The organism is Streptomyces sp. NPDC058092 (genome assembly GCF_042884935.1).
Classification (GTDB): Bacteria; Actinomycetota; Actinomycetes; order Streptomycetales; family Streptomycetaceae; genus Streptomyces.
On sequence record NZ_JBHVSY010000011.1, the window covers coordinates 229,806 to 287,476 of the forward strand.

Below are 57,671 nucleotides of genomic sequence, written 5' to 3' on the forward strand. Positions count from 1 at the left end.
CGAGCTGATCCTGGTCAACGACGACGACCTCACGTACTGCAAGGTCCGCTTCGACGAGGTGTCCCTGGCCACGCTGCGGGCGCACCTCGGTGACATGGCCGACCCGCTCGCGCGGGCGCTGTGCTGGTCCGCGCTGTGGAACCTGACCCGGGACGGGCTGATGCCGGCCCGCGACTTCGTCTCCCTCGTGCTGGCCTTCTCCGGCCGGGAGTCCGACATCGGCGTGCTCCAGATGCTGCACACCTGGACGCGGACCGCGCTCACGCACTACGCGGTGCCCGGGTGGCGCGAGGAGGGCGGCCGGGCGCTGGCCGAGGCCGCGTTGCGGGAGCTGCGGATCGCCGAGCCGGGCAGCGAGCACCAGCTGGCGTGGGCGCGGTTCTTCGCGTCGGTCGCCGACTCGGACACGGACTTCCAGCTGTTGTCCGGGCTGCTCGACGGTTCGGCGCGGATCGACGGTCTGGACGTCGACCAGGAGCTGCGGTGGGCGTTGCTGTCCCCGCTGGCCGCGCACGGGGTGGCCGACGAGTCGGTGCTCGATGCCGAACTGGCCCGCGACGACACGGCGTCCGGGAAGCGGCACCAGGTGCGGTGCCTGGCCTCGCGGCCGTCGGCGGCGGTGAAGGCGCAGGCGTGGGCGGGGGTCGTGGAGTCGGACGCGCTGTCCAACGCGTTGGTGGAGGCGACGATCACGGGCTTCGAGCAGTCGTCGCAGCGGGAGTTGCTGGCGCCGTACGTGGACAAGTACTTCGCCGCGATCGAGCGGGTGTGGGCCGAGCGGTCGATCCAGATCGGCGTGATCGTGGTCAAGGGTCTATTCCCGGCGCTCCAGGACGATCCGTCGACGCTCGCGGCGACGGACGCGTGGCTGACCGCGCACGAGGACGCGGCGCCGGCGCTGCGGAGGCTGGTGCTGGAGGCGCGGGACGATCTGGCCCGGGCGTTGCGGGCACAGGGGTGTGACGCGGGGGCGGCTGCGGGGGCCGGGGTCTGACGGGTGCGCCTGGGGCCCGGCGCCCCGGGTTTTGTCCTCAATCGCCGGACGGGCTTGATTTTCGGGCCCGTCCGGGGTGGGGGCCTCGTGAGGTCACCCGGCAACCCGGCAGCGGTTCCGTCCTCAAACGCCGGACGGGCTGGAAGTGGCGGGGCGGGCCAGAAATGGGCCGGTAGGCTCTTTTCGGTTGTCGAACGTACGTACTTTAGGACGGTGTTGTCCTGAATTGTCGACGGGTGCGTAACAGGGGTTAACACCACGACCGCGTGCGGGGATACCCCGGAGCATGACCCAGAACACCCCGCTCTCCCCCTGTCACTCCCGCATCGCCGGCGATGTCCGTCAACGGGTGCTGTCCGCAGCACAGTTGAGGGCGCGTGGCGTGTCCGACGCGGAGGCCGCCGCGCAGTGCAGGACCGGTGGGCCGTGGCAGCAGCCACTGCCCGGCGTGTTTGTCCTGCACCCGGAGCCGCCCACCGGCGAGGAACTGCTGCGTGCCGCTCTGCTGTACGCCGGACGGCCACCGGCCTCCGGTGGTCGCCGACGGGAGGCGGGCGCGGAGTCCGGATACGGCGAGGCCATGGTCACCGGGCTTGCCGCGCTCGCCCTGCACGGGTTCGCCGCCGCGCCGCCGTCCGCGTCGGCGGCCAGGATCGATGTGCTGGTGCCGCGCACCCGGCGGCTGCGCTCGGTCCGGTACGTGCGTCTGGTGCGGGCCGCCGAACCGCCCCGCCCCGAGGAGGTGCGCGGCCTGCCCGTGGCCCCGGTGGAGCGGGCGCTCGCGGACGCGGTCGCCGGGCTCGAAGACACCTCGGCCGTACGCCGCCTGCTCACCGAGGCGGTCCGCGGCGGGCACTGCGAACCCGCCACCGTCGTACGCGAGTTGAACCGGGCCGAACTGCTGGACCGCCCCCATGTGGTGGACGCCGTCGACGCGTTGCTCGCCGAGGGCCGGGCGCTGGCGGAGAACCGGCTGTACGACATGGTGCGGTCGTACGGCCTGCCGGAGCCGCTGTGGAACGTGGACCTGCGGCTGCCCGGCGGCCCGCATCTGGGCGGGGTGGACGCCTACTGGCCCGAGGAGGCGGTCGCCGTGGTTCTCGACACCAGGGCTCCCCTGCACAGCAGGCTCGGTGACGACCGGCGCCAGGAGGAGCACGACGCGCAGTGGTCCGCCTACGCCGCCGAGCGGGAGCATCTGGAGCGGCTCGGCGTCACCGTCGTCCATCTCTCGCCGAAGAAGCTCCGCGACGCGAAGGAGCAGCAGGCGGTCGTGGTACGGACCGCGCTGATGGCGGCGGCCGATCGCGAACCGGCCGCGTACGTGATGATCCTGCCCCGCTGAAGCCGGGTCTCAGGGACCACTTATTTCCCGTTTCGTTCCTGATGGCACATCAGCCCCACTGGCGGAAGCCCGCCATGTCCACATCTCGCCCCCTACAACTCTCCACAACCCCTGTCATTTACGAAAGGGTGAGCGGTCATCCGGTACCGAATTCCGGACTCTCTCTTTCACTTTCAGGGATGCTGATGACCTCCGAGTCCCCCAGTTCCATACCCGGGGCGAGACGCGCGGCCCGAGTCGCGGCCGCCGCCGGTCTGGTGGCCGCGCTGGCCGCCACCGGCGCCGCCCCGGTCTTCGCCGCCGACGACCCTGCCCCCGCTCCCGTCAAGTCCGCCGCGAAGGGCACCACGAGCGACAAGCTCGGCGCGGCCGACGCCGACCTTCTGGCCAAGGCCAAGGCCGAGGGCGAGAAGAACGTCACCATGATGGTCGCCACCACTCCCGGTGCGACCGAGCAGGTCGCCCAGCAGCTGGACGCCGTCAAGGGGTCCGTGCTGGGACGTACGTACGACAAGCTCGGCTACGTGCGGGCCACCGTGCCCACCGCGTCGGCCGACGCGGCCATCAAGGCGGCCGCCAAGCTGTCGTCCGTCCACGGCATCGATCTCAAGCAGGAGATCAAGCTGGACGACCCGACGCCCGCCGCCGACCGGGCAGCCGGTTCCACGGCCGGGGTCAAGTCGACCGGCAGCTACCCGGCGCCGGGCGAGAAGACCCCGGCGAAGAACCCGTACAACCCGTCCTTCGAGACGGGCGCGGTCGACTTCGTCGGGCAGCACCCGAAGGCCGACGGCCGCGGGGTGACCATCGGCATCCTCGACTCGGGTGTCGACCTCGGTCACCCGGCGCTGCAGAAGACCACCACGGGCGCCCGCAAGATCGTCGACTGGGTGACCGCCACGGACCCGGTCAGCGACGGCGACGGCACCTGGCTGCGGATGACGGACGCCGTGTCCGGCCCGACGTTCACGTACGGGGGCCGTACGTACAAGGCGCCCGACGGCGACTACCGGATCAAGATGTTCGCCGAGGCCGCCACCAAGGGCGGCGACATGGCGGGCGACCTGAACCGCGACGGTGACACCACCGACACGTGGGCCGTGCTCTACGACCCGGTCACCGGCACTACGCGCGTCGACCTGAACAACAACGGCGACTTCACCGACGACACCGCCCTGAAGCCGTACAAGGAGAACCACCAGGTCTCCTACTTCGGCACGGACGACCCGCGGACCGACGTCGTCGAGCGCATCCCGTTCGTCGTGGAGACGCGCAAGAACGTCGTCTACAACGCGGCCGGCGACACGTCCGACTTCGTGAACATCGGCGTCATCGAGAGCGAGCACGGCACCCACGTCGCGGGCATCACCTCCGCGAACGGCCTGTTCGGCGGCAAGATGAACGGTGCCGCGCCCGGTGCGCAGATCGTCTCCTCGCGCGCCTGCACCTGGTCCGGCGGCTGCACCAACATCGCGCTCATGGAGGGCATGACCGACCTCGTCGTGAACCGCGGTGTCGATGTCGTCAACATGTCGATCGGTGGCCTGCCGCCGCTCAACGACGGCAACAACGCCCGCGCGTTGCTCTACAAGCGGCTCATCGACATGTACGGCGTCCAGCTGGTCATCTCGGCCGGGAACAACGGCCCGGGTGTCAACACCATCGGTGACCCCGGCCTCGCCGACCACGTGATCTCCGTCGGCGCGTCCATCTCCAAGGAGACGTGGGCCGCCAACTACGGCTCGAACGTCACCAAGAAGTACGACATGATGCCGTTCTCCTCGCGCGGCCCGCGTGAGGACGGCGGCTTCACGCCGACCCTGACGGCCCCGGGTGCCGCGATCAACAGCACCCAGACCTGGCTGCCCGGCGGCCCGGTCAAGGAGGCGGGCTACAGCCTGCCGGCCGGTTACTCCATGCTGCAGGGCACCTCGATGGCCTCGCCGCAGGCCGCCGGTGCGACCGCGCTGCTGCTGTCGGCCGCGAAGCAGCAGCACATCGAGCTGCCGCCGGCCGATCTGCGCACCGCGCTGACCAGCACCGCCACCCACATCAAGGGTGTGCCCGCGCACGCCCAGGGCTCCGGTCTCATCGACATCGTCGGCGCCTGGAAGCTCATCGAGAAGCAGGGTGCCCCGGCGCACGAGTACGCGGTGAAGGCCCCTGTCGACACCGCGATCGACTTCGCGCTGAAGACCCCCGGCTTCGGTACCGGTCTGTACGACCGCGAGGGCGGCCTGAAGGCCGGCCAGACGAAGTCGTACGACGTCACGATCACCCGCACCACGGGTCCGGACAAGGACGTCAAGCACCAGCTGTCGTGGAAGAACAACGACGGCACGTTCAAGCTGACCGGTCCCGGCACGGTCTCCCTGCCGCTCGGCAAGCCCGTCACCGTCAAGGTCCAGGCGAAGCCGGGCAGCGCGGGCGTGCACAGCGCGATCCTGCGGGTGGACGACAGCAGGACCGTCGGTGTGGACCAGCAGATCCTCACCACGGTGGTCGTCTCCGACAAGCTCGTGAAGCCCGCCTACGCGTTCAAGGCGTCCGGCTCGGTGCAGCGCAACAGCACCACGTCGTACTTCGTGACCGTGCCGGAGGGCGCCAAGACCCTTGAGGTCTCGCTGAGCGCGCTGCGCTCGGGCAGCCAGACCCGCTTCATCTCCCTCCACCCGTACGGGGTGCAGATGGAGGACAGCTCCACGATCTTCTGCTACCCGAACTACGAGAGCCCGACCAACACCTGCCGCCCCGACGTGCGCTCCTACAAGGACCCGCAGGCGGGCGTCTGGGAGATCGAGGTCGAGGCACGGCGTACGTCCCCGCTGCTGGACAACCCGTACAAGCTGGACGTCTCGCTGCTCGGTGCGACCTTCGACCCGGCGGTGCAGACCCTCCCCGAGGCGAAGATCGGCACGCCCGCCGCGGTGAACTGGAACGTCACCAACGACGCCGGTGACCTGGAGGGCACGCTCAAGGGCGGCTCACTGGGCTCGGCCAAGGTCGCCACGCCGTCGATCAGGACGGGTGACGAGCAGCGGTACACGGTCACCATCGGTGAGGGCGTCGAGAAGCTGGACGTCTCCATCGGCGGTACGTCGGACGCCAACGCGGACATCGACCTGTACGTCTTCCGGGGCGCCACCCAGGTCGGCAAGTCCACCACGGCCGGGTCCGAGGAATCGGTCAGCCTGGTGAAGCCCGCCGCCGGTACGTACACCGTCGTGATCGACGGCTATTCCGTCCCGGCCGGGACGACCACGTACAACTACCGCGATGTGTACTACGCGCCGTCGCTCGGCACGATCAAGGTCGACGAGTCGAAGGCCGTGAACCTGGCCAACGGCGCCTCGGCCCCGGTCGGCGCCGAGGTCTCGGTCGCCGGGGCGGCCCCCGAGGGCCGGCAGTTCTTCGGCGAGGTCCACCTGGTGAACAGCCACGGGACCGCGGCGGGCACCGGCAACGTCGTGATCGAGAAGGTCACGCCGTAGCGGGTGGTGTCGCAGCGGTGACCGCGGTCGCCATGTGATTCGTACGACAGTGGGGCGGGTGCTCGGTGGAGCTCCCGCCCCACTGCCGTGCCCGCCACCGGCCGGCCGGCCGGTGGCGGGCACTGTCCGTACCGCGGACAATCGATTGGACAAGGAAGCCGTGGACAAACGCATCATGGAGCGGCAACCGTGCCAGTTCGTACGTTTGAAGGAGTCCCTGTGAAGGTCGGAATCGTCGGCGCCACCGGTCAGGTCGGCACAGTCATGCGCAGGATCCTGGCCGAGCGGAAGTTCCCGGCCGACGAGCTGCGGCTGTTCGCCTCCGCGCGCTCCGCGGGTTCCACGATCGAGTGGCAGGGCCGTGAGATCACCGTCGAGGACGCCTCGACGGCCGACTACTCCGGGCTGGACATCGTGCTGTTCTCGGCCGGTGGCGCGACGTCGAAGGCGCTCGCCGAGAAGATCGCCGCGCAGGGCGCCGTCGTGATCGACAACTCCTCCGCCTGGCGCAAGGACCCCGAGGTCCCGCTGGTCGTCTCCGAGGTCAACGCGCACGCGATCGCGAACCGGCCCAAGGGCATCATCGCCAACCCGAACTGCACCACGATGGCCGCCATGCCCGTGCTGCGCCCGCTGCACGACGAGGCCGGTCTCCAGACCCTGACCATCGCCACCTACCAGGCGGTGTCCGGCTCCGGGCTGGCCGGTGTCGCCGAGCTGCACGGCCAGGCGTCCAAGGTCGTCGCCGAGGCCGACAGGCTCACCCACGACGGCGACGCCGTCGACTTCCCCGAGCCGGGTATCTACAAGCGTCCGATCGCCTTCAACGTGCTCCCGCTGGCCGGCTCGATCGTCGACGACGGCTCCTTCGAGACCGACGAGGAGCAGAAGCTCCGCAACGAGTCCCGCAAGATCCTGGAGATCCCGGAGCTGAAGGTGTCCGGCACCTGTGTCCGGGTGCCGGTCTTCTCCGGCCACTCGTTGCAGGTCAACGCGCGTTTCGCCCGTCCGATCAGCGTCGAGCGCGCCTACGAGCTGCTGAGGGACGCCCCGGGCGTCGAGATCTCCGAGATCCCCACCCCGCTCCAGGCCGCCGGCAAGGACGCCTCGTTCGTCGGCCGGATCCGGGTGGACGAGACCGTGGAGAACGGCCTCGCGCTCTTCGTCTCCAACGACAACCTGCGCAAGGGCGCGGCACTGAACGCGGTCCAGATCGCGGAGCTGGTGGCGGCGGAGCTGAACGGCTGACGCCGCACGCGTGAGAGGGCGGCCGCCGAGCACCGGTGGCCGCCCTTTCGTATCCGTCAAAGGGCGGCCCGAGGTCACTCCGCTCGGGCATAAGGCATAGGGCATACGGCATGCGACGTGGAAGGATGACCGGAAACGTCGCATACCAAGGAGATGACCGCGTGCCTGGCACCAATTTGACCCGCGAAGAGGCACAGGAGCGGGCGCGCCTGCTGACCGTGGACGCGTACGAGATCGATCTCGACCTCTCCGGAGCGCAGGAGGGCGGCACCTACCGGTCCGTTACCACCGTGCGCTTCGACTCCGCCGAGGCCGGTGCGGAGACCTTCATCGACCTGGTCGCCCCGGCCGTGCACGAGGTCGAGCTGAACGGCCGGGCGCTGGACGTCGCGGCCGTGTTCCGCGATTCACGCATCGCGCTCCCGCACCTGGTCGCGGGCTCCAACGAGCTGAAGGTCGTCGCCGACTGCTCGTACACCAACACGGGCGAGGGCCTGCACCGCTTCGTCGACCCGGTCGACGAGCAGGCCTACCTCTACACCCAGTTCGAGGTGCCGGACGCGCGCCGCGTCTTCGCCAGCTTCGAGCAGCCCGACCTGAAGGCCACGTTCCGGTTCACCGTGAAGGCCCCGTCCGGCTGGACCGTGATCTCCAACTCGCCGACGCCCGAGCCGCAGGACGACGTCTGGTCCTTCGAGCCGACGCCGCGCATCTCGACGTACATCACGGCGCTGATCGCCGGCCCGTACCACGCGGTGCACAGCAGCTACGAGAAGGACGGCCAGTCCGTTCCGCTCGGCATCTACTGCCGCCCGTCGCTGGCCGAGTACCTCGACGCGGACGCGGTCTTCGACGTCACGCGGCAGGGCTTCGACTGGTTCCAGGAGAAGTTCGACTACGCCTACCCGTTCGCCAAGTACGACCAGCTCTTCGTCCCGGAGTTCAACGCGGGCGCGATGGAGAACGCGGGCGCGGTCACCATCCGCGACCAGTACGTGTTCCGTTCGAAGGTGACGGACGCGGCGTACGAGCGGCGTGCGGAGACCATCCTGCACGAGCTGGCGCACATGTGGTTCGGCGACCTCGTCACCATGGAGTGGTGGAACGACCTGTGGCTGAACGAGTCGTTCGCCACGTACACCTCGGTCGCCTGCCAGGCGTACGCGGAGGGCTCGAAGTGGCCGCACTCCTGGACCACGTTCGCCAACTCCGAGAAGACCTGGGCCTACCGCCAGGACCAGCTGCCGTCCACGCACCCGATCATGGCGGACATCCATGACCTGGACGATGTGCTGGTCAACTTCGACGGGATCACGTACGCCAAGGGCGCCTCGGTCCTGAAGCAGCTGGTGGCGTACGTCGGCATGGACGCGTTCTTCAAGGGCGTCCAGGCGTACTTCAAGGCGCACGCGTTCGGCAACACCCGGCTGTCCGACCTGCTGGGCGCGCTGGAGGAAACCTCCGGCCGCGACCTGAAGACCTGGTCGAAGGCGTGGCTGGAGACGGCGGGCATCAACATCCTGCGCCCGGAGATCGTCACGGACGAGAACGGTCACGTCACGTCCTTCACGGTCCTCCAGGAGGCCCCGGCCCTGCCCGCCGGCGCGAAGGGCGAGCCGACGCTGCGCCCCCACCGCATCGCGATCGGCTGCTACGACCACGACGACGCCGGCAAGCTGGTCCGCACGAACCGGATCGAGCTGGACGTCGACGGCGCGCGCACGACCGTGCCGTTCCCGGCCGGCACCGCCCGCCCCGCCGTGATCCTGCTCAACGACGACGACCTGTCGTACGCGAAGGTCCGGCTCGACGAGGAGTCGCTGCGCGTCGTCACCGAACACCTCGGCGACTTCACCGAGTCCCTTCCCCGCGCGCTGTGCTGGGCCTCCGCGTGGGACATGACCCGTGACGGCGAGCTGGCGACCCGGGACTACTTCTCCCTGGTGCTCTCCGGCATCGGCAAGGAGTCGGACATCGGCGTCGTGCAGTCGCTGCACCGTCAGGTGAAGCTGGCGCTGGACCTGTACGCGGCGCCGCAGTGGCGCGAGGCCGGGCTGACGCAGTGGACCGAGGCCACGCTCGCGCACCTGCGCGCGGCGGAGCCGGGCGGCGACCACCAGCTGGCCTGGGCCCGCGCCTTCGCGGCGACGGCCCGCACCCCGCAGCAGCTGGACCTGCTGCAGTCGCTGCTCGACGGCAAGGAGACGGTCGAGGGCCTGGCCGTGGACACGGAGCTGCGCTGGGCGTTCGTCGAGCGGCTCGCCGCGACCGGTGTGTTCGAAGAGGACGAGATCGCCGGCGAGTACGAGCGCGACAGGACGGCGGCGGGCGAGCGCCACGCGGCGACCGCCCGCGCGGCCCGCCCCACCGAGGAGGCGAAGGCGGAGGCGTGGGCCTCGGTCGTCGAGTCCGACAAGCTGCCGAACGCCGTCCAGGAGGCGGTCATCGCCGGCTTCGTCCAGACCGACCAGCGCGAGCTGCTCGCCCCGTACACGGAGAAGTACTTCGCGGCGGTCAAGGGCGTCTGGGAGTCGCGCAGCCACGAGATGGCGCAGCAGATCGCCGTCGGCCTCTACCCGGCCGTTCAGGTCTCGCAGGCCACCCTGGACGCCACGGACGCCTGGCTGTCCTCGGCGGAGCCGTCCGCGGCCCTGCGCCGCCTGATGTCCGAGTCGCGCTCGGGCGTGGAACGCGCGCTCAAGGCGCAGGCCGCGGACGCGGCGGCTGCTGTCGCGTAGGGCGGGTTCCGGATTGCCGGGGTGGGTACGGTGCATGGCCCTGCGGGGCCGGGCACCGTACCCGCCTCTTCGTATGGAAACCGCCCGTCGGGCGGGCGCCGGAGCGCAGCCGTCCGACGGGCGGGGGCACAGGGGGGCGGGCAGGAAACGGGTTCCGGGGGCGAGGGGCTTTCGACGGAACGGGGTCGGAGCCTGTCCGGCCCCGCTCCGCCGGGCAGGTCCTACGCGCCCGACTCCTCGTAGCGCCGGGTCAGTTCGGCCGCGCCGCTCTCGGTCAGGCTGCCGTGCAGGCGCATGCGGGCGACTCCGCCGTCCGGGAAGGCGTCGAGGCGGACGTGGGTGACGATCGCCGGGGCGCGGAGGGGGAAGCGGTGGAGGGTGTCGGGCTGGAGCCTGGTGCGGGGGATGATCTCGAACCATTCGCCGGTCTCGCCGTTGCGGCCCTGGAGGGCGATCCAGCCTGCCGCGTTGCCCTTGAGGTAGGCCGTGTCGATCTCGACCGCGCGGACCGCGCCCTGGGCCGGGAGGCGGAAGCGGACCCAGTCGTTCGTGTCGCGGACCCGGCGGCGGCGGTTCTCCCAGCCGTCGTCCATCTTGCGGGAGGTGCCGGGCAGGATGATCTGGGTCGGCGAGGAGTAGAAGCGGTCGGAGGCGTCCTCGTGGCTTCCGCCGTTCAGGACCGAGATCAGGTCGAACGTGCCGAGCGTCGCGAGCCAGGACGGGTCGGGGAGGACCTCGCCGTGGACGCGGAGGCGGGCGATGCCGCCGTCGGGGTGCTGGCAGAGGCGGACGTGGGTGCAGCGGCGGCCGCCGGTGATCTCGAAACCGTTGGCGGCGTGGCCGCGTACGGGGGTCGGCGGGACGATCTCCTCCCACTTCACGTCGTCCGCGAGGAGTTCGGCGGGGCTCGGCGAGCCCTCGACCGCCGTCGCCTGGATCGAGACGCGCTGCGGGTAGTTGCCGCGGAAGTGGGCCGTGTCGACGACGATGCCGCGGATGATGCCGGGGGCGCCGAGACGGATCAGGGCCCAGTCGTGCTCCTCGGGGGCCGGGAACGGGTGGGCCGCGTCCGCGCCGCGTCGGCGGCGGGTCTCCCAGCCGTCCATGATCTTGCCCTTGTGGCCGAAGTGCTCGGGGTCGAAGACCGCGCGCTCCCGGACCAGGAGGTTCTCGCGCTGGGCGAAGAACTCGTCGTTGGCGGCGATCACGCCCGCGCCGAGCCGGCGGTCGGCGAGGTCGACGAGGTCGGTGAAGGGGAGGTCTGTGGTGCGGTAGTCGGCGTACGGGTCGCCACCGCCGTAGGGGGCCGCGTCGTTGGCGTGGGGGTCCTCGTGCCGGTTCTCATTCTGATCGAAGGTCATGCGTTCACTGTCGCGGCGGACAACCCGTTAGGTCCATCGAAAGTTTTTGCATTGTTTATTCAGGCGAATTGAACGATGCGGCTGTTTCGGTGAGCGCCGCCAGGACCCGGGCCACCGCCGGGCCCTGCTCCGCCCCCTGCCGCACCGCCGCCACCACATGGCGGCGCGGCCGGTCGGCTTCGAGTGCGCGCATCACCACGCCGCCCCGGCTGTGCCGTTCCGCCGACGCCATGCGCGGAATCAGCGCGACCCCCATGCCCGCCTCGACCATGGCCAGGATCGCCGTCCAGCCGGAGGCGCTGTGCGCCTGCTCGGGTACGAATCCGGCGGCCTCGCACGCGGCCGTCGTGATCTGTGACCAGGGGCCCGAGCCGCCGAAGATCCAGGGGTCGCCGGAGAGGTCCGCGAGGCGGAGGGCGGGCGCCGCCGCGAGGTGGTGGTCCGCGGGCAGGGCCACGTCCAGGGGGTCGGCGAGCAGGGGCAGCAGGACGAACCGGGGGTCGCGGGCCGTCGGGGCGTGCGCGGCGAGGGACAGGGCGAGGTCCACGTCACCGGCGACCAGGAGTTCATAGGCCTGCGCGGCCTCCGCCTCCCGCACCCGTACGTCCGGGCCCGGAAGGTCCTCGGCGCGCAGCCGCTGGATCGCGGGTACGACGAGGGCGGGCACCGCCGTGGAGAACGCCGCGATCCGCACCTGTCCGGCCTCGCCGCGCAGATAGCCGGTCAGTTCGGCGTCGGCGCGCTCCAGTTCGGCGAAGACGGCCTCGGCGTGGCGCAGCACGAGGTGCGCGGCGTCGGTGAGGCGGACCCGTCGGCCCTGGGCCTCCAGAAGGGGCACGCCGAGCTGCTTGGACAGGTTGGACAGCTGCTGCGAGATCGCGGACGGGGTCATCCGCAGGGCCTCGGCGGTCGCGGTGACCGTGCCCCGGTCGCGCAGGGTGCGCAGGATCCGGAGCTTCTTGACGTCCCACTCGATCATGGCCGCAACCTACCCGCTGGTTTCCGGGGCCGGACATGCGTGTGCGCCGCACGGTACGGGGTACCTGCGGCGCACTCGCCCGGAGCGTGGGTGCTAGGCCTGCTTCTTGGACCTGTCGAAGATCATGACCAGGCCGGCGATGACCACGAACAGGGCGATGGGGGCCACCACGTACAGACCGATGGTCTCCATCACGCTCAGGCCCGGACCGGGGTCGTCACCGTCGTCGCGGATGAGCGCGAGCGCGGGGGACGACATGAGCAGCATCATCAGCGTCGTTCCGGCCGCGACGGCGCCGGCGCGCATAGCGTTCTTCTTGTCCACGGCACAAACGTAGCGAACGCCCAGGACGGGCGCGCGCCCGGGGGTGCCGTACGGGGTCACGGGTGGTCTTCGCGGGATCCGAAGATCTCCATCAGCCGGTGCAGACGGGGGGCGGCGGCCAGCTCCTCCAGGGTGACCGGATGACCCTCCGCGTCGGCGACGGGCAGGCGCCAGTTGGGGTACTGGTCCCAGGTGCCGGGGAGGTTCTGCGGGCGGCGGTCGCCGAGCGTGTCGGGCAGCCAGACGCCGACCATGCGGGCCGGGGTGCGCAGCAGGAAGCGGTGCACGGCGCGGACGGCGCCCTCCTCGTCGCCCTCGCCCTCCGGGAGCAGGCCGAGCCTGGAGAGATAGCCCAGCCACTCGGTGGTGTCGGCCGCGTCCGCGGTCAGCTCCTCCGCCAGGCTCCGGGTGAGCAGGCCGAGGCGGTGGCGGAGCGTCACATGGTCGTCGGTCAGCCGCGCGGCGGTGGACGGCAGATCGTGCGTGGTGACGGTGGCCAGGCAGCCCTCGCGCCACTCCTCGGGGGCCAGTGGGCGGCCGGTGCCCGCCCAGTCCCGTTCGAACCAGAGCACGGAGGTGCCGAGCACGCCGCGCCGGGCCAGCGCCTCGCGGACCCCGGGTTCGACGGTGCCGAGGTCCTCCCCCATGACGACCGCGCCCGCCCGGTGCGCCTCCAGGACGAGGACGGCGAGCATCGCCTCGGCGTCGTGGTTGACGTAGGTGCCCTCGGTGGGCGGGCGCCCCTCGGGCACCCACCAGAGCCGGAACAGACCCATGACGTGGTCGATGCGCAGGGCGCCCGCGTGGGCGAGGAGTCCGCGCAGCAGCCCGCGGTACGGGGCGTAGCCGGACGCGGCGAGGGCGTCGGAGCGCCAGGGCGGCAGGCCCCAGTCCTGGCCGCGGGCGTTGAAGGCGTCCGGGGGTGCGCCGACGGACATGCCGTGCGCGAAGGCGTCCTGCTGGGCCCAGGTGTCGGCGCCGCCGGGGTGCACGCCGACGGCGAGGTCGTGGACGATGCCGACCGCCATCCCGGCGTCCAGTGCGGCGCGCTGGGCGGCGGCGAGCTGGTTGTCGGTCAGCCAGGCGAGCCGGCAGTGGAAGTCGACCCGGTCCAGCAGTGCGCGGCGGGCGCGGGCGGTCTCCGTGGAGCGGGCGTCGCGGAGCGCGGCCGGCCAGCTGTGCCAGTCGGAGCCGTGCACCTCGGCGAGGGCGCACCACAGGGCGTGGTCCTCCAGGGCCTGTCCCTGTTCGGCCAGGAAGTCGCAGTAGGCGGCGCGGCGGCCGGGGGTGAGGGGGACGCCCCGGACGAGTTCGAGGGCCTGGCGCTTGAGTTCCCAGACGGCGTCCCGGTCGATCAGGGCGCCCTTGTTCAGGACGGTGTCGCTGAGCGCCGCCGCGTCCTGCCGCAGATCGTCGAGGGTGGCCCGGTCCGGCACGTGCCCGTACTCGGGGACGGACTCGATGTGCAGATGGACGGGGTCGGGGAAGCGCCGTGACGACGGGCGGTACGGGGACGGGTCGGTGGGGTCACCGAGCACGGCGGCGTGCAGCGGGTTGACCTGGACGAATCCGGCGCCGAGGGTCCGCCCGGACCAGGCGGCGAGGTCGGCGAGGTCCCCGAGGTCGCCCATGCCCCAGGAGCGGGCGGAGAGCAGGGAGTAGAGCTGGACGAGGAAGCCGTGGCTGCGTGCGGGCGGCCGGGGCACGTGGGGCGGGGCGACGACGAGTGTGCAGCTCGCGCTCCGGCCGCCCGGCGCGCGTACGGTCAGCCGGTGCACCCCGAGCGGCGGTTCGGCCCACCAGGCGGGGGCCGGGGACGCGGCCGTCGCGGTGTCGCCTCCGGCGCCGGACACCGCTCCCGTGCCCGTGCCCGCTCCTGCGTCCGTGCCCGCTCCTGCGTCCGTGCCCGCGTCGGCCGCCGCCCGCCCCGAAACGGCCGGATCAGGTCGGCCGGCCGGAACGCACATCCGCGGGAGTGGGGACAACCCGGGGTCTTCGAGCCTGATGTCCAGCGTGGTGCCGGGTGGCAGGGCGGTCAGGGCCGGGGGCAGCGGCTCCCCGGTCCACACCACCAGCGTCGGCGGGAGCGGCCGGGAGCGGGTCGAGGACTCGGCGGCGGCGAGCGATTCCCGTACCGCTTCGGGCGTGGCGGCGTCCACACCGAGCGCGGCGAGCACGGCGACGACCGTGTCGTCGGCGACGGCCACCGAGACGTCGGCGGACGGGGAGTAGGAGGTGGCGACGCCGTGCAGTGCGGCGAGCCGGGACAAGCCCATTCAGACTCCTGGGGACTCCATGCCCCATGCGGTGCCGGAGATGGCCGGCTCGCTGGTCAGCGGGGCGTTGACAGCGAGCGGGGGTTCGCTGGTGAGCGGTGTGGCGTCGGCGAGCGGCGGCTCGCTGGTGAGGGGTATGGCATCGGCGAGCGGCGGCTCGCTCGTCAGCGGACCGGGGCCGGACGCGGGGGCCGGGAGCGGGGCGGGGCCGGGTTCCTGTTTGGAGAAGGCGGAGAGCAGGAGTTGCGCGGCAGCGGGCATGGTGGCCTCCTGGCCATGGCGGAACAGGACACAGCAGACCTACCCAGCGGGCTCGACCGCAGACGTAGGCGTTACCACAACGAGTTCAACGTGCTCTGGGTCACATTCCGTTCCCCGGAGGCCGGTTCGCCGCAAGTCGTCCGCCGTTTTCGGCCATTCGGCGTCATCTTTGGCGTCCGGCGTCGATTGCCGACCCCTCCCCACCTCACCTGTCACATCGGGCATTTACGGCACAACAACCACCCGCATTGACACCCTGCGCACGCGGGTGGTGGGCTCGTAGCCCACCGGCTGAAGCGAGGGAGAACAGCGATGCTGCTCAGGCGCAGAAAGCAGGCAACGGCCGTCGCGGTCGCCGTGCTCGGCGGGCTGCTCTCCGCGGGTGCCCCGGCCGCCGTCGCGGCCCCTTCGGTGCCCGGCTCCCTCGCCGTCAGCGCCCCCGACCGCACGGACGACGGCGCGGTGCCGGCCGTGTGGCCGCGGCCCCAGTCCATCAAGGCGTCCGGGCCGTCCGTACCGCTCACCGCCTCCGCCTCCGCCGAGGTCACCCTCGTCGCCGACGCGCACGCGGATCCGTACGCCGTCGACGCGCTCCGGCAGATCCTGCGGGAGGCGGGCGTACGGACCGTCCACGAGGCGTTGCCGGGCCGCGGCCCCGTCGTCCGGCTCGGCGGCGACGGCGCCGGGGACGCCCTGCGTACGCTGCGCGCTCCCGACCGCGGCGACCTGCCCTCCGGCGGCTACCGGATCGCGGTCGGCCGGGTCGCGGGCCGGGACACCGTCGCCGTGGACGGCCTCGGCGAGGACGGCCTCTTCCACGGCGTGCAGACGCTGCGTCAGCTGATCCGGAACGGCAGCGTCGCCGGGGTCACCGTCAGGGACTGGCCGGGAACCGCCGTACGCGGGATGACCGAGGGCTTCTACGGGCAGCCGTGGACCCGGGCGGAGCGGCTGGCTCAGATCGGCTTCATGGGGCGTACGAAGCAGAACAGGTATCTGTACGCGGCGGGCGACGACCCGTACCGGCAGGCCCGTTGGCGCGACCCGTACCCCGCCGACCGGCGCGACGACTTCCGGGCGCTGGCCGAGCGGGCCCGCGCCGAGCATGTGACGCTCGGCTGGGCCGTCGCCCCCGGCCAGGCCATGTGCATGTCGTCGGAGAACGATGTGAAGGCGCTGACGAAGAAGCTCGACGCCATGTGGGCGCTGGGCGTGCGGGTCTTCCAGCTCCAGTTCCAGGACGTCAGCTACAGCGAGTGGCACTGCGACAGCGACGTCGACACCTTCGGCAGCGGCCCCGAGGCGGCGGCCAGGGCCCAGGCGCGGGTGGCGAGCAAGGTGGCCCGGCATCTCGCGGAGCGTCATCCGGGGGCGGAGCCGCTGTCGGTGATGCCGACGGAGTTCTACCAGGACGGGGCGACGGACTACCGCACGGCGCTCGCCGAGGAGCTGGACGACCGGGTCCAGATCGCCTGGACCGGGGTCGGGGTCGTACCGCGGACCATCACCGGCGGGGAACTGGCCGGTGCGCGCGCCGCGTTCCGGCATCCGCTGGTCACGATGGACAACTACCCGGTCAACGACTACGCGCAGGACCGTATCTTCCTCGGCCCGTACACCGGCCGGGACCCGGCGGTGGCGATCGGTTCCGCGGCGCTGCTCGCCAACGCGATGGAGCAGCCGTCCGCGTCGCGCATACCGCTGTTCACCGCCGCCGACTTCGCGTGGAACCCCAAGGATTACCGGCCGCAGGAGTCCTGGCAGGCGGCGATCGACGATCTGGCGGGCGGCGACGCCCGCACCGGGGACGCGCTGCGCGCGCTGGCCGGGAACAGCGCGACGTCCGTGCTGGGCGGCGACGAGTCGGCGTATCTGCGGCCGCTGCTGGACGCGTTCTGGAAGTCCCGTACGACGACCGACGCCACGGCGCAGGCCGATGCGGCGCGCAGGCTGCGGGCGGCGTTCACTGTGATGCGGGAGACCCCGCAGCGGCTGAAGGGCCTGGCCGACGGACGCCTCGACGACGAAGTGCGGCCGTGGACCGAGCAGTTGTCCCGGTACGGCCGGGCGGGCGAGCTGGCCGTGGATCTGCTGCGGGCCCAGTCGCGCGGCGACGGCGCCGCCGCGTGGCAGGCGTCGCTGGCGCTGGAGCCGGTGCGCGAGGCCGCGAAGGCGAGCGGTGCGACGGTCGGCAAGGGCGTCCTCGGCCCGTTCCTGGACCGGGTGCGCCGGGAGGCGGACGCCTGGACGGGCGCGGACCGCAACGCCGGCACGGTGACAAAGGCTCCGGGCAGCTATACGGTCCGGCTGGACCGGTCCCGCCCGGTGGAGACCGTGACGGCGATGACCGTGCCCGGCGGCGGGCCGGTGGCCGGTGCGACGCTGGAGGCCCATGTGCCCGGCGAGGGCTGGCGCGGCCTCGGCCCGGTGTCGGCGACCGGCTGGACCCAGGCCCCGGCCAGGGGGCTGCAGGCCGACGCGATCCGGATCAGCTGGCCCACGGGCGGTCCGTCCACGCCCCCGGTGCTCACGGGCACGTTGCCGCCCATCGTCCCGCAGGGCCGGGCGGAGAACCTGCCGGGCGGTGGCACGGGAACCGGTTCCTCCGCCTCGGGGAGCGCGCGGGCTCCGCGGGTGCGGGCGCTCGTGCCGTGGTTCGGCGACGAGCCCGCCGCCCGGCTCGATCTGGCACGCGGCGTGACGGACGCCGAGATCGGCGGCGGGCCGCAGCGGGTCGAGGCGCGGCTGGCCGCCCGGCGCCCCGCCGAGGTGCGGGGCACGCTCACCGCACGGGCGCCCCGGGGCATCGAGGTGAGCGTCCCGAAGCAGACGAGGGTGCCGCGCGGTTCGCGTACCGACGTCCCCGTCGAGATCACGGTCCCGGCGGGCACCCCGGCCGGTGAGTACGAGGTGCCGATCGGCTTCGGCGACGAGAGCAGCACACTCACCGTCCGGGCCTACCCGCGCACCGCGGGCCCCGACCTGGTGCGTACCGCCACGGCCTCCTCGTCCGGCGACGAGACCCCGGACTTCCCGGCGGCGGCGGCCTCCGACGGCGACCCGGAGACCCGCTGGTCCTCGCCGGTCGAGGACGGCGCCTGGTGGCAGGCGGAACTTCCGCAGCCGGCCCGGATCGGCCAGGTGGTGCTGCACTGGCAGGACGCCCACGCCTCCCGCTACCGCATCCAGGTCTCCGCCGACGGCCGCAGCTGGCGCACGGCGGCGACCGTGCGGGACGGCAGGGGCGGGCGCGAATCGGTCCGGATGGACGCGAAGGACACCCGCTTCCTCAGGGTTCAGGGCGATGCCCGGGCCACCGAGTTCGGCTACTCCCTCTGGTCGGTCCAGGCGTACGCCGTCGCCGCGACGGACTAGGGCCTTCCGTTCGGATCAGGCCGGATCAGGCAGCGGCCCGCCGCGGAGCGGCTGATGTCACCGTGGTCCCGTGCATCGCAAGGCGCAGGAGGGAGTCGGATGAGGTCTCCCCTGCTCGAGCGGAGCCGAGAGCTTGGGGAAGGAGCCATGGCGGTCGACGACTACGCGGCGAGGTGCGGTGCCGGGGCACGCGAGCCCGGCGTGATCCGAACGAGAGGCCCTGGCGCCGGGCCTCCGGGGCGCCCCCGGAGGCCCCCGTCCGGCCCCGGGGACGACGAAGGCCCGGATCTCTCAGGCGGAGATGCCATCGATCCGGGCCATCGCGTCGTCCGCGCCGAACGGTTGCAAGTACGGCAGCCAGCGCGGGTCGCGGTGTCCCGTCCCGATGATGCGCCAGGCGAGGCCCGTCGGCGGGGCGGGCTGCTGGTGCAGCCGCCAGCCGAGCTCCGGCAGGTGCCGGTCCGCCTTGACATGGTTGCAGCGGCGGCAGGCCGCCACGACGTTGTCCCAGGCGTGCTGTCCGCCGCGGCTGCGCGGAATGACGTGGTCGACGCTGGTCGCGGCGGCGCCGCAGTACATGCAGCGGCCCCCGTCCCGGGCGAAGAGCGCCCTGCGGGTGAGCGGTACGGGCCCCCGGTAGGGGACCCGTACGAACCGTTTCAGGCGGACGACGCTGGGGGCCGGGACGGCCCGGCTGGCACTGTGCATGAAGGCGCCCGACTCCTCAAGACAGATGGCCTTGTTTTCGAGCACGAGGACGAGCGCGCGGCGGAGCGGTACGACGCCGAGCGGCTCGTACGACGCGTTGAGAACCAGGACATGCGGCACGGTGGATGCCTCCTTGTACGCCGGCGGCGCGTGGCTCGCGCCGGGACGATCCGATCTCAGTTTCTCCTTACGCCTGGTGGAAGCGCCACCACGTGCAGGTAACGGGCCGGGAGGATTTTTCTCCGCTGCCGGCCGCCCGTACCGCCGGCGCAGGCCGGAACAGGCGCTTCCGGGCCGCTGCCGCGGCAACCGCGGCCCGATGTGCGATCGGCCACACGCCGCCCGTGCGGGCTCCGTCCCGTAGCCTCCTCACTTTCCCCGAATCCCCTCGTGAGGCGCGTCTCTCCCCCTGGTCGCGGCAACGGAACACTCCCGATGCCCCGTTAGTGTGGTTGGTCTGCCGTCGCCCATCTGGAGGTTCCACCGTGTTCCTGTCCGCCCTGTTGGCCGCAGCTCCGTCGCCCGGGCCAGGCGGCTCGCTGGACGAGGCCGCCGAGCAGGCCGGCAACGCCGCGGGCTGGGTGGAGGAGAACTGGTCCACCTGGCTGAACACCGGTCTGCGCATCGTGCTCATCGCCGCGGTCGCGATCGTGTTGCGCATCGCGATCCGTCGTGCTCTCACCAAGCTCATCGACCGGATGAACCGCAGCGCCCAGGCGGTGGAAGGCACCGCGCTGGGCGGGCTGCTGGTCAATACGGAACGCCGTCGTCAGCGCTCCGAGGCGATCGGTTCCGTACTCCGCTCGGTCGCTTCGTTCCTGATCCTCGGCACGGCCGCGCTGATGATCCTGGGTGCCTTCCAGATCAACCTGGCCCCGCTGCTGGCCTCCGCAGGTGTGGCCGGTGTGGCGCTCGGTTTCGGTGCGCGCAACCTGGTCACCGACTTCCTCTCCGGCGTCTTCATGATCCTTGAGGATCAGTACGGCGTGGGCGACACCGTAGACGCGGGCGTCGCCTCCGGTGAGGTCATCGAGGTCGGTCTGCGGGTCACCAAGCTGCGCGGCGACAACGGTGAGATCTGGTACGTCCGCAACGGCGAGGTGAAGCGGATCGCAAACCTCAGCCAGGGCTGGTCCACGGCCGGTGTCGATGTGACCGTGCGCCCCACGGAGGACCTGGGCAAGGTCCGTACGTTGATCATCGACGCCGCCGCGGCGATGGCCAAGGAGGACCCGTGGAACGAGCGGCTGTGGGGGCCCGTGGAGATCCTGGGCCTGGACGCCGTGCTGCTGGACTCGATGACGGTCCGGGTGACCGCAAAGACGATGCCGGGCAAGGCGCTGGGGGTGGAGCGCGAGCTGCGCTGGCGGATCAAGCGGGCCTTCGACGAGTCGGGCATCCGGATGGTCGGCGGCGTCCCGGCCCAGGCGGACGAACCCTCCGCTGCCGACCCGACGGCCGGCGTGGCCGCCCCGTCCGCGTACGCGTCGACGACCTCGCCGCAGTCGCTGGCCGCGTCGCCGATCACCCCGCCGCCGAACATGTCGAAGTAGGACCGGCAGTACGAGTTCGGCCGTGCGAGTGAGGGGCGCCCCGCGAAGTCGGCGGGGCGCCCCTCACTCGTATGCCGGTGCAGCGAGTCGACGTGAACTCAACTCGGTTCGCCCGTAGCCTGATTGGGGATGCGCCGCCGAGGACCCCCACCTTCCGGAAGTGGCCCAGGTAACGCTTTGGTTGCCACCGGGACGCTGCCCATTGACGCCCCGGTGACGTGCGCATACCGTCCTTTCACCGAATAGGAAACTTTCCTAACAGAGGGCAGGTGCAACGGTCATGGCCGGAACCACACCGGGTACCCCCCGCGTTCTGCGGGCCATGAACGACCGGGCCGCCCTCGATCTGCTGCTGGAGCACGGCCCCCTCTCCAGGACCAGGATCGGGAAGCTGACCGGCCTCTCCAAGCCCACCGCGTCGCAGCTGCTCGCGCGGCTGGAGGCGGCCGGGCTGGTCGTCGCCACCGGAACCGTGGCCGGGCGGCCGGGGCCCAACGCCCAGCTGTACGCGGTGAACGCGCGGGCCGCGCATGTCGCGGGGCTGGATGTGAACGCCCACCGGATCGTCGCCGCCGTTGCCGATGTGACGGGTGAGACGGTCGGGGAGTTCGAGCTGCGCACCCCGGGGCGGCGCGCCGACTCCGTGGTGCGGCAGGTGGCGGAGGCACTGGACGGGGCCGTCAAGGACGCCGGGCTCACCCGCTCCGATGTGCACCGGGTCGTCATCGGCACCCCCGGCGCCTTCGACCCCGGGACCGGGCGGCTGCGGTACGCCTCGCATCTGCCCGGCTGGCACTCCCCCACCCTGCTGGACGAGCTGGCCGCGTTCCTGCCGATGCCGGTCGAGTACGAGAACGACGTGAACCTGGTCGCGGTGGCCGAGCAGCGGCTCGGTGCGGCGCGCGGGCACGACGACTTCGTCCTGCTGTGGAACGAGGAGGGGCTCGGTGCCGCTCTCGTCATCAACGGACGGCTGCACCGGGGCTTCACCGGTGGCGCCGGTGAGGTCGGCTTCCTGCCGGTGCCGGGCGCCCCGCTGGTCCGCCAGGTCACCAAGGCGAACTCGGGCGGCTTCCAGGAGCTGGCCGGCGCGCAGGTGCTGGCCCGGCTGGCCCGGGAGCTCGGCATCGACGACGCGCCGGTCCGCGGCTCGGGCACCCATCACGAGGTAGCGGCCGGCCTGATCACCCGGGCCGCGGAGGCCGCGGAGGCGGGCGAGGACGGCCCGTACCCCCGGCTCCTCGACCAGTTCGCCACGGGCCTCGCGACCGGCCTCGCCTCGATGGTCGCCGTACTGGACCCGGAAGTCGTCGTGCTGTCCGGCGAGCTGATCGCGGCCGGCGGGGAGCCGCTGCGCGGCCGGGTCGAGTCCGAGCTCGCCGAGCTGGCGGCCTCACGGCCCCGGCTGATCGCCGGGGCCGTGACGCATCGCCCCGTCCTGCGCGGCGCGCTGGAGAGCGCACTCGTCACCACGCGTGACGAAGTCTTCGACACGTCGCGCTGATCCCCTGTTCCGCCTTCATCCTTCATCCTCCAACGGGAGTCACCGCCATGTCCGGAAACCGCCGGAAGACGGCCGCCGCGCTCGCCGCGACCGCCGCGATATCGCTGTTCGCCTCCGCCTGTACGGGGCAGAGCAACTCGGGTGCCAGTGATGACGCGTCCAAGGACACGACCATCAACTTCTGGCACGGCTGGAGTGCCCCGAACGAGGTCGCGGGAATCAAGGCCACGGTCGACGCCTTCACGAAGGCACACCCCAACATCCATGTGAAGGTCGTCGGCAACATGACCGACGACAAGATCAACCAGGCGCTGCGGGCAGGCGGTTCGAACGCCCCGGACGTCGTCTCGTCGTTCACCACGAACAATGTCGGAAAGTTCTGCTCGTCGAAGGCCTTCGTCGATCTGAACCCCTTCCTGAAGAAGGACGGGATCGACGCGGACAAGACCTTCCCCAAGGCGATGAACGAGTACACGCAGTTCGACGGTGTGCGCTGCTCCGTGCCGCTGCTCGGTGACGCGTACGGCCTCTACTACAACAAGGACGCGTTCAAGGCCGCCGGCATCACCGCTCCGCCGAAGACCTGGTCGGAATTGGCCACGGACGCCAAGAAACTGACGAAGACCAAGGGCGATTCGTACGAGCAGCTCGGCTTCATGCCGAACTACCACGGCTACGAGTCGACAACCGAGCACTACCTCGGCGGCTGGAACCCGAAGTACTTCGACACGGACGGCAAGTCGAACATCGCCAAGGACCCGGCGTTCGCCGCCATGCTCACCACCCAGAAGAAGCTGGTCGACGACCTGGGCGGCTACGAGAAACTGGAGAAGTACCGTACGGCGTTCGGTGACGAGTGGGGCGCCAAGCACCCCTTCCACACGGGCCAGGTGGCCATGCAGCTGGACGGCGAGTGGCGGCTCGGGATGGCCGAGGAGACCAAGCCGAAGTTCGAGATCGGGGTGGCCCCGATGCCCGTCGCCGACGACGAGGCCGACACCTACGGCAAGGGCTATCTGACCGGCACCATCGCCGGTATCGCCGCCACCTCGCAGAAGCAGAACGCGGCCTGGGAACTCGTGAAGTTCATGACGACCGATACCGACGCGGTGGTCGACTTCGCCAATGCCATTCACAATGTGCCGTCCACGCTGGAGGCGCTGAAGTCGCCGAGGCTGAAGTACGACCCGCGGTTCAAGACGTTCCTGGACATCGCCGCGAACCCGGCGAGCACCACCACCCCGCCCTCGGTGAACGGCGGCGCGTACCTGGTGTCCCTGCAGAACCTCGGATTCGACATCGAGAAGGGCAAGCAGACGGACATCAAGGCGGGTCTGGAGAAGACCGCCAAGGAAATCGACGCGGCGATCGCACAGGCGAAGTAGCACCGCGATGAGCACGAGTACACGTACGAGCACGGGCACGTACACACTCCGTTCGAAGCGCCGCCGGTCGGCCCTTGTCGCGAAGCGCAGAAGAACGGCACTGCGGACGGCGGCCTTCATGTCGCCGTGGCTGATCGGGTTCTGCGTCTTCTTCGCCTATCCGCTGATCTCCACGCTCTATTTCTCCTTCACCAGCTACGACGGTTTCGCGGCCCCGGAATTCAGCGGGCTGAAGAACTGGTCGTTCGTCTTCACCGACTACCCGCTGTTCTGGCCCGCACTGCGCAACACGCTCTGGCTGGTCGTGGTCATGGTGACCTGCCGGGTGGTGTTCGGCCTCGGTGTCGGACTGCTGATCACCAAGATCAAGACGGGTGCCGGGGTCTTCCGCACCCTGTTCTACCTGCCGTATCTGGCCCCGCCGGTCGCGGCGACCCTCGGCTTCGTCTTCCTGCTCAACCCGGGTACGGGGCCGGTCAATTCGATCCTCGGCGAGCTGGGGCTGCCCACGCCGGGCTGGTTCACCGACGCCACCTGGTCCAAGCCGGCGCTGACCGCGCTCGCGGTGTGGGGGGTGGGCGACCTGATGGTGATCTTCATGGCCGCGCTGCTCGACGTACCGAAGGAGCAGTACGAGGCGGCGGAGCTGGACGGGGCGTCCGCGTTCCAGCGGTTCCGCTTCGTCACCCTGCCGAACATCTCGCCGATCGTGATGTTCGCCGTGGTCACCGGGATCATCCAGACGATGCAGTACTACACCCAGCCACTCGTGGCGGGGAAGGTGGCCTCGGGTGTGATGGGCGGCTCCGGGCAGCAGTTCGAACCGGGATATCCTGACAAGTCGACACTGACGCTTCCGCAGCTCGTCTACAACCTCGGTTTCCAGCGCTTCGACTACGGCTCCGCCTGCGTGGTCGCGCTCGTTCTCTTCGTACTCGCCATGGCGTTCACCGCACTGCTGATGCGGCGCCGCAGCGGGCTGATCCAGGCAGGTGAGTGACGTGGCGCAGGGTCTCGACACCCTCAAGGCAGCCGACCGGGCGACCGGACCGGCCACCCCGGCCGAGCACACGGCACGCCGCAAGGCGCTGCTGAACTGGATCGCCGTGCACGCGCTCGGCGTCGCGGCCGCGCTCTTCTTCGTGCTGCCGTTCGTCTTCCTGCTGCTCACCTCGCTGATGAGCGACCAGCAGGCGCTGACCCGCGATCTGTGGCCGCACCCCTTCGAGTGGAGCAACTACCGGAAGGTGTTCGACACCCCGGGCTTCCTGACCTGGTGGAAGAACACCCTGCTGTACGCGGGGCTCGGCACCGTCCTCACCGTCGTGTCGTCGCTGCCCGTGGCGTACGCGCTCGCCAAGTTCCGCTTCCGCGGGCGGCATCTGTCGCTGATGCTCGTCATCTCGATGATGATGCTGCCGCCGCAGGTCGTCGTCATCCCGATGTATCTGTTCTGGGCGAAGCAGCTGGACCTGTCCGGCACGCTCTGGCCGCTGATCATCCCGATGGCCTTCGGCGACGCGTTCTCCATCTTCCTGCTGCGGCAGTTCCTGCTGACCATCCCGAACGAGTACCTCGACGCGGCGAAGGTCGACGGCTGCGGTGAGTTCCGCACGCTGTTGCGGGTCGTCGTGCCGATGGCCAAGCCGGGCATCGCCGCCGTCGCACTCTTCCAGTTCTTCTACGCCTGGAACGACTACTTCGGCCCACAGATCTACGCCTCCGAGAACCCGGCCGCCTGGACGCTCAGTTACGGCCTGGAGTCCTTCAAGGGCGCACACCACACCGACTGGAACCTGACCATGGCCGCGACCGTACTGGTCATGGCCCCCGTGATCCTCGTCTTCTTCTTCGCTCAGAAGGCTTTCGTCGAGGGCGTCACACTGACCGGAGTAAAGGGCTGACCTATGAAGCTCGCAGTAGTTGGTGGCGGGTCCACCTACACACCTGAACTGATCGACGGCTTCGCCCGGCTGCGGGACACGCTGCCCATCGAGGAGCTCGTGCTCGTCGACCCGGCGGCCGACCGTCTCGAACTCGTCGGCGGCCTCGCCCGGCGGATCTTCGCCAAACAGGGCCACGCGGGAAGGATCGTCACCACCTCGGACCTCGACGCGGGCGTCGCCGACGCCGACGCGGTCCTGCTCCAGCTGCGCGTCGGCGGCCAGGCCGCCCGCAACCAGGACGAGACCTGGCCGCTGGAGTGCGGCTGCATCGGCCAGGAGACCACCGGGGCCGGCGGCCTCGCCAAGGCGCTGCGCACCGTCCCGGTCGTCCTGGACATCGCCGAGCGGGTCCGCCGCACCAACCCCAACGCCTGGATCATCGACTTCACCAACCCGGTCGGCATCGTCACCCGGGCGCTGCTCCAGGCCGGGCACAAGGCCGTCGGCCTGTGCAACGTGGCGATCGGCTTCCAGCGGAAGTTCGCCCGGCTCCTCGATGTCACCCCCGGTGAGGTGCACCTCGACCACGTCGGGCTCAACCACCTGACCTGGGAGCTCGGGGTCCGCCTCGGCGGCCCGGCCGGCGAGAACGTCCTGCCGGGGCTGCTCGCCGAGCACGGCGACGCCATCGCGGACGATCTGCGCATGCCCCGGGCGATCGTCGACCGGCTCGGCGTCGTCCCCTCGTACTACCTGCGTTACTTCTACGCGCACGACGAGGTCGTACGGGAGCTCGGCACCAAGCCGTCCCGGGCGGCCGAGGTCGCCGCGATGGAGAAGGAACTCCTCGCCATGTACGGCGACCCGGCGCTGGACGAGAAGCCCGCGCTGCTCGCCAAGCGCGGCGGCGCCTTCTACTCGGAGGCGGCGGTGGACCTGGCGTCCTCACTGCTCGGCTCGGGCGGCAGCCCGGTCCAGGTGGTCAACACGTACAACAAGGGGACGCTGCCGTTCCTGCCGGACGACGCGGTGATCGAGGTGCAGGCCGGGGTCGACGGCACGGGCGCGACACCGCTCGCCGTGCCGGAGCTGGACCCGCTGTACGCCGGTCTGATCGCCCATGTGACGGCGTACGAGGACCTGGCGCTCGAAGCCGCGCTCCGCGGGGGTCGCGACCGGGTGTTCAAGGCGCTGCTCTCGCATCCGTTGATCGGCCAGTTCGAGTACGCCGAGGCGCTCACCGACAAGCTGATCGCGCACAACCGGGAGCACCTGGCGTGGGCGTGAACGCTTCGGTCCTCGCGATCGATGCGGGGAACAGCAAGACCGATGTGGCGCTGATCGGTGAGGACGGAACAGTGCTGGCGACGGCCCGCGGCGGTGGCTTCCAGCCACCGGTCGTCGGCGTGGAGGCGGCGTTGGACGTCCTGGCCTCGCTGCTCGGGCAGGCCCTGGCCAGGTCCGAGCGGAGCGTCGCCGACGTGGAGCATGTGTCGGCGTGCCTGGCCAACGTCGATCTCCCGGTGGAGGAGGCCGAGTTGACCGAGGCCCTGGTCCGCAGGGAATGGGGCCGCACGGTCGAGGTGCGCAACGACACGTTCGCGATACTGCGCGCCGGGGTGGACGAGCCCCGGGGCGTGGCCGTGGTCTGCGGTGCGGGGATCAACTGTGTCGGCATGGTGCCGGACGGGCGTACCGCGCGCTTCCCCGCCATAGGCCGGATGTCCGGTGACTGGGGCGGCGGTTCGGGGCTGGCCGAGGAGGCCATGTGGTTCGCCTCGCGGGCCGAGGACGGCCGCGGTGAGCCGACCGAGCTGGCGCGCACGCTGCCCGCGCACTTCGGGCTCGACTCGATGTACGCGCTGATCGAGGCGCTGCATCGGGGCCGGGTCGAGTTCGAGCGCCGGCACGAGCTGACTCCGGTGCTCTTCGCGACCGCGGCGGCCGGGGACCCGGTGGCGGGCGCGCTGGTGGACCGGCTGGCGGAGGAGGTCGTCGCGATGGCGTCGGTCGCGCTGGGCAGGCTGGACCTGCTGGACGAGGAGGCGCCGGTGGTGCTGGGCGGCAGCGTGCTGGCGGCCCGCCATCCGCGGTTGGACGGCAGGATCGCCGAACTCCTCGCGGTACGGGCCCCGAAGGCGGCCGTCCGGGTGGTGACGGAGCCGCCGGTGCTGGGGGCCGCGCTGCTCGGCCTGGACCACACGGGGGCGGCGGCCGGGGTGCACGAGAGGCTGCGTGCGCAGTACGGCTGATCCGGCCGGACTCTTCCCGGGGGCGTCCCGCGGCGATTCGCGTCGCGGGACGCCCCTTGCGTACGGGAACCGATCAGTTGTCCCGAACGTGTTCATGGGTAGGGAGATCGGTCCGCTTCGGGGATTGGTCCGCCGATCGGCTTGATCGGCGGCTCAGGCCTTGATCGAATGCGGGTGATCGCGTGCGTGCACGTGTGCTCGCATCCGTGGATCGATGCAGGATCCGGACGTTCGTGGTGTGGATGTCGGTCCCTGCGGCCATACTTCTGGCCGGGCACCATCCTCCGACCGGCCGGGGGCCGGGCCACCGTCAGTGACCGAGGGGGAGGTCGAGTGACATACCCGCCGAATGTACGCACCGCGCCGGAACACACGCGGGCGCGGCCGCCCGCGCCCGCGACCGAACCCGTTCCGCCGCAACGCGGTGCCTGGTCCGCGACGGTGGAACAGCTGCGGGCCGCGGCGACGACCGAACCGGGCAGGCTCCGGATCGTCGGAGCCGTACTGGCCCTGCTCGTCGTCGCGTTCGGGGCCGTGACGGCCTTCGAGATCGCCGACCGGGCGTCCGCCGCCGACGACGTGGTGGGCCGCAGCCAGCCGCTGAGTGCCGACGCGGCGGCCATCTACCGCTCGCTGGCCGATGCCGACACCACCGCGGCGAGCGGCTTCCTGGCCGGGGCGCAGGAGCCGCGCGATGTCCACGACCGGTACGCCAGGGACATCAAGGAAGCGTCCCGCCTCCTGGTGAAGGCCGCGGCCAACACGGACACGTCGACGAAGTCCGGGCACGAGATCACCACGCTCAACGAGGAACTCCCCCGGTACACGGGCCTGATCGAGCGGGCCCGCGCCAACAACCGGCAGGGCCTGCCACTGGGCGGCGCCTATCTCCGGTACGCGAACCAGCAGATGACCAACGTCCTGCTGCCGGCCGCCGAGCGGCTGTACGCGGCGGAGACCGGCAAGCTCGGCCGGGACAACGACGCGGCCAGGGCCTGGCCGTTCTTCTCGCTCGGGCTCGGAGTCGTGGCACTGGCCGCGCTGTTCTGGGCGCAGCGGCGCAACTACCGCAGGACGAACCGGGTCTTCAACCACGGTCTGCTCGTCGCGACCGCCGCGTCCACCGTGGTGCTGCTGTGGCTCGCCGTGGGGCACACGGTGGCGCGGTCCGAGCTGCATGCCGCCGATGTGAACGGGCAGCAGTCCCTCGATGTCCTCAACCACGCGCGGATCGACTCGCTGAAGGCGCGCGCCAATGAGAACCTCACTCTGGTCGCCCGAGGCGCGGTGCTCACCCCGGACGGCAGGAACGACAAGTACGAGACCGACTACACCACGGACATGAAGGCCCTCGGTGAAGAGCTGAGGAGAGCCGGGAAGCTTGCTGCCGACGACGAGCAGGGGAGCGGGCCGGTGACGAAGGCCGTCGACGCCGTCTCCGAGTGGCAGGGCCGCCACCGGACCGCCCGCACGGCCGACGACGGCGGCGACTACGAGGGCGCGCGGACGCAGATCATCGGGCCGAAGGACTCGACGGGTGAGTCCTTCGAGCGGGTGGACGACGCGCTGGAGCGGGCGCTCGCCCATGAGCAGGACGAGTTCACCCGGGCCGCGAAGGACGGGCGCGGGGCGCTGGGCGGGCTGCCGATCGGGGCCGCCGCGCTGGCCGCGCTGGCCGCAGTGGCCGCGATCGTCGGCGTCAACCGCAGGCTCTCGGAGTACCGGTGAGAGGGGGAGCGATGACCAGGAAGCGCACGGGCCGGTGGTCCACCCGCGGCGGGCTGCGCGGGTGGGGCGGGGTGACGGGCATGGCCGTGGCCTGCGCGGTGACGGCCTCGCTCACCCTGCTGCCGCTCTCCCACGGCGGCGCCGACGCCTTCGGCGGTGACGCCTCGGGGCCGGGTACGGCGCAGGCGGTGCAGGCCCGGGCCGACGACTGCACGGACCCGGAGGCGAGCCTGCCGCCGTCCTCCGGCGGCGGTCCGGGTATCGAGAAGATCAAGAAGCGCGGAAAGCTGATCGCGGGCGTCGACCAGAACAGTTTCAGCTGGGGATACCGCAATCCGGCGGCCGAAAAGGACAAGGACCAGCTCGAAGGGTTCGACATCGATCTGGTGCGGGCCATCGCCGAGAACATCCTGGGCGACCGCGACGCGGTGATCTTCCGGGCCATCCCCACCAACCAGCGGATCGCCGCCCTGGAGAACGACAAGGTCGATGTCGTCGTCCGGACGATGACCATCAACTGCAGCCGGCTGAAGCAGGTCTCGTTCTCCACGGCCTACTTCCAGGCCGGGCAGCAGGTCCTCGCGCCGAAGGACTCGACGATCACCGGGTTCGACAAGTCCCTGACCGGCAAGCGGGTCTGCACCGCCGAGGGCTCCACCGCCTACGAGGCGCTGGAGAAGCAGTCGTTCGGCGCGGTCTTCAAGGACCCGCACGACGGAACGGCGGCGGACGAGGACCAGCTCACCGTCCCCAACCAGCTGGACTGCCTGGTGCGGCTGCAACTGGGCGAGGTCGACGCGATCGTCACGGACAACGCGCTGGCGGCCGGTCAGGCCGCCCAGGACCCGGCGGTCGAGCTCAAGGGCGGCAAGCCGTTCACCACCGAGTACTACGGCGTGGCGACGAAGCGCGGTGCGAACGATCTGGTGGCCCGGGTCAATCAGGTCCTGGTCGACTACCGCAGCGGTGGTGCGAACAGCCGCTGGATGGTGTCGTACCGGAACTGGCTGGAGGACGGTCTGCCGGGGATATCGGCGCCGCCGGCCCCCAAGTACCGGAGCAACTAGTGCCGGGCCGGCCGGGTGTGCGCGACGGCGCGGACCCGGCCGGCGAGGCAGTGGACCTGATCCTGCCGGGCCCGTCCCGGCAGGAGGAGCGGAGAGGTGATCGATGGGCGTCGCGGGCCCCTTCCCCGGCTACGCGGGGAGGCCCCCCGGCCCGGTCATGGACCGGGACGAGGTGGACCGTGCGCTGGCCCGGCTGGGCGCGGAGCACGAGGCGATCGAGACCTCGCTCCTCGCCCTGCAGGACCACGCGGGCCGCCGGCTCCTGGAGGGCGCCGATCTGACCGGTGTCACCAAGGAGCGCTGGGCCACCACCGAGCAGTCGATCACGCTGCTGTGGGGGTATTTCGACGCCTACGCGGGGGCGCTGGCCGAGGCCCGTACGGTGCGGGCGCGCCGGCGGTACCCCAACCGGGACGATCTGCTGGCCCTCACCGAACTGCTGCGCGGCCAGGGCATCACCGTGGCGCACGCGGCGGGCCACCCCGATCCGTCGATCACGGGCCCGGCCAAGCTCTCCGAGCGGTTCACGCTGGAGGAGCTGGTCGCCCGGATGAACGAGCTGTACGCCCGTTCGCTGGACATGGTCGTGGCGTCCGACGCCGTGTGGTCCGCGCTGCCCGCCCGGATAGACCTGCTCGCCGCCGAGCTGCACCGCACCCGCTCGCTGGCGCACTCCGTCGGCGTACGCCCGGGTGAGCACCCGGCGGGTGACGACCTGGCGGCGATCACCCATGAGCTGACCACGCTGCGGGTGCAGGTGATCTCCGATCCGCTCGCCTTCTGGCTGTCGGGTCCCGGGAGTTCGGCGCCCGGCGGCGGACGCCCGGACACGACGCGCTACGACCGGGCGGCCCGCGCCCTGGACGACGTGCGCCGCGAGATCGAGGCCGTGCTCGCGGTCCGGCAGGACGCCGAGCAGCGGCTGGTCCAGCTGCGTGACGTCCTCTCCCGTGCGGACCGCACCCTGACCGAGGCCCGGTCGGCGCGCGGCGAGGTGCTGGCGAAGATCGCCGCGTCCGAGGTGCCCGCGGTGAGCGGTCCGGCGACCGCGCTCCAGGAGCGGCTGGCCGCCGCTTCGGAGTACCGCAGGCACGCCCAGTGGCACCGGCTCTCCCCGCTCCTGGAGACGCTGGAGCGGGAGGCCGAGGAGGAATTGCTGCGGGCCCGTGAGTCGTTGACCGCGGTCACGGCCCCGCTGGCCGTGCGGGCGGAGCTGCGCGGCAGGCTCGACGCGTACAAGGCGAAGGTCGCCCGGCACGGTCTGGCCGAGGACCCGCTGCTGATCGAGCGGTACGACGCGGCGCGCCGGATGCTGTGGAGCGCGCCGTGCGATCTGCGGGTCGCCACGCAGGCGGTGCTGCGCTACCAGGAGACGGCGGCCGAACTGCTGTCCCAGCGCCGGGCCGCGGGACCGGAGGACCGGCGATGAGCACGTATACGTACACGGCGGAAGGGCCGCCGCGGCGGGGCGAACAGGGGGACGGACCATGAGTACGCAATGCCAGCGCCCCGCGTGCGAGGGCAGTTACGAGGACGTGGGCGGCGGTGAGCTGTACTGCGACACCTGCGGTCTGGCTCCGGTGGTCTCACCGACCGGCCTGGTGAGCTCGCCGCCCACCGGGATCGCGGGCGGCGGTGGGGCGAGCAGCCGGGGCAGTCGGGGCAGCGACAGCAGTTCGCGGGCCTCGTCCCGGGCCTCTTCGCGTTCCTCGTCCCGCTCGTCGACCTCGCGGCGTTCCGTTTCGGGGCGGCTCTCGCGCTCGCTGTCCGGTGGCACCACGTCCCGTTCGGTGTCGGTGCGTTCCTCCGGTTCGTCCACGGGAGCGTCCGGCCGGGGCAGGCTGGGCGCGGGCCTGGTGCAGGTACCGGATGTGCCGCGTCCGGACCCGCGCTCGGCGGTGATGGAGAACCCAGAGGTGCCGGAGCGCAAGCGCTTCTGTTCGCGCTCCGACTGCGGGGCGTCGGTGGGCCGGGCCCGGGGCGAACGGGCAGGGCGCACGGAGGGGTTCTGCACCAAGTGCGGTCACCCGTACTCCTTCGTGCCCAAGCTCGGCGAGGGCGACATCGTGCACGGCCAGTACGAGGTCGCGGGCTGTCTGGCGCACGGCGGACTCGGCTGGGTCTATCTCGCGGTCGACCGTGCGGTGTCGGACCGCTGGGTGGTCCTCAAGGGCCTGCTCGACACCGGTGACCAGGACGCCATGGCGGCCGCCATCTCGGAGCGCCGCTTCCTGGCCGAGATCGAGCACTCCAACATCGTCCGGATCTACAACTTCGTCGAGCATCTCGACCAGCGCACGGGCTCGCTCGACGGCTACATAGTGATGGAGTACGTCGGCGGCAAGGCGCTCAAGGAGATCGCGAACGAGCGCCGCACCCCGGCTGGGAAGCGTGATCCGCTGCCGGTCGAGCAGGCGTGCGCGTACGGCATCGAGGCGCTGGAGGCGCTCGGTCATCTGCACAGCCGCAATCTGCTGTACTGCGACTTCAAGGTCGACAACGCGATCCAGACCGAGGACCAGCTGAAGCTGATCGACATGGGCGCGGTCCGCAGGATGGACGACGACGAGTCGGCCATCTACGGCACGGTGGGGTATCAGGCGCCGGAGGTCGCGGAGGCCGGCCCGTCGGTCGCGTCCGATCTGTACACGGTCGCGCGGACGCTCGCGGTGCTCACCTTCGACTTCCAGGGCTACACCAACGTCTTCGTGGACTCGCTCCCGGACCCGGACAACATCGAGGTGTTCCGCACCTATGAGTCGTTCTACCGGCTGCTGGTACGGGCCACCGACCCGGATCCGGCACGGCGGTTCGCCTCGGCGGCGGAGATGGCGGAGCAGTTGACCGGTGTGCTGCGCGAGGTGGTGTCGCTGCAGACGGGGCGGCCGCGGCCGGCGCTGTCGACGCTGTTCGGCACGGAAGTGCGGGTCACGGACACGCAGTTGTTCGCCGAGCTGACGGACGATGTGTCCCGGCTGGGGGCACGGGCTGCCGCCCCGGCACCGCCCGGGCGCTTCGGGCGGCGGCGGAACGGGATGGGGGCCGCTGCCGGGGGCGCGGCGCCGGTCCTGCCAGCGGTGCCGCCCGCCGGACCGGGGCCGGGCGCGCTGCCCGCGGGTGCGCCGCCCGTGGCCGGTTACGCCGCGCCGGGTGCCGGTCCGCTGACCGCATCGCCCACGCACGTCCGGGCAAGCGGCGCTACGGAGCCGACCGCCGCGGCCCCCCGGAGCGGCGCGGTCCTCCAGAGCGGCGCGGCCTTCTCGTACGCGCCGGCCCAGGCCACGATTCCGGCCCCCCGGGTCCCGGTCGGCGATCCCGGTGCGCCGCCGGGTCCGTACGCCGCCGAAGGCCCCCGGCTGGCCAGGCTCGACGTGCCGTCCACCTCGCTCGCGCTGCCCGTGCCCCGGGTCGATGCGAGCGACCCCAACGCGGGTTTCCTCGCCGGGCTGATGACCACCGCACCCGCCGAACTGATCAGCGCGCTGCAGGCCGCACCCGCGCCGTCGCTGGAGACCCGGCTGCGGGAGCTGCGCGCCCGCCTGGAGATGCGCGAACTCGGCGCCGCGGGGCAGGCCCTGACGGAGCTGGAGGGCACGTACCCGAACGACTGGCGGGTCGTCTGGTACCGCGGCGTCACCTCGCTGGTGACCGGCGACAACGAGAACGCGGCGCTCTCCTTCGACGCGGTGTACGACGCGTTCCCCGGTGAGCCGGCGCCCAAGCTGGCGCTGGGGATCTGTGCGGAGGTCCTGGGCCAGCTGGACAACGCCGCCGAGTACTACCGGCTGGTGTGGGCGACCGACCCGAGCTTCGTCAGCGCCGCGTTCGGCCTGGCCCGGGTGCGGATCGCCGCCGGGGACCGGTCCGGGGCCGTCAGGGCGCTGGAGTCCGTGCCGGAGGCGTCGATCCACTACACGGCGGCCCGGGTCGCCGCGGTGCGGGCCCGGCTGCGTGAACGGGCGCCGGACGAGCCGCTGATCGCCGATCTGACGGCCGCCTCGACCCAGGTGTCGGGGCTGGTCGGCTTCGGTCTGGACGCGGTGCGCCGGGAGCAGTTGTCCACAGAGGTGCTGGGGACGGCGCTCGACTGGGTACTCTCCGGTAGTCCTACGGCTTCGTCCTCGGTCCCGCAGTCGCACGCGTCTGCCGGGGCGGACCGGCCGAAGACACTGCTCGGCAGTGAGTTGGACGAGCGTGGCCTGCGTTTCGGGCTGGAGCGTTCGTACCGGATGCTCGCCCGGCTTGCTGAGCCCGGCGACGAGAGGATCGAACTGGTGGAGCGGGCCAACCGTTTCCGCCCCCGGACGTGGGTGTGAAAATGTCGCAGAAGCCCCAGGAGACAGCCTTGTCGAAGTGCCCCGGCTGCGAGGAGCCGCTGGAGCCGGGGGACCTGTTCTGCGGTGCGTGCGGGTACGACCTGTCGGCCGTGCCCGAACCGCCGCGGGACCATCCGACGATCGCCATGGCCGTGCCTGCGGAGAACGGCGCGGCGTCCGCCGCCCGCACTCCGGCAGGACACCCGGCAGCGGTCCGGTTCGACGGACCGGGCGGGTCGGGCGAGTCGGGCGGACCGGGTGGATCGGGCGAGTCGGGCGGATCGGGTGGATCGGGCGAGTCGGGCGGATCGGGCGACTTCGAGCTGGCCGCGCCGGGGGCCGTACCCGGAACCGGCCCCGGGGCCGCGCCCGCATCCGCGCCGTCGGCCGGGGCATCGGTGCCCGCACCCGATCCCCGTACCCCCGCCGCCGAGCTGTCCGCCACGCCGCCGGCCGGCACCAAGCTGTGTGTGGCCTGCCGGGCCGGCCGGGTCGACACCGACGGCTACTGCGAGAACTGCGGTCACGCCCAGCCGCGCGAGCGCGACCACATGGAGCAGGAACTCGAATCGGTGGCCGCCGTCAGCGACCGGGGCCTGCGCCACCACCGCAACGAGGACTCGTTCGCAGTGTCGACCACCGCCCTGCCCGACGGTTCGCCGGCCGTCGTCGCGATCGTCTGCGACGGTGTCTCCTCGGCGAGCCGCCCCGACGAGGCTTCGGCGGCCGCCGCGAGCGCCGCCAACGAAACGCTTCTGGAGTCGCTGCCGCGCGGCACCCATCCGCAGCAGGCGATGCACGAGGCGATCGTCGCCGCGGCCGAGTCGGTCAACTCCCTGGCCCAGGAGCCCGGCAGGGCCATGGAGCACGATCCGCACCGTCACCAGAACGCCCCGGCGTGCACCCTGGTCGGCGCGGTCATGGCGGGCGGCCTGCTGGTCGTCGGCTGGGTCGGCGACAGCCGCGTCTACTGGGTGCCCGACGACCGCGCCGACCCGCCCGCCCGGCTGACCGAGGACGACTCCTGGGCCGCGCAGATGGTGGCGGCGGGCCTGATGAACGAGGCCGAGGCGTACGCGGACGAGCGCGCCCACGCCATCACGGGGTGGCTGGGCGCCGACGCGTACGAACTGGAGCCGCACACCGCGTCCTTCAAACCGGACCGGTCCGGTCTCGTGGTGGTGTGCACGGACGGCCTGTGGAATTACGCGGAGTCGGCGGCCGAGATGGCCGCGGCGGTGCCGGCCGACGCGCACCTGCGGCCGCTGCACGGCGCCCAGGTGCTGGTGGGTCACGCGCTCGACGGTGGGGGCCACGACAACGTAACAGTGGCTCTCCTGCCGTTCGCGGTACCGCCGCAGGGGGCAGGATCGGCGTGCGGCGACACATGAGTCCCGTTCCGTAACGCTTGATTCCGATTCCGCCCGCCCATTCCACGCACTCCGCACACTCCACCCGTTCCGCCAACTCCGTACGTTCCGCCCACTCCACCCACTCCGTCCCGGCGCCGTCGCCCGCGCTCTCCCGCCTTCGCCGCACTCAGCAGCGCCTTCGCCCGCTTTTCTTCCCTCACAGCTGTCTTCATCCGACACCTGGAGTCTCAAGGAGCCGATCAGATGGCCAACTTCTCCAAGTCGAACGTGCCGCGGTTCTCCGTCGAGGTGTACCAGAACGAATATCTGCCGGAGGGCGGTCGCGAGGTCAACGCCATCGTCACGGTCACCTCGACCGGAGGAGGCACCACCGGCGGCGTCCCGCTGTCCGGTGCGGCTGCGACGCCTTCGCGCGTGCCGGGGCAGGCGCCGGGCGCCGCCGTGGTGATCATGGTCGACTGCTCCGGTTCGATGGACTATCCGCCGACGAAGATGCGCCATGCCCGCGATGCGACGGCCGCCGCGATCGACACCCTGCGCGACGGCACCTCGTTCGCCGTGGTCGGCGGCACGCACGACGCCAAGGAGGTCTACCCGGGCAACGGGCGGCTGGCCGTCGCCGACGCGCGGACGAAGGCCCGGGCGAAGGAGGCGCTGCGCGCGCTCAGCGCCGGCGGCGGTACGGCGATCGGCACCTGGCTGCGGCTGGCCGACCGGCTGCTCGGCGCCGCCGATGTGGAGATCCGGCACGGCATCCTCCTCACCGACGGCCGCAACGAGCACGAGGCGCCGGAGGATCTGCGGGCCGCGCTGGAATCCTGCGCGGGCCGCTTCACCTGTGACGCCCGCGGTGTCGGCACCGACTGGGAGGTGAAAGAGGTCACAGCCGTCGCCGCCGCGCTGCTCGGCACGGCCGACATCGTCGCCGACCCGGCGGGACTGGCCGCGGACTTCACGCAGATGATGGAGAACGCGATGGGCAAGGAGGTCGCGGATGTCGCGCTGCGGCTCTGGACGCCCGTCGGGGTCGAGATCAAGTTCGTGAAACAGGTCGCACCGACCGTCGTCGATCTGACCGGCCGCCGCACCGGGGCGGGCCCCCGCGCCGGTGACTATCCCACGGGTTCCTGGGGCGACGAGTCCCGCGACTACCACGTGTGCGTACAGGTGCCGGAGGCCGGGATCGGGCAGGAGATGCTGGCGTCCCGGGTCTCGCTGATCCTTCCCGACCCGTCGGGCGGCGCGCCTCAGACACTTTCCCAGGGCCTGGTACGGGCGGTGTGGACGGAGGACATGGTGGCGTCCACCTCGATAAACCCGCAGGTCGCGCACTACACGGGTCAGGCGGAACTGGCACAAGTCATCCAGCAGGGGCTCGATGCCCGCAAGTCGGGAGACTTCGACGGCGCGACCGCGAAACTGGGCCGTGCGGTGCAGCTGGCATCGGCGTCCGGGAACGAGGAAACTGCGAAACTGCTTTCGAAGGTGGTGGACGTCGTCGACGCGGCGACCGGTACTGTGCGACTGAAGGCGAAGGTCGCGGAAGCGGACTCGATGACACTCGAAACCCGCTCGACCAAGACCGTGCGCGTCAAGAAGTAGCCACACAGAGTCGGGCCGTCCGGCCGGAGCGATCCGGTGCCGGGTGGCGAAGAGCAGCAGAGAATCACGGCCCCCGGGGCCGGACGAGGAGAGGGGGAAGCGCCGACATGCCGACCTGCCCGAACGGACACCAGTCGGGTTCCGACGACTGGTGCGAGGTCTGCGGACATCGCATGACCGGGGCGGGCACGCCTGCGGGTGCAGTCCCCCCGCCGCCTCCCCCGCCGCCCGCTCCCGGTTACGGCCACCCGCCGCAGGGCCCCGGCCCGGACGCGACCCAGCAGGCCGAGCTCTGCCCGCAGTGCCGCACGCCGCGTGAGGCGATGGCGCCGTTCTGCGAGGAGTGCCGCTGGAACTTCCTCACGAACACCGCGACGTCGTACACGCCGCTGGCGCCGCACGGCGTTCCCGGCCCTCCGCCCGGTCTCAACCTGCCGCCGGGCTTCCTGGCGCAGCAGCCGCCGGGCCCTCAGCAGCAGCGCGACCCGTTCGAGTACCAGAGCTCGCGGCCCTCGCAGGTGAACCGCCCGGCCGAGCCGCTCTCCCCCGACCAGGGCAGCCGCCCCGGGCCGCCCCCGGCTCCGGGGCCCCAGTCGCCGCAGCCGCCGCAGCCGTTCCAGCAGCAGGGGCCGCCGCCGTCCTTCCAGCAGCAGTCGGCGCCGCCCCCGCCGTTCCAGCAGCAGTCCGCACCGCCGCCGTTCCAGCAGCAGTCCGCACCGCCGCCGTTCCAGCAGCAGTCCGCACCGCCGCCGTTCCAGCAGCAGTCGGCGCCGCCCGCGTTCGGACGGCCCGGTCCGCCCGGTCCGCCGGCCCCGCCTGCGCCGCAGCAGTCGCAGCCGCCGCAGTCCGGCGATGACGACGACTGGATGCTGTCGCCGCCGTCCCGGACCCAGGCTCCGCAGCCGCCGGCCCCACAGCAGCAACAGCCGCAGTTTCCGGGCCAGAACCAGCCGCCCGCGAGCTGGACCGCGGTCATCGCCCCGGACCGTGAGTACTTCCTGGCGATGATGCAGCGCAGCGGCCCCGAGGCGACCGGGCTCAACCTGCCCGCGTACTCCCCGGAGCAGCGGCTTCCGCTGACGGGCAACCAGATCACCATCGGCCGCCGCAGGCACAGCACCGGCGAGTCCCCCGACATCGATCTGTCCGTGCCGCCGGAGGACCCGGGTGTCTCGCACCAGCACGCGGTGCTGGTGCAGCAGCCCGACGGCAGCTGGGCCGTGGTCGACCAGAACTCCACCAACGGCACCACGCTCAACGGCGCCGAGGACCCGGTCCAGCCGTACGTCCCCGTGCCGCTCCAGGACGGCGACCAGGTGCATGTCGGGGCGTGGACGACGATCACGATCCGCCGGGACTGACCGCGGACCGGCCTCGGACCGGTCCGCGCTACCCGCCGGGCAGTGGCCAGACGTACGGCCCCTCGGGGTCGTCCAGCCAGGCCCACTGCCGCCCGTCCCGGACCGTGATGCCGAACCTCTCCCGTTCGGGGCGGCGCTCGCGCTGCCAGAGGGAGAGGGCCTCGCGCGGGTCGAGGGTGGCCCCGGTCAGCGTCAGCAGGAACCGGAAGAGCTGATTCTCGCTGACGCGCCTGGGCAGGGTGCCGAGGTGTGGGCGCCGCACGGGCCGAGGCAGTGTGCCGCGCAGCGGTACGAAGTACGCGGGCGTGTGCAGGAACCGGCCCTCGGCGTACCTTCCGTGTTCTCCTTCGCTCACCCGTAGCGCGATCAGCCCGGTGGCGAACGGCGCCAGTATCCGCGCGTCCGTCACGCACTGGTCCAGCCAGGTCTGCGGTACGCACGGCAGGGTGCAGGTCGCGATGATCCGGTGGTACGGGCCGCGCGGGGGCCAGCCCCGCGTCCCGTCCCCGGTGATCACCGCCGGGCGGTATCCGGCCGCCGCCAGATGCCGGCGGGCCGATTCGGTGATCTCCGGGTCGAGGTCGACGGTGGTCACGGCGTCGGCGCCGAGCCGGTGCGAGAGCAGCGCCGCGTTGTAGCCGCTGCCCGCGCCGATCTCCAGGACCCGCTGCCCGTCCCGTACGTCCAGCTCTTCGAGCATCCGGGCCATCAGCGACGGCTGGCTGCACGAGGAGATCAGCTCGCCGTCCCGGATCCGGGTGGCCACGGCCCCGTCCGCGTACGCCCCGCGCAGCCACTGGGCGCGCCTGACCGGGTCGGGGTCCTCGCACCACAGGCGATCCGCTCCGCCGCCGACGTAGTAGTACGGCACGAACAGATGCCGCGGCACCTCCTCGAACGCGGCCCGCCATGCCGGGTCCGTCAGGGCCCCGCCGGCCACGATCCCGCGCACCATCGCCCACCGCTCCTCGGCGGCGGCCGTGGCGAAGGGATCCGGGCGTGCGTCATCCATACCTCCACCTTCCTGCGCCCGGGGCCCCGGGGCCAGGAACCGGGCCGGGTTCCGATGGCGGAGGTCCGATTACGGAGGTCCCATGGCCGGAGTCCGAGGTCCGGAGTCCTAGGCCCCGGGTCCTCGGCCGGTGCGTCTGCGACGATGGACGGGTGACTGAGATTCCGCGCGACACGCTGCAGGAGCAGACCTTCTACGAGCAGGTCGGCGGCGAGGAGACTTTCCGGCGCCTGGTGCACCGCTTCTACCAGGAGGTTGCCGAGGACCCGCTGCTCCGGCCGATGTACCCCGAGGAGGATCTGGGCCCGGCCGAGGAGCGGTTCAGGCTGTTCCTCACGCAGTACTGGGGTGGGCCCCGTACCTACAACGAGCAGCGCGGACATCCGCGGCTGCGGATGCGGCACGTCCCGTTCCGGGTGGACCGGGCGGCGCACGACGCGTGGCTGCGCCACATGCGGGTCGCCCTCGACGAGCTCGGACTGGCGCCGGAGCACGAGCGGCAGTTGTGGGACTACCTCACGTATGCCGCCGCTTCGATGGTGAACACCGAGGGCTGAGCACACGTCCCTGTGCCCCGGCCCGTTCCGCGGCTCTTGTGCTGCCGCCGGATGCCGCGCCCGCGCTGCTCGCCGCCACGGGTGAGCCGGAGGCGCTCTGGCGGTTCACGCCGGGCGCTTCCCGCCTCACCGCCTCGGACGTGCCGGGACTGCCCTCGTCGATCGCCTCGTCGGAGGGCGGTCCCGGGCTGGTGAAGATGCGTGCGGTGGCCGGCGGAAATGCCACGTTCACGACTGATCCGGACGAGATCCTCACCCGGTGCGACGCCCTGCGTACGGCGATCGGCCCGATCGTCACGATCGCCGCCGTGGGCGTCGGAGCCGTCGCCGTCGTCGTCCTGCTGATGACCGGCAGGCTGACCGGCGGGCGGCGGCGCAGCGAACTGGCGCTGCTGCGCTCGCGCGGCGGATCGCTGCGCGGCATCGGCGACCGGCTGCTCGCCGAGCCGGTGGTGACTGCGGTGCCCGCGGCGGCGCCGGGGCGGCGAAGTTCGCGGGTCGATCTTCTGTCGATGGGGCCGAAGGAACGGCTCCGCTACCGCCGGGATGTCGTCGGCGAGGGCCGTACGTCCTCCGAGGTGCTGCGCCACACCGAGGTCGACGCGGCTACGGGCCTGGAGTCACAGGTGGCCCGCGAGTACGCGATGCTCGACCGCGCGGACCGGCTGCAACTGCCCGCCGACTAAACGGAGGCGCTCGAAGTGGAGCACCGTGTGATGCAGGAACTGGAACAGGACCGCATCGGGGTCCGGCCGGACGACCAGCCGCACCCGTAACGGGTGTTGGTGGTGCTGGCCCCAGGTCGCTCCGGCCGGGTGGCCCGATGTTCCCAACGGCACGTACACCCCTAGCGTCGTGCGGGAGTCATCCACCTGATCCGAGGAGCATGATGCGCGTCGCCTCACTGGTCACCGCCGGCCTTGGCCTGACCTGCTTACTCGCGGGCAGTGTGCCCGCGTCGGCCGCCCCCGCCGCCCCCTCCGCCCCCGCCGGCCACCGGCTCGTCTGGGGCCCCTGCTCGCCGCAGCAGCAGGAGCTGAACGAGGCGGGCGCGCAGTGCGCGAAGGTGACCGTTCCCCTCGACTACTCCGATCCCGGCGGCCCGACGATCCGGATCGCGGTCTCCCGTATCAAGGCCGACGCGAAGCACGGCAAGCGGCGGGGCATCCTGCTGTCCAATCCGGGCGGTCCGGGTGGCACCGGACTCGCCAATACCCTCTTTCTACGACCCGCGTTGAAGGATGCGGCGGACCGCTACGACCTGATCGGCTTCGATCCGCGTTTCCTGGGCGAGTCCACCCCCATCGCCTGCGACCCCGCCGCCCCGACGCCCACGCCCGGCCCGACCACGACCCGCCGCGAGGACTTCGAACAGTCGGTACGGTCCGCCCGCGACACTGCACACCGCTGCCGGGAGCACGGGGACAATGCGCGGCTCCTCCCGCACGCCACGTCCAGGAACGTCGCCCGCGACATGGATGCGATCCGCGCGGCGCTGGGCGAGCGCAGGCTGTCGTACTACGGGGTCTCGTACGGTGCCGATCTGGGCGCCGTCTACACCCAGATGTTCCCCCGCCGCGCCGACCGCATCGTCATCGACTCCTCGACCGACCCCACGGCCACCCAGTACGAACTCTTCCAGCAGGCGGGCAACCCGCTCGAAGAGGCGCTGGACGCCTGGGCCGGATGGACCGCACGGCAGGACGGCACCTACCGGCTCGGCAAGACGCCCGCCCAAGTACGGTCGGGTGTTCAACAGTTGCTCGACGGAGCCGAGCAGCGCCCGGTCACCGTCTCCGGCATCCGGCTCGACGCGCCGTTGCTGCGGCTGGTGCTGAGGCAGCTCATCCAGCACGAGGAGTACGACCCGGCGCTCGCCGGTACGGTGCGCGACCTGACCGATGCCGCCGCGGGCAGGCCGGTCGAGCCCGGCCCGGAGCTCGCCGCCATGCTCGAACTGCTCGCGTCGCCCGAGCTGGCGGACAGCATGCTGGGCGGGGCCCTCTTCATGTGCGGCGACAACGGCTGGCCGGCCGGTGGCTGGCCGAAGAACCCGGAGACGTACTGGAAGAACATGGAGCGCAGCCGCGTCACCCAGCCCGTCTTCGGCCCGATCGTCAACGGCATGATGGCCCCGTGTGCGTTCTGGACGAGCACATCCCGTGAGCCCGCCACGGTGATCGGCAACGACGTACCCGTGCTGATGCTCCAGGCCCGTCGCGACAACAACGTCCCCTACGAAGGGGCATTGGCTCTGCATCACCGGCTGACCGGTTCACGGCTGGTGACGGCGGACATCCGCTCGCACGGGGTGTACGGGCGCGGACTCGCCGGGCTCACCCCCGTCCCCTGCGCCGACAGCGCCGTCAACGACTATCTGCGCGACGGCACGCTGCCCGGCGCCGACCTGACCTGCCCCCGCACCGGGGAGGTCCGGTGATCAGCAGACGTACGGGCCTGGCGGCCACGGCAGCGGCCCTGCTCACCGGAGCGTCCGGACCTGCGGCGACGGCCGCCGCACCCCACCGCGCCCCCGGGCCCCGCAGCCGGCTCCAGAGCGATGTGGACGCGATCCGGGCCACCGGCGCCACCGGCGTACTGGCCGAGGTGCAGAGCGCCCACGGCCGGACGACGGCCCGCGCCGGATCCGCCGGCCTGCGGGCCCCGCACCAGCCGGTCCCCTGGGACGCCTACTACCGGATCGGCAGCGACACCAAGACCTTCACGGCCACGCTCGCCCTCCAACTGGCGGGCGAGGGGCGGCTCGCGCTCACGGACACGGTCGAGCGGTGGCTGCCCGGCGCCGTACGGGGCAACGGCAACGACGGCCGCAGGATCACGGTCGCCAATCTGCTGCGCCAGACCAGCGGGCTGAACGACTATCTCGCCGTCTCACCGGAGTCGGCCGATGCGTTCACCCCGGACGGCTACCGCGCATCGCGGTTCCGCACCACGGCCCCCGAGGACCAGCTGAAGGCGGCCCTGAGCCGGCCGCCCCTGTGGGTGCCGAACGCCGGACACCCCGCCCGGGAACGGCGCTGGGGCTACTCCAACACCAACTACGTGGTGGCAGGCCTGATCATCAAGCAGGTGACCGGCAACTCCTGGGCACAGGAGATCCACGACCGGATCATCGAACCCCTGGGCCTGCGCCACACGTTCACGCCGGGAACCTCGCCGTACGTCCCCCACCCCACGGCCACCGCGTACACCTGGTTCCCCGGCTGCGCCCGGCCGACCGACACGACGCTGGCGTCCGGCGGCGGGGCGGACGGCTCCGTCATCAGTACCACCCATGACCACGGTGTCTTCCTGCGCGCCCTGATGAGCGGCCGGCTGCTGCGCCCGGCCCAGCTGGCCGCGATGAAGGAGACGGTCGTGGCCGAGGACTGGAGTGCGGCGCCGGGGGTCCGTTACGGACTGGGCATCGCCTGGCGCCCGGTGGCGGGGAGCAGCGGCGGGATCTGGTTCCATGGCGGAACCCATCTGGGGATCGTCTCCGAGAGCGGGGTGACGCCGGACGGTGCGCGGGCCGCGACCAGCGCCACGTTCACCCTGCGGATGGGCGACCCGGCACAGGGCGCCCAGGACCTGGCCGCGCTCCGGCTGGTGGACAGGGCCCTGACCGGTTAGGGCCTGTCAGTCTGTCCGGACGGGTCCCCGTCGGCCCTGTCCGGACGGGTCCGTCGGCCTGTCCGGACGGGTCCTGTCGTCGGGCCGTCGCTCAGCCCGCGCCCACCGACACGGTGAGCGTGCCGAGCCCGGTGCCGGGGCCGCGCAGGGCGATCGAGCCGAACGGGGTGCGCAGCCGCAGCCACGATCCGGCCGCCAGCAGGGCGACCGGGAAGTCGGGCGACGGGAGGAGGAAGCCGAGGGACTGGGCGGCGTGGACGGCCCGCAACGGGAGTCCGGTGCGTCCGACCGCGCGTGACCAGATCTCGCGGCCGATCAGGTCCCTCTCCGCCCGGGTACGGCGCTCCTCGGGCAGCGCCTCGTCGCGGGAGCGGAACTCCGCCACCGCGGCGGTGACCGCCGTGCGCAGGGAGACGGGGCCGGGCAGGCCGGGCAGTTCGCGCCAGCCGCCACGGGGCGGGAGGACACCTGTCCACGGCGGCCCGGTGACGGGTGCGGGCAGGGCGCCCGAACCGGCTGCCGCCGCGCCCTCGACGTCGAGGGATTCGAGGAGTTCACCGGCGGACACCGTGACGTCGAAGTCGTGCGATCCGGCCAGGTGCGCCGCCCGGATCGCCAGGACCTCGAACGACGGCGGCCTGCCGAACACGGCCAGCGCGCTGCCGCCCGCCTGCATCCGCACCGCTGCGGCCCGGTCGTAGTGGAGCAGCCGGCCGAGGAAGGCCGCGAGATCCGCGGCCTCCCTCGCGTCGGCGAACTCCAGCGACCGTACGGGCACCGTCATGCTGCGGCGGGCTCCTCGGCCAGGTACTGCTGGAGGAAGAGCTTCTCCTCGGCGGAGATCCGCCGGGGCCGCTCCTCGGCCAGGTCGTACGGCACGACGACGGTCGAGGCCCGGACGTACACCTGTTCCGGGTCCTTGATCTCGTACGCGATCGTCAGCGACGCGGCGCCGATCTTCGTGACCCACGACTCGACGGTCACCGGCTCGTGCCGGTGGACCAGCGGACGCACGTAGTCGATCTCGTGCCGGGCCACGACGGACCCGCCCGAGAAGGACGGCGAACCGTCCCCCGGCGCCAGCCGGAACATGAAGTCGATGCGCGCCTCCTCCAGATAGCGGAGGAAGACCACGTTGTTGACGTGGCCGAAGGCATCCATGTCCGACCAGCGCAGCGGGCAGCTGTAGATGTGGCGTGCCAAGACGATCAGCCTCGCGTGAGCTTCTTGTACGTGGCACGGTGCGGGCGGGCCGCGTCCGCACCGAGGCGTTCGACCTTGTTCTTCTCGTACGACTCGAAGTTGCCCTCGAACCAGTACCACTTGGAGTCGCCCTCGTACGCCAGGATGTGCGTGGCGACGCGGTCCAGGAACCAACGGTCGTGGGAGATGACCACAGCGGCACCCGGGAACTCGAGGAGGGCGTTCTCCAGCGAGGACAGGGTCTCGACGTCGAGGTCGTTGGTGGGCTCGTCGAGGAGCAGCAGGTTGCCGCCCTCCTTGAGCGTCAGCGCCAGGTTCAGGCGGTTGCGCTCACCACCGGAGAGAACACCGGCCGGCTTCTGCTGGTCCGGGCCCTTGAAGCCGAACGCCGAGACGTACGCCCGCGAGGGCATCTCGACCTGGCCGACGTTGATGTAGTCCAGCTCGTCCGAGACGACGGCCCAGAGGGTCTTCTTCGGGTCGATGTTGGCACGGGACTGGTCGACGTAGGAGATCTTGACCGTGTCACCGACCTTGACGGAGCCGGTGTCCGGGGTCTCCAGGCCCTGGATCATCTTGAACAGCGTGGTCTTGCCCGCGCCGTTCGGACCGATGACGCCGACGATGCCGTTGCGCGGCAGCGTGAACGACAGGTCGTCGATGAGGACCTTGTCACCGAAGGCCTTCGAGAGGTTCTCGACCTCGACGACGATGGAACCGAGCCGCGGGCCCGGCGGAATCTGGATCTCGTCGAAGTCCAGCTTCCGCATCTTGTCCGCCTCGGCCGCCATCTCCTCGTAACGGGCGAGACGCGCCTTGGACTTGGTCTGCCGGCCCTTGGCGTTGGAGCGGACCCACTCCAGCTCTTCCTTGAGCCGCTTGGCGCGCTTCTCGTCCTTGCGGCCCTCGACCTTGAGGCGGGTGGCCTTCTTGTCGAGGTACGTGGAGTAGTTGCCCTCGTACGGCAGGGCGCGGCCGCGGTCGAGCTCCAGGATCCACTCGGCGACGTTGTTCAGGAAGTAACGGTCGTGGGTGACTGCGACCACAGCGCCCGCGTACTTCGAGAGGTGCTGCTCCAGCCAGTTCACCGACTCGGCGTCGAGGTGGTTGGTGGGCTCGTCGAGGAGGAGCAGGTCGGGGGCCTCGATCAGCAGCTTGCAGAGCGCGACGCGGCGCTTCTCGCCACCGGAGAGGTTGACGACCGGCCAGTCGCCGGGCGGGCAGCCCAGGGCGTCCATGGCCTGCTCCAGCTGGGCGTCCAGGTCCCAGGCGTTGGCGTGGTCCAGGTCTTCCTGGAGCTTGCCCATCTCGTCCATGAGCGCGTCGGAGTAGTCGGTCGCCATGAGCTCGGCGACCTCGTTGAAGCGCTTGAGCTTGCCCATGATCTCGGCGGCGCCGTCCTGGACGTTCTCCAGGACCGTCTTCGTCTCGTCGAGGTGCGGCTCCTGCATGAGGATGCCGACGCTGAAACCGGGCGACAGGAACGCGTCACCGTTGGACGGCTGCTCCAGGCCCGCCATGATCTTCAGCACCGTGGACTTACCGGCGCCGTTGGGGCCCACGACACCGATCTTCGCGCCGGGCAGGAAGTTCAGGGTGACGTCATCGAGGATCACCTTGTCGCCGTGCGCTTTGCGCGTCTTGCGCATGGTGTAGATGTACTCAGCCAAGAGAAACCGTCCGGCTATCGATGTGTGGGCAGATACACCCCATCTTGCCTGACGTCCATCCCGGGACGGAAACCAGTCCGGTCCGCGGTACGCCCCGTCCCGGCTCCCGGCCACCGCAGCCCGTGTCTTCCGGCATGCGACGGCCCCGGTACGCGGATGCGTACCGGGGCCGTCATCAGGCAGGCGTGACCGTCTGCCTGTCGTTCGTCACTCCACGACCACCGGCGTGATCCTGCCGCTCTCGCGACTACTGGGCGGAGGTCTGCGTCTTGCGCTTGCGGAGGAGGAAGACCGCGCCGCCGCCGACGACGACGAGAGCGATCGCGACGCCCGCGATGACCGGGGTGGCGCTGGAGCCACCGGTCTCGGCGAGGTCACCCGAGCCACCGGTCGAGCTGCCGCCGGAGGTGACCGGGGCGGGCTGGTCCTTGGTCTGGGTGTCGAGGCCGCCGGTGCCGCTGCTGGTCTTGCAGTCCAGGACGCCCTTGAACGTCTTCGTGAAACCATTGGGGCCGGTGATGGTGAAGTCGTACGCCTGGTCCTCGGCGACCGGGACGGTCACCGTCTCGGACTTGCCCGCCTCGATGGTGTGCTTCACACCGGCCAGCTCGAAGGTGAACGCCTCGTCGCCCTGGTTGCTCGCGGTGACGTCGACGCCGCCCTTGGCGCAGTTCTTCTTCGCCGAGACGGCCGGGATCGCGCCCTGCTTGGCCCAGGTGCCGGTGGCGGTCGCGGAGACCGTGGACTCGCTGGAGCCGGCCAGGATCATGGTCTGGCTCTTGGTCACCCCGGCGAAGGCCCGGCCGACCGGCACCGACGTGGTGGCCTGGACGGTCAGCGAGGCGGAACCATCGGCGGCGCCCGCTGGGACGTCGAAGTAGAGCTCGGCACCGTTGGCCGCGACGGTCACGGGCTTGCCGCTCTTGTCGGTGACCTTGACGCCGCTGGCGGCGTCGGCGGGCGGGGTCACGGAGACCTGGCCCGCGTTGGTGCGGACGGTGACCGGGCCGAGCCGCTCACCGGACTTGCCGGAGACCGCGGCCCCGTCCAGAGCGAGGGACGCCTTGGGCTCGGCCCGGTCGACGGCGTTGTGCTCCAGCCAGTCGGCGAGCTTCTCCGCCTGGCCGTCGGTCGCGTCGACGTCGGCGTTGTCCGAGTAGCGCCAGATGGCGACCTGGGTACCGGCCGCGGCGGTCTTCTCGGTGAGCGGCCCCGTGCCGGCCTGCTTGGCGAGCGCCGCGAGGTCGTCGACCTGCGGGTAGGAGTGCTCCAGGATCCAACGGATCCTGCCCGCGTTGTTGTTGCTGCCGAGCGAGGTCTGGTTCCAGGGGGTCTCCAGGTACTTCGCCTGGTTCTGGGTGGGGTTGTGAATGTCGATGCAGTACGTCTTGAGCTTGCCGCCGCCGTCGACGGTCATCTCGAAGAGTCCGGCGGGCAGCTCCTGATTCCGGCCGTCCGCGTGAAGCACGGCGCGGTCGTAGGTCTTCAGCCCGTCCAGGACCGCGGCCGCGCCACCCTGATGCTGCGGCGCCTCGTCGGCGACCGCACTGCCCGCGCCGACAAGGGCGCCTGCTATGACAAGACCGGATGCCACCACCGAAGCGGCCAGCCGGGCCGCGCCCCGCCGCCGTGGAGAATCGGTCGCCCTCGTGGACGACGAAACGGTCGCTGAAGAAGCAGAAAACACAGAATTCCCCTCTGGGCGGGACCATCCGCGCCTGATGCGCGTGTGGGGATCGTCCCGCCAGTCGACTCAAGTGCCCCGTGAGTACTGGGGAATCCTAAGGATGAAGCGATGAAGAGTCCCCCCTCATACCGTCGTACAAACCATTCCGACTCGGAATCGTTATCGCCGACACCGCATGCATATGCCTCAGGACGTCTCAGGACGCCTCCGCGTACCTTCCTGACCCCTGTTCCGCTCCGGTCCGCCCGGTCCGAGCCGACCCCGTCATGGCACCGACACGAGCTCCTGGCCACCCTTCTGACGCCCCGTCGGCCGTTTGCTCCGCTGCCGCCCGACCCGCTCACCCTGTTCGTCGTGATCGCCACGTTCGCCGCGTTCGCCGTGTCCGACGCGTCCACCCTGTTCACTCCGATCGCGCCGCTCACCCTCTTCCTCCCGTTCACCCCGCTCGGCCGGTTCGGCCCCGTCAGTCCGTTCGTCTCGCCCTTCCGACCGCCCCGGCCCACTCGGCCGCGCCGGCCCGCCCGACCAGTCCGGCTCACCCGAGCCCGGCGACGTGGCGCCCGCGTCAACCCCCTTGTCCACGCTTCCTGCGCGTGCCACCGACCTCGGATCGCCCTTCATCACGCGCCGGAACGCGGCCGTCCCCCGGGTCAGATCGTGTCCCACCGCGACCGCCTCGATGTCCACGAACGTCCTGCGCAGGCCTTCCCGTTCCTCCTCGCGCACCTTCAACCTGCCGTGCACGACCAGCGGTTCTCCGATGGAGACGGAACCGGACAGATTCGACGCCAGAGCCCGCCAGGCCCACACGGTGTAGAAACTGGTGTGTCCGTCCGTCCAGAACTGTTTCTCGCGGTCCCATCGGCGCGGCGTCACCGCGAACCGGAATCGCGCCATTCCGCCGGTCGCGGTTTCCCTGAACTCCACGCCTGTCGCCGCGTTGCCCACCAGTGTCACCAAGGTGTCGTTCATGACTCCGCCTCCCCTTCGGCCTTCGGTTGCAGCGACCGCACCCGCGCGGTCACTGATCCCAGGTTGAAGGAGAGGCGGAAATCCCGCTGACGCCTGTGGACTACCGACCAGTTGTGGAAAACTCCGTCACCGCCACGTACCGCTCCCGGACTTCGCGGTACCGCACGAGCTCCGCCGCCACCGGATCGAGCACCCGCGCCCGGCCGCAGGCCGCCGCCGCCTCGCGCAACTGCCGATCGGCCTCCTGCCCGTACCGTCGCGCCGGTCCCCGCGCCGCGGCCGCGCACGACCACTCCACCAGCGGCCCGCCGATGACCCCGGCCAGCATCACCAGGGCGGGCGTGAGGAATCCCGGTTCGAGCACGCCGACGATCTGGCCGGCCAGCCAGAGACCGCCGAAGATCTGCAGCAGCGTCATCGACGCCTGTGCCAGCACGGCGGCGGGCCACCACCTGGGCCGCGGTGGCTTCCCGCCCACGCGACCGCTGTGCGCCACCCCGGAGGCCCCGGCCACCCCCGTCGCCATGACCGTCGAACCCCCCGGGCCGACCCCACCCTGCGCCGCGCCGCCGCCCGCGCCGCCACCCGAGGAGCAGCTCGCCGGCCGCCCTCGTCCGTCGTCCCTGCCGGCCTTCTCCACCAGTTCGTCGAGCGCCTCCGGCAGCCCTTCCGCACCGTTCACCGCGGCCTCCCGGACGGCCTGCGCCCAGGGACCGGGCAGCCCGTCGGCGGCCTCGTCCGCCACGGTCCGTACCGCCTGTTCGACGCGTTGCCGGGCGGTGATCTCCTCCTCGGCGGGCGCCGGCAGCGCGGGGCACTCCAGACTTCCCGGCCGCCGGGTGGACTCGTACCATCGCCACAGCCGCAGCCATGGCGTGCCGCACGCCCGTCCGGCGTTCCTGCGCCACTCGCGCTCGGCGGCCTGGCCCGCCGCGGCCGCCCCGACCGCTTCCGCGAGCCGGTCGGCGAACTCCTCGCGGGCCCGCTCGCCGAGTCCGGGCCGCCCCTCGGCGACGTACACCGGACGGAGCCTGGCGGCGGCGGCGTCCACATCCGCGGAGAGCCGGCGCGCGGCCGCCGTGCGCTCCTGGACGAAGCGGCCGAGCACCTCGCGCAGTTCGCCCACGCCGTCGCCGGTGAGCGCGGACAGGGACATGACGGTGGCGCCCGGTTCGCCGTGCTCGCCGAGCGCCATGCCGTCCTCGTCGAGCAGCCGTCGCAGATCGTCGAGGACCTGGTCGGCTGCGTCGCCGGGCAGCCGGTCGACCTGGTTGAGGACGACGAAGGTGATCTCGGCATGCCCGGCGAGCGGCCGCAGGTAGCGCTCGTGCAGGGCCGCGTCCGCGTACTTCTCCGGGTCGACGACCCAGATCACCGCATCGACCAGCGCGAGCACCCGGTCGACCTGCTCACGGTGTCCGGGCGCCGCAGAGTCGTGGTCGGGCAGGTCGACGAGGACGAGCCCCTGGAGCGCCTCGTCGGCGGCCGTGCCGCCCTGCTGCGGCCTGCGCCTGAGCCGTCCGGGAATGGCGAGCCGGTCCAGGAGTCCGGCGGCCCCGTCGGTCCAGGAGCAGGCGATGGGGGCGGCGGTCGTCGGCCTGCGCAGCCCGGTGTCGGAGATCTGGGCGCCCGCGAGGGAGTTGAATAGGGTCGATTTGCCGCTGCCGGTCGCTCCGGCGATGGCGACGACGGTGTGCCGGGAGGAGAGCCGCCGACGGGCCGCCGCCTCGTCGAGCACGCGTCCCGCTTCGGCGAGGGTGGCCCCGTCGAGCCTGGCCCTGGACAGCCCGACGAGTTCGCGCAGCGCGTCGAGCCGCGGCCGGAGCGGGCCGCCGGACGGTACGTACGCCTCGACCTGGGGCGTACGCACGTCGTCGTCCGCGGTCCCGGGCCCGCGGCCCATCTCCTTGGCGGCGGCACGCCGGGCGATGAGCCCGTCGTTCCAGTCCCCGCCCGCCTCCGGTACACGTGCTGGCCTGTCGGGCGTCCGGCCCGGGTGGTCGCTGTCCTCGTGAGGTACGGGGCTCTCGCCCCGGCCGGTCCCTTCGTCAATGACAGCAGTCATCGCTGCCACCTCTCCTTCTGCAGTACGGACAGAGCGGCGATGAGATCGGCCTGCGGCTCCGGGGCGACGTCGAGCGCGTCGAGCGGTGCGAGCCGCCGGTCGCGCTCGCCGTCCAGCACCCGGTCGAGGCAGTCGGTGAGCAGTTCGCCGCCCTTGTCGCGCAGCCGCAGCGCGCCCTGGGCGCCGATCCGTTCGGCGAGCTGTTCACCGGCGCCGCGGGTGCGGCGGCCGCCGAGCAGTGCGGCGGCCAGCAGCGCCGCCACCGTCTCGGTGTCGGGCGCGGCGTTGCGTTCGAGCCGGCGCACCTCTTCCTCGGCCAGTTCCTCCAGCACCCGCCACCACCGCCGTACGGCCATGGTGATCCGGCCCCGGATGTCCTCGGCGGGTCCCCATCCGCCGGCCTCCCGGCCGACGTCCTCGAAGCCGAACACCCCGGCCGCGGGTTCGCGCTGCCAGGCCGTGCGGATCTGTTCGTCGGCGGCGGCCACGGCGCACCGCAGGAGTGCGGCGAGACTCTCCACCAGCGCTTCGAGGAGTTCCTCGGAGGTGCTGTACAGCGGGTATCCGCGCCACCGGGTCCGGGCGTCCCCGGCGAGCACGCCGCCGTTCCGCAGCCGCCGCCGGACCCGGGCGCCCTCCGCGCGGTACGCGTCCTCGACGACACCGGTCAGCCGCACGGCCGCCGCGTACTGCGCCGCGACGGCCCCGGCCAGCGCGGGCATCCGTACGTTCAGCGAGTCGATGACCCCGGCCGCCGTACGCCCGACCGCCTGCTGGCGGGCCGCCGGGTCCTGGGCGCGGTGGCTGAGCCAGGCCCGCAACGGGGCGACCGCGGTGGTGGGCAGCAGCCCGCTGCCGCCGCCGGCCGATTCGGGCAGCTCGGGGATGGTGAAGCGCGGCACCTCGCCGAGGCCCGCCTTGGTGAGCAGCGCTCCGTACTGCCGCGACACCTCGGCGATCACCTGGTGCGGCACCCGGTCGAGGACGGTGACGAGCGAGGCGTCGTACTCCTTGGCGGTACGCAGCAGATGCCACGGCACCGCGTCGGCGTACCGGGACGCCGTGGTCACCATCACCCACACGTCCGCGGCGCAGATCAGCTCGGCGGCCAGCACCCGGTTCCGTACCACGAGCGAGTCGATGTCGGGCGCGTCGAGCAGCGCGAGCCCGCGCGGCAGACCGGTCCCGGTCTCGACGCGCAGCGCGGTGCCGTCCTCCTCCTCGCTCCCGTCGAGCCCGTCGAGGTCGTCGCACCGGCTGGGTTCCCCGGAATCCTGGGGCGGCAGCCAGACCCTGGTGAGCTGCGGCAGTACGCGGCACCCCGCGAACCAGTGGTGATCATCGGGGTGGCAGACGAGTACGGGCGTCCGCGTGGTCGGCCGCAGCACCCCGGCCTCGCTGACCAGCCGCCCCACCAGCGAATTGACGAGCGTCGACTTCCCGGCCCCGGTGGACCCGCCGATCACCACGAGCAGCGGCGCTTCAGGATCCCTGAGCCGGGGAAGCAGATAGTCGTCGAGCTGGGCGAGCAGCTCGCTCCGGGTCTGCCGGGCCCGCGCGGCCCCCGGCAACGGAAGTGGAAGACGCACGGCAGCGACACGGTCGCGCAGGGCGGAAAGTGCGTCGATGAGCTGAGGCCGTACGTCCAAGGTCACCACATGCGAAGAATGCCCAATTTTGGCGCCTTTTTGAAGCGTATAGCCACCTCTGCGCGCCGGTTCTCCCCTCGGAAGGGAGTCGGGACAGAGGGGACGAGTGGGGCGCAGGCATAACGAGTGCACAACACCCGGGGCGCGAGGCGTCAAAAACGGTGCATGATCCCCACCCACCTGCGATTATCGGTTCGCTTCACCGAACCTCCACATCGTGCCACGCAGGTGAAGCAACCAGGACGAGGCGTTCGGAGCCCTATCCTTGTCCCGGCAGGTCACCGACCGGCCAGGCCCCAGGGCTCCAGGCCGCCGAGGCCACCACCCGGCCCCCGTAGCTCAGTGGATAGAGCAGGCGCCTTCTAAGCGCTTGGCCGCAGGTTCGAGTCCTGCCGGGGGCACTCTGCCCGTACGACATCAGGCCCTCCCTCGGGAGGGCCTTTTTTGCAGGTCACCGCACCGTAGCGAGGGCGGCGTAACTAACGCATAAGCGCCGGACCCGTCCCAGGTCACGATGGGAAGGGTCCGGCACTGTCCGGCTGTCACCGGGTTTCTACGGGTGGCCACGGTGGATACGCGGTGGCGCTTCCGGAGCCGTGCTCATCGCTCTGACAGATCCGGCACCGGGCATAGATCGCGAGCAGTACCGGGACACTGTTGCCCGCCCACTCCGCCACCTGTGCCGGCGGGACGCCATCGTTGAGCCAATTCGTCAGGCAGGTGTGCCGAAGGTCGTACACCCGCTTGCCGAGCGGAGAGGCGCACTCCTGAGGGTCGAGGACCTCGCGCCGTGCGCTCCTCCAGGCGCGCCGGATGGCAGAACCTGCGAGCATCTCGCCCTCCGCTCGCCCCTTCAGGCCCCGTTCCTCATGGACCTGGCCATCATTGGTCCCTTCTTGCCGACCTCTGGCTGGCCGTGTGGAACAGGAGCTCACCCCACTGGTCCTCGGCATCTTCGTCCGGGAGCCGCACGTCGTGGACGACCATCGCAACGGCTTCCTCGGGCCGCGGCCCCGCGTAGTACATGGTCGCGAAGAATGCGTGGAGCCGCTGTCCACCGCGCGGCCGAAGGCGCACCCAGCCCAGCAGGCGGGCAGCCTGCCCGCGGTTGAGTAATGCCCGCTTGTCCACCGCGGATGACATCTTCGGGGAAGTGCCCCGCCCCTTTGGCAGGGGGTTGGACCGCAGTATGCGGTGCTTAACCGCGTACTCCATAGCCACGTTGAGAATCCTGCGGTTGCGCTTGGCCGAACTCGCGGCAGCAGGCGTTCCGTCCAGCAGGCTAGAGACGGCGTTCAGCACTGCTTCGACCCTGGCGGGCTCCTCCCATGCGGCCATGGAGAGGGTGTTCCGCTCGATCCATTTCAGGATGGCGGCTACCTCGGGCGGTGCTTCCTCCCGGCGCTTCGTGCGCGTCGAGCGGTGCGAGCCGCCGGTCGCGCTCGCCGTCCAGCACCCGGTCGAGGCAGTCGGTGAGCAGTTCGCCGACTGCGGCTCCGGGCCAGTTCCGAATCGCGGGCGGCTTGTCGCCGGGAACGAGCGGGAAGACGTGCCACCCGCGGGCAGCAGCGTCCAGCGCCGCCGACAGCAGCGCGGGGTTGCGGTCATGCCTCATGCTGGTGGTTCTCCTGTTTCTGTCGAAGGGACGGAGAGCCGGGGCGGTCGCGGTCTTGTGGTGAGAGGCGACCGCCTCGGGCGTATCCAGGCGCCTGGGGGACTGCGTGGACGACGACGTGATCAGTGAGCGACTGCGCCGGAGAGTCAGGCGCGACTTCCCAGAGGCAGAGGTTGCCAAGGGAGTTTTCGGAGCTTTGCGGGTTCTGGCCGCTGAACTCGCAGACAGTCGGCAGGACACCGAACGGCTGCTCGCGGCTGCGGTGTTCATCGCCGACGGGGATATAGGCCGCTTCATTGCAGCGGTCCGGTGTGCGCGGACGGACTGGCGCGACTTGCTCGCGGCCGGTGACCTCGGCCGTGAGGACTGGCCATCCGTGCTTGATCGGGAACTGGATCCCCGTGCCTGACCACTTACCGGCAAGGCACGGGCTCTGCCGAAGGGACGGAGAGCCGGGCGGTCGCGGTCTTGTGGTGCGAGACGACCACCCCGGGCGTAGCTACGCAAATCACGAAGCAAGAGTGAGCCGCCAGAGCTGGATCTCTTCCAGTTATCGGGGGGAGGCAACGGTCACTCCGTGTGCCACAACCGTGCCAGGTGAGGCAGGGACCAGTGGGGAATGGCAGCCATTGGCGGGCACCGAAGCGCTGGCCCGCTGCACCCGAAGGTTGGCAGGTCAGCCGCCGTCATACCCACCTCGCTCCTAAAGCGGGGCCCGCTGCTGTACAGCAGTGAAGTACAGCAACCGCCGTGACTGCAGCCGACCGCCACCGGCGTCAGTGCTGGTCAGCCTAGATATTGATCTATACGAGGCGATCACCATCTGGGATCATGCCCATGAGGGGCGCAAGCCCCACCAAATCTGGGGGTAGGACGTTGCGCAGCTTGATCGTGAACCTTGTACTGGTCATCGCCGTCTTCGCTCTGGTGCTGGTAGCGCTCGGCAGCAGCATGGGGTCGGTGGAGATCGGTATCTGGCTCTTTGCGCTGCTCGCTGCGATCACTTTCGTGGTCCTCCGGTATGTGCGGCAGAGGCGGCTCAGCTAGCCGTACCGGGCCGTCTGCGGGCCGTGAAAGGGCGCTCAGAGGTGACCAAAGTTGACAACCATTGACGGCTCAACCGCAGGTCACAGCGTTGATCGATTACGTGCCCGCAGGTCACAGGGTCTGCGGGGCACTTCTTCGGCTACTGACCGAACCGCTGCCACGCCTGACTCCGTCGTTGAGGCTTCGTCGATCCGAGCATCGCGCGTATGGCCAACCATGGTTACCCTGTCCACCCAGATGATCAAGGGGGGGCATGCGGAAGCTTGCCGCACTGTCTGTGGTCAGCGCGGTACTCCTCACCGGGTGCAGCCAGAACGCAACCAAGCCACAGGGGCCGATCAAGGTAACCCGCGCCGAGTACGGTGCGGATTGGCCCTTCATAGAAGGCATCGACGAGGGCACGATCGACTGTGACGCACCCGTCGTGATCGTCTTCGAGACGGACGGTGAAAGGTACCGCTTGAACTACAACAGCATCGCCACGGAGGGCGCGGAGGAGCCGGAGTATCCAAGCGCGGAGGAGATTGTGGCCCCGCATCCCATCGATTCCTGGGCGGCGCAAGGGTTGATGGCAGAGACCGGTCCGTTGATTGACCGCGCGCTAGATCTCTGTCCTGAGTAAGGGGAAGCCCGAGGGGGGTGAGTGTCCAACTGCGTGACAACGCCGACGCACAGCGGCGGACAACCGCGGATGTCTGCGGACCATCCCAGCAGGTGAGAAGCACACCAGCCCAAGGTCGAGCGCCCGCCCAAGTTGCTTCGGGACGAAGAGGTCGCGAACCCAAGGCCCCAACTACCCAGGAGCTAACGGCTACTCGGAGGGGCCCAGGTCGCAAGCTCCGCAGTCACCATCGCCAGGTGGTGGGACGTCGCCCATGCTCGCCACTGCGTCCCGCCGCCCGCTTTCAGCCGCTGCCGGTTGGCGCACTCGTGTAGCCGTGCGTCCCCCCAGGAAGTTCGCGGACCAGTGGCGGGCCAGTGGGGCGAGGAGACGAGGTCGCGACTCAGGGTGAAGAAGTCGCCGTTGCCCGGGCGCAGGCGTGGGTAGACGAAGACCTGCCAGTTGTCCGGTGTCGTGTAGCGCATGTTCGGGTCTGGAGTCCCGCGGCTCTGGGTTGGCATACGGGGATGTGTGACGCCGAAGTCTCCGAAGTCTGGTGGCTGGCCGTGCCGCTGATGGACAACCCGTTTCCAGAGCTCTAAATCATGCCTGACCACAGGTGTTGCCTGCCCGCGGGGAAAACCGCTCAGGTTCGCGGGGAAGGCGCCGGCAGCTACACACTCATGGCGCCATCGCCACTGTGACAGCAGATCGAGGAGCTTCGTAACTCGCTCTGCCAGGCAACTCATTCCGACCCCGGATTGAACGGGCCCTGCATCAATGAGGAGGTCGACTTCTTCAGGATCGAGGCGGAGTGTCCGGAGCGTTGC

General features: G+C 71.2%; 40 protein-coding genes, 1 tRNA gene and 3 pseudogenes (2 of these 44 cut by a window edge). 28 read left to right on the plus strand and 16 right to left on the minus strand.

Annotation, left to right across the window (positions count from 1 at the left end):
• The 5 genes from pepN (ACFVV1_RS20445) to pepN (ACFVV1_RS20465) form a co-directional block, all read left to right on the plus strand.
• A protein-coding gene (pepN, locus tag ACFVV1_RS20445) for an aminopeptidase N (protein WP_389990848.1) crosses the window boundary here: on the plus strand, positions 1-994 show its 3' portion. Its footprint begins 1,616 nt before the window's first position; the window shows 994 of its 2,610 coding nt (coding positions 1,617-2,610); its start codon lies beyond the left edge, outside the window; the stop codon is at positions 992-994.
• Between the two features lie 286 nt (positions 995-1,280).
• Positions 1,281-2,339 carry a hypothetical protein gene (locus tag ACFVV1_RS20450; RefSeq protein ID WP_389990850.1) on the plus strand — a complete coding sequence of 353 codons (1,059 nt, stop codon included), beginning with the start codon at positions 1,281-1,283 and terminating at the stop codon, positions 2,337-2,339.
• Between the two features lie 179 nt (positions 2,340-2,518).
• Positions 2,519-5,830 (plus strand): S8 family serine peptidase, encoded by a 3,312-nt coding sequence (locus ACFVV1_RS20455; protein ID WP_389990852.1) that lies wholly within the window; start codon positions 2,519-2,521, stop codon positions 5,828-5,830.
• Between the two features lie 219 nt (positions 5,831-6,049).
• Positions 6,050-7,078: an aspartate-semialdehyde dehydrogenase gene (locus ACFVV1_RS20460; protein ID WP_389990854.1), complete on the plus strand. Its 1,029-nt coding sequence runs from the start codon at positions 6,050-6,052 to the stop codon at positions 7,076-7,078.
• 161 nt (positions 7,079-7,239) lie between these two features.
• Positions 7,240-9,816: an aminopeptidase N gene (gene pepN / locus ACFVV1_RS20465; protein ID WP_389990856.1), complete on the plus strand. Its 2,577-nt coding sequence runs from the start codon at positions 7,240-7,242 to the stop codon at positions 9,814-9,816.
• A gap of 221 nt (positions 9,817-10,037) precedes the next feature.
• On the opposite strand, the gene alc is transcribed toward pepN (ACFVV1_RS20465), so the two are convergent.
• From alc to ACFVV1_RS20490, 5 genes are all read right to left on the minus strand, one after another.
• Entirely contained in the window at positions 10,038-11,177 is a 1,140-nt protein-coding gene (gene alc, locus ACFVV1_RS20470; protein WP_389990858.1) for an allantoicase, read from the minus strand.
• A gap of 55 nt (positions 11,178-11,232) precedes the next feature.
• The gene (locus tag ACFVV1_RS20475; protein ID WP_389990860.1) at positions 11,233-12,156 is read right to left on the minus strand and encodes a LysR family transcriptional regulator; all 924 of its coding nucleotides are present in this window, start codon (positions 12,154-12,156) and stop codon (positions 11,233-11,235) included.
• A 93-nt stretch (positions 12,157-12,249) separates the two neighbouring features.
• Positions 12,250-12,462, minus strand: a complete 213-nt coding sequence (locus ACFVV1_RS20480; protein WP_389990943.1) for a hypothetical protein — start codon at positions 12,460-12,462, stop codon at positions 12,250-12,252.
• A 74-nt stretch (positions 12,463-12,536) separates the two neighbouring features.
• Complete coding sequence (gene malQ, locus ACFVV1_RS20485; protein WP_389990862.1) at positions 12,537-14,756, minus strand: 4-alpha-glucanotransferase; 2,220 nt, start codon at positions 14,754-14,756, stop codon at positions 12,537-12,539.
• Complete coding sequence (locus ACFVV1_RS20490) at positions 14,757-15,017, minus strand: hypothetical protein (protein WP_389990864.1); 261 nt, start codon at positions 15,015-15,017, stop codon at positions 14,757-14,759. It abuts the gene before it with no gap.
• A gap of 312 nt (positions 15,018-15,329) precedes the next feature.
• Between ACFVV1_RS20490 and ACFVV1_RS20495 the strand changes: the two genes are divergently transcribed.
• Positions 15,330-18,392 carry a beta-N-acetylglucosaminidase domain-containing protein gene (locus tag ACFVV1_RS20495; RefSeq protein ID WP_389990866.1) on the plus strand — a complete coding sequence of 1,021 codons (3,063 nt, stop codon included), beginning with the start codon at positions 15,330-15,332 and terminating at the stop codon, positions 18,390-18,392.
• Between the two features lie 291 nt (positions 18,393-18,683).
• Here the strand turns inward: ACFVV1_RS20495 and ACFVV1_RS20500 are convergent, their stop codons facing one another.
• Positions 18,684-19,220 (minus strand): HNH endonuclease, encoded by a 537-nt coding sequence (locus tag ACFVV1_RS20500; RefSeq protein WP_384958986.1) that lies wholly within the window; start codon positions 19,218-19,220, stop codon positions 18,684-18,686.
• Positions 19,221-19,585: 365 nt separating this feature from the next.
• On the opposite strand from ACFVV1_RS20500, the gene ACFVV1_RS20505 reads away from it, so the two are divergent.
• The 14 genes from ACFVV1_RS20505 to ACFVV1_RS20570 all read left to right on the plus strand — a co-directional run bounded on the left by ACFVV1_RS20505 (position 19,586) and on the right by ACFVV1_RS20570 (position 39,127).
• The gene (locus ACFVV1_RS20505; protein WP_389990868.1) at positions 19,586-20,653 is read left to right on the plus strand and encodes a mechanosensitive ion channel family protein; all 1,068 of its coding nucleotides are present in this window, start codon (positions 19,586-19,588) and stop codon (positions 20,651-20,653) included.
• A gap of 280 nt (positions 20,654-20,933) precedes the next feature.
• Entirely contained in the window at positions 20,934-22,157 is a 1,224-nt protein-coding gene (locus ACFVV1_RS20510; RefSeq protein WP_389990870.1) for an ROK family protein, read from the plus strand.
• A gap of 47 nt (positions 22,158-22,204) precedes the next feature.
• Positions 22,205-23,542 (plus strand): ABC transporter substrate-binding protein, encoded by a 1,338-nt coding sequence (locus tag ACFVV1_RS20515; protein WP_389990872.1) that lies wholly within the window; start codon positions 22,205-22,207, stop codon positions 23,540-23,542.
• A gap of 7 nt (positions 23,543-23,549) precedes the next feature.
• The gene (locus ACFVV1_RS20520; RefSeq protein ID WP_389990874.1) at positions 23,550-24,542 is read left to right on the plus strand and encodes a carbohydrate ABC transporter permease; all 993 of its coding nucleotides are present in this window, start codon (positions 23,550-23,552) and stop codon (positions 24,540-24,542) included.
• 1 nt (position 24,543) lies between these two features.
• Entirely contained in the window at positions 24,544-25,446 is a 903-nt protein-coding gene (locus ACFVV1_RS20525; protein WP_389990876.1) for a carbohydrate ABC transporter permease, read from the plus strand.
• A gap of 3 nt (positions 25,447-25,449) precedes the next feature.
• Complete coding sequence (locus ACFVV1_RS20530; protein WP_389990878.1) at positions 25,450-26,715, plus strand: 6-phospho-beta-glucosidase; 1,266 nt, start codon at positions 25,450-25,452, stop codon at positions 26,713-26,715.
• Positions 26,706-27,680, plus strand: a complete 975-nt coding sequence (locus tag ACFVV1_RS20535; RefSeq protein WP_389990880.1) for an N-acetylglucosamine kinase — start codon at positions 26,706-26,708, stop codon at positions 27,678-27,680. The genes ACFVV1_RS20530 and ACFVV1_RS20535 overlap by 10 nt, the downstream gene beginning before the upstream one ends.
• Before the next feature lie 333 nt (positions 27,681-28,013).
• On the plus strand, positions 28,014-29,408 hold the full coding sequence (locus ACFVV1_RS20540; RefSeq protein ID WP_389990882.1) for a hypothetical protein: 1,395 nt from the start codon (positions 28,014-28,016) through the stop codon (positions 29,406-29,408).
• An 11-nt stretch (positions 29,409-29,419) separates the two neighbouring features.
• Positions 29,420-30,475, plus strand: coding sequence for a glutamate ABC transporter substrate-binding protein (locus ACFVV1_RS20545; protein ID WP_389990884.1), 1,056 nt, complete (start codon positions 29,420-29,422; stop codon positions 30,473-30,475).
• A gap of 103 nt (positions 30,476-30,578) precedes the next feature.
• Positions 30,579-31,904: a hypothetical protein gene (locus tag ACFVV1_RS20550; RefSeq protein WP_389990886.1), complete on the plus strand. Its 1,326-nt coding sequence runs from the start codon at positions 30,579-30,581 to the stop codon at positions 31,902-31,904.
• 58 nt (positions 31,905-31,962) lie between these two features.
• Positions 31,963-34,791, plus strand: coding sequence for a tetratricopeptide repeat protein (locus ACFVV1_RS20555; protein ID WP_389990888.1), 2,829 nt, complete (start codon positions 31,963-31,965; stop codon positions 34,789-34,791).
• Positions 34,792-34,793: 2 nt separating this feature from the next.
• Positions 34,794-36,182 (plus strand): protein phosphatase 2C domain-containing protein, encoded by a 1,389-nt coding sequence (locus tag ACFVV1_RS20560; RefSeq protein WP_389990890.1) that lies wholly within the window; start codon positions 34,794-34,796, stop codon positions 36,180-36,182.
• Between the two features lie 225 nt (positions 36,183-36,407).
• Positions 36,408-37,766, plus strand: coding sequence for a VWA domain-containing protein (locus ACFVV1_RS20565; protein WP_389990892.1), 1,359 nt, complete (start codon positions 36,408-36,410; stop codon positions 37,764-37,766).
• A 107-nt stretch (positions 37,767-37,873) separates the two neighbouring features.
• Entirely contained in the window at positions 37,874-39,127 is a 1,254-nt protein-coding gene (locus tag ACFVV1_RS20570; RefSeq protein ID WP_389990894.1) for an FHA domain-containing protein, read from the plus strand.
• A 28-nt stretch (positions 39,128-39,155) separates the two neighbouring features.
• Here ACFVV1_RS20570 and ACFVV1_RS20575 read toward each other — a convergent pair whose 3' ends face one another.
• Entirely contained in the window at positions 39,156-40,139 is a 984-nt protein-coding gene (locus tag ACFVV1_RS20575) for a methyltransferase domain-containing protein (protein WP_389990896.1), read from the minus strand.
• A 152-nt stretch (positions 40,140-40,291) separates the two neighbouring features.
• On the opposite strand from ACFVV1_RS20575, the gene ACFVV1_RS20580 reads away from it, so the two are divergent.
• From ACFVV1_RS20580 to ACFVV1_RS20595, 4 genes and pseudogenes are all read left to right on the plus strand, one after another.
• Positions 40,292-40,696, plus strand: a complete 405-nt coding sequence (locus ACFVV1_RS20580; RefSeq protein ID WP_389990898.1) for a globin — start codon at positions 40,292-40,294, stop codon at positions 40,694-40,696.
• 557 nt (positions 40,697-41,253) lie between these two features.
• Positions 41,254-41,472: pseudogene (locus tag ACFVV1_RS20585) on the plus strand (ABC transporter ATP-binding protein); the annotation flags it as partial.
• 113 nt (positions 41,473-41,585) lie between these two features.
• Positions 41,586-43,136, plus strand: a complete 1,551-nt coding sequence (locus tag ACFVV1_RS20590; RefSeq protein WP_389990946.1) for an alpha/beta hydrolase — start codon at positions 41,586-41,588, stop codon at positions 43,134-43,136.
• Positions 43,133-44,329 carry a serine hydrolase domain-containing protein gene (locus ACFVV1_RS20595; RefSeq protein ID WP_389990900.1) on the plus strand — a complete coding sequence of 399 codons (1,197 nt, stop codon included), beginning with the start codon at positions 43,133-43,135 and terminating at the stop codon, positions 44,327-44,329. Before ACFVV1_RS20590 ends, ACFVV1_RS20595 begins: the two co-directional genes overlap by 4 nt.
• A gap of 91 nt (positions 44,330-44,420) precedes the next feature.
• On the opposite strand, the gene ACFVV1_RS20600 is transcribed toward ACFVV1_RS20595, so the two are convergent.
• The 7 genes and pseudogenes from ACFVV1_RS20600 to ACFVV1_RS20630 form a co-directional block, all read right to left on the minus strand.
• Positions 44,421-45,113 carry a hypothetical protein gene (locus ACFVV1_RS20600; RefSeq protein ID WP_389990902.1) on the minus strand — a complete coding sequence of 231 codons (693 nt, stop codon included), beginning with the start codon at positions 45,111-45,113 and terminating at the stop codon, positions 44,421-44,423.
• Entirely contained in the window at positions 45,110-45,532 is a 423-nt protein-coding gene (locus tag ACFVV1_RS20605) for a thioesterase family protein (RefSeq protein WP_266746246.1), read from the minus strand. The genes ACFVV1_RS20600 and ACFVV1_RS20605 overlap by 4 nt, the downstream gene beginning before the upstream one ends.
• Positions 45,533-45,537: 5 nt before the next feature.
• Positions 45,538-47,202: an energy-dependent translational throttle protein EttA gene (ettA, locus tag ACFVV1_RS20610; protein WP_389990904.1), complete on the minus strand. Its 1,665-nt coding sequence runs from the start codon at positions 47,200-47,202 to the stop codon at positions 45,538-45,540.
• Positions 47,203-47,449: 247 nt separating this feature from the next.
• Positions 47,450-48,889, minus strand: coding sequence for an LAETG motif-containing sortase-dependent surface protein (locus ACFVV1_RS20615; protein WP_389990906.1), 1,440 nt, complete (start codon positions 48,887-48,889; stop codon positions 47,450-47,452).
• Between the two features lie 597 nt (positions 48,890-49,486).
• A pseudogene (locus tag ACFVV1_RS20620) lies at positions 49,487-49,864 on the minus strand (single-stranded DNA-binding protein); the annotation flags it as partial.
• 100 nt (positions 49,865-49,964) lie between these two features.
• Positions 49,965-51,929: a GTPase gene (locus tag ACFVV1_RS20625; RefSeq protein WP_389990908.1), complete on the minus strand. Its 1,965-nt coding sequence runs from the start codon at positions 51,927-51,929 to the stop codon at positions 49,965-49,967.
• A complete protein-coding gene (locus ACFVV1_RS20630) occupies positions 51,926-53,578 on the minus strand; it encodes an ATP-binding protein (RefSeq protein ID WP_389990949.1) in 1,653 nt (550 codons plus the stop codon). The genes ACFVV1_RS20625 and ACFVV1_RS20630 overlap by 4 nt, the downstream gene beginning before the upstream one ends.
• Positions 53,579-53,906: 328 nt before the next feature.
• Here ACFVV1_RS20630 and ACFVV1_RS20635 point away from each other — a divergent pair.
• Positions 53,907-53,979, plus strand: a tRNA-Arg gene (locus ACFVV1_RS20635).
• A gap of 481 nt (positions 53,980-54,460) precedes the next feature.
• Here the strand turns inward: ACFVV1_RS20635 and ACFVV1_RS20640 are convergent.
• The gene (locus ACFVV1_RS20640) at positions 54,461-55,186 is read right to left on the minus strand and encodes a hypothetical protein (protein ID WP_389990910.1); all 726 of its coding nucleotides are present in this window, start codon (positions 55,184-55,186) and stop codon (positions 54,461-54,463) included.
• A 113-nt stretch (positions 55,187-55,299) separates the two neighbouring features.
• Here ACFVV1_RS20640 and ACFVV1_RS20645 point away from each other — a divergent pair, with 113 nt between their 5' ends.
• The 3 genes from ACFVV1_RS20645 to ACFVV1_RS20655 all read left to right on the plus strand — a co-directional run bounded on the left by ACFVV1_RS20645 (position 55,300) and on the right by ACFVV1_RS20655 (position 56,862).
• Positions 55,300-55,602, plus strand: a complete 303-nt coding sequence (locus ACFVV1_RS20645; protein ID WP_389990912.1) for a hypothetical protein — start codon at positions 55,300-55,302, stop codon at positions 55,600-55,602.
• 476 nt (positions 55,603-56,078) lie between these two features.
• Positions 56,079-56,240, plus strand: coding sequence for a hypothetical protein (locus tag ACFVV1_RS20650; RefSeq protein ID WP_389990914.1), 162 nt, complete (start codon positions 56,079-56,081; stop codon positions 56,238-56,240).
• Positions 56,241-56,493: 253 nt separating this feature from the next.
• Positions 56,494-56,862 carry a DUF2511 domain-containing protein gene (locus ACFVV1_RS20655; RefSeq protein ID WP_389990916.1) on the plus strand — a complete coding sequence of 123 codons (369 nt, stop codon included), beginning with the start codon at positions 56,494-56,496 and terminating at the stop codon, positions 56,860-56,862.
• 182 nt (positions 56,863-57,044) lie between these two features.
• Here the strand turns inward: ACFVV1_RS20655 and ACFVV1_RS20660 are convergent.
• A pseudogene (locus ACFVV1_RS20660) lies at positions 57,045-57,671 on the minus strand (hypothetical protein) (its annotated part continues 153 nt past the right edge of the window); the annotation flags it as partial.

Excerpts from the sequence above, each read along its gene's own strand:
- ACFVV1_RS20450 (WP_389990850.1), top strand. The coding sequence starts at position 1,281 with ATGACCCAGAACACCCCGCTCTCCCCCTGTCACTCCCGCATCGCCGGC.
- ACFVV1_RS20455 (WP_389990852.1), top strand. The coding sequence starts at position 2,519 with ATGCTGATGACCTCCGAGTCCCCCAGTTCCATACCCGGGGCGAGACGC.
- alc (WP_389990858.1), bottom strand. The coding sequence starts at position 11,177 with ATGACCTTCGATCAGAATGAGAACCGGCACGAGGACCCCCACGCCAAC.
- ACFVV1_RS20475 (WP_389990860.1), bottom strand. The coding sequence starts at position 12,156 with ATGATCGAGTGGGACGTCAAGAAGCTCCGGATCCTGCGCACCCTGCGC.
- ACFVV1_RS20480 (WP_389990943.1), bottom strand. The coding sequence starts at position 12,462 with ATGCGCGCCGGCGCCGTCGCGGCCGGAACGACGCTGATGATGCTGCTC.
- malQ (WP_389990862.1), bottom strand. The coding sequence starts at position 14,756 with ATGGGCTTGTCCCGGCTCGCCGCACTGCACGGCGTCGCCACCTCCTAC.
- ACFVV1_RS20490 (WP_389990864.1), bottom strand. The coding sequence starts at position 15,017 with ATGCCCGCTGCCGCGCAACTCCTGCTCTCCGCCTTCTCCAAACAGGAA.
- ACFVV1_RS20495 (WP_389990866.1), top strand. The coding sequence starts at position 15,330 with ATGCTGCTCAGGCGCAGAAAGCAGGCAACGGCCGTCGCGGTCGCCGTG.
- ACFVV1_RS20510 (WP_389990870.1), top strand. The coding sequence starts at position 20,934 with ATGGCCGGAACCACACCGGGTACCCCCCGCGTTCTGCGGGCCATGAAC.
- ACFVV1_RS20515 (WP_389990872.1), top strand. The coding sequence starts at position 22,205 with ATGTCCGGAAACCGCCGGAAGACGGCCGCCGCGCTCGCCGCGACCGCC.
- ACFVV1_RS20520 (WP_389990874.1), top strand. The coding sequence starts at position 23,550 with ATGAGCACGAGTACACGTACGAGCACGGGCACGTACACACTCCGTTCG.
- ACFVV1_RS20530 (WP_389990878.1), top strand. The coding sequence starts at position 25,450 with ATGAAGCTCGCAGTAGTTGGTGGCGGGTCCACCTACACACCTGAACTG.
- ACFVV1_RS20545 (WP_389990884.1), top strand. The coding sequence starts at position 29,420 with ATGACCAGGAAGCGCACGGGCCGGTGGTCCACCCGCGGCGGGCTGCGC.
- ACFVV1_RS20550 (WP_389990886.1), top strand. The coding sequence starts at position 30,579 with ATGGGCGTCGCGGGCCCCTTCCCCGGCTACGCGGGGAGGCCCCCCGGC.
- ACFVV1_RS20555 (WP_389990888.1), top strand. The coding sequence starts at position 31,963 with ATGAGTACGCAATGCCAGCGCCCCGCGTGCGAGGGCAGTTACGAGGAC.
- ACFVV1_RS20560 (WP_389990890.1), top strand. The coding sequence starts at position 34,794 with ATGTCGCAGAAGCCCCAGGAGACAGCCTTGTCGAAGTGCCCCGGCTGC.
- ACFVV1_RS20565 (WP_389990892.1), top strand. The coding sequence starts at position 36,408 with ATGGCCAACTTCTCCAAGTCGAACGTGCCGCGGTTCTCCGTCGAGGTG.
- ACFVV1_RS20570 (WP_389990894.1), top strand. The coding sequence starts at position 37,874 with ATGCCGACCTGCCCGAACGGACACCAGTCGGGTTCCGACGACTGGTGC.
- ACFVV1_RS20575 (WP_389990896.1), bottom strand. The coding sequence starts at position 40,139 with ATGGATGACGCACGCCCGGATCCCTTCGCCACGGCCGCCGCCGAGGAG.
- ACFVV1_RS20590 (WP_389990946.1), top strand. The coding sequence starts at position 41,586 with ATGCGCGTCGCCTCACTGGTCACCGCCGGCCTTGGCCTGACCTGCTTA.
- ACFVV1_RS20600 (WP_389990902.1), bottom strand. The coding sequence starts at position 45,113 with ATGACGGTGCCCGTACGGTCGCTGGAGTTCGCCGACGCGAGGGAGGCC.
- ACFVV1_RS20625 (WP_389990908.1), bottom strand. The coding sequence starts at position 51,929 with ATGACTGCTGTCATTGACGAAGGGACCGGCCGGGGCGAGAGCCCCGTA.
- ACFVV1_RS20640 (WP_389990910.1), bottom strand. The coding sequence starts at position 55,186 with ATGACCGCAACCCCGCGCTGCTGTCGGCGGCGCTGGACGCTGCTGCCC.
- ACFVV1_RS20655 (WP_389990916.1), top strand. The coding sequence starts at position 56,494 with ATGCGGAAGCTTGCCGCACTGTCTGTGGTCAGCGCGGTACTCCTCACC.